The sequence below is a fragment of the Hydrogenophaga intermedia genome (assembly GCF_023715105.1).
Classification (GTDB): domain Bacteria; phylum Pseudomonadota; class Gammaproteobacteria; order Burkholderiales; family Burkholderiaceae_C; genus Hydrogenophaga; species Hydrogenophaga intermedia_A.
On record NZ_JAMBNO010000006.1, the window covers coordinates 55,705 to 109,959 of the forward strand.

At 63.6% G+C, this 54,255-nt stretch carries 56 protein-coding genes (1 of these 56 only partly in view); 27 read left to right on the top strand and 29 right to left on the bottom strand.

The features are described 5' to 3' along the window. The 3 genes from M3149_RS06985 to M3149_RS06995 all read right to left on the bottom strand — a co-directional run. Positions 1–606, bottom strand: partial view of a restriction endonuclease gene (locus M3149_RS06985; protein WP_251708617.1) — the 5' end (the start) only. It extends 1,632 nt beyond the left edge of the window; 606 of the gene's 2,238 nt are visible here — the first part of the coding sequence; the start codon lies at positions 604–606; its stop codon lies off the left edge, out of view. Between the two features lie 4 nt (positions 607–610). After that, a complete protein-coding gene (locus M3149_RS06990) occupies positions 611–2,875 on the bottom strand; it encodes an AAA family ATPase (RefSeq protein ID WP_251708618.1) in 2,265 nt (754 codons plus the stop codon). A 128-nt stretch (positions 2,876–3,003) separates the two neighbouring features. Then, positions 3,004–3,645, bottom strand: coding sequence for a LysE family translocator (locus tag M3149_RS06995; protein ID WP_251708619.1), 642 nt, complete (start codon positions 3,643–3,645; stop codon positions 3,004–3,006). A gap of 206 nt (positions 3,646–3,851) precedes the next feature. Here M3149_RS06995 and M3149_RS07000 point away from each other — a divergent pair, with 206 nt between their 5' ends. Next, on the top strand, positions 3,852–4,718 hold the full coding sequence (locus M3149_RS07000) for a PhzF family phenazine biosynthesis protein (protein ID WP_251708620.1): 867 nt from the start codon (positions 3,852–3,854) through the stop codon (positions 4,716–4,718). Between the two features lie 47 nt (positions 4,719–4,765). Here the strand turns inward: M3149_RS07000 and M3149_RS07005 are convergent, their stop codons facing one another. The 3 genes from M3149_RS07005 to M3149_RS07015 form a co-directional block, all read right to left on the bottom strand. After that, on the bottom strand, positions 4,766–5,692 hold the full coding sequence (locus M3149_RS07005; protein ID WP_251708621.1) for a DMT family transporter: 927 nt from the start codon (positions 5,690–5,692) through the stop codon (positions 4,766–4,768). Positions 5,693–5,777: 85 nt separating this feature from the next. Then, positions 5,778–6,683: an EamA family transporter gene (locus tag M3149_RS07010; RefSeq protein WP_251708622.1), complete on the bottom strand. Its 906-nt coding sequence runs from the start codon at positions 6,681–6,683 to the stop codon at positions 5,778–5,780. Further along, a complete protein-coding gene (locus M3149_RS07015; protein ID WP_251708623.1) occupies positions 6,680–7,246 on the bottom strand; it encodes a hypothetical protein in 567 nt (188 codons plus the stop codon). The genes M3149_RS07010 and M3149_RS07015 overlap by 4 nt, the downstream gene beginning before the upstream one ends. Positions 7,247–7,437: 191 nt before the next feature. On the opposite strand from M3149_RS07015, the gene M3149_RS07020 reads away from it, so the two are divergent. Then, the gene (locus M3149_RS07020) at positions 7,438–7,719 is read left to right on the top strand and encodes a hypothetical protein (protein WP_251708624.1); all 282 of its coding nucleotides are present in this window, start codon (positions 7,438–7,440) and stop codon (positions 7,717–7,719) included. A gap of 36 nt (positions 7,720–7,755) precedes the next feature. Here the strand turns inward: M3149_RS07020 and M3149_RS07025 are convergent, their stop codons facing one another. Beyond that, on the bottom strand, positions 7,756–9,165 hold the full coding sequence (locus tag M3149_RS07025; protein ID WP_251708765.1) for a CoA transferase: 1,410 nt from the start codon (positions 9,163–9,165) through the stop codon (positions 7,756–7,758). Between the two features lie 409 nt (positions 9,166–9,574). Here M3149_RS07025 and M3149_RS07030 point away from each other — a divergent pair, with 409 nt between their 5' ends. The 4 genes from M3149_RS07030 to M3149_RS07045 are packed head-to-tail and all read left to right on the top strand — an operon-like array spanning position 9,575 to position 12,655. Further along, positions 9,575–10,318, top strand: coding sequence for a sulfite exporter TauE/SafE family protein (locus tag M3149_RS07030; RefSeq protein WP_251708625.1), 744 nt, complete (start codon positions 9,575–9,577; stop codon positions 10,316–10,318). A gap of 2 nt (positions 10,319–10,320) precedes the next feature. After that, complete coding sequence (locus M3149_RS07035; RefSeq protein ID WP_251708626.1) at positions 10,321–10,590, top strand: hypothetical protein; 270 nt, start codon at positions 10,321–10,323, stop codon at positions 10,588–10,590. Then, positions 10,578–11,909, top strand: a complete 1,332-nt coding sequence (locus M3149_RS07040) for an MFS transporter (protein ID WP_251708627.1) — start codon at positions 10,578–10,580, stop codon at positions 11,907–11,909. Before M3149_RS07035 ends, M3149_RS07040 begins: the two co-directional genes overlap by 13 nt. Further along, positions 11,906–12,655: an SDR family NAD(P)-dependent oxidoreductase gene (locus M3149_RS07045; protein WP_251708628.1), complete on the top strand. Its 750-nt coding sequence runs from the start codon at positions 11,906–11,908 to the stop codon at positions 12,653–12,655. The genes M3149_RS07040 and M3149_RS07045 overlap by 4 nt, the downstream gene beginning before the upstream one ends. Before the next feature lie 35 nt (positions 12,656–12,690). Here the strand turns inward: M3149_RS07045 and M3149_RS07050 are convergent, their stop codons facing one another. Beyond that, a complete protein-coding gene (locus tag M3149_RS07050) occupies positions 12,691–13,593 on the bottom strand; it encodes a LysR substrate-binding domain-containing protein (protein WP_251708629.1) in 903 nt (300 codons plus the stop codon). A gap of 236 nt (positions 13,594–13,829) precedes the next feature. Between M3149_RS07050 and M3149_RS07055 the strand changes: the two genes are divergently transcribed. Further along, positions 13,830–14,912: a TRAP transporter substrate-binding protein gene (locus tag M3149_RS07055; RefSeq protein ID WP_251708630.1), complete on the top strand. Its 1,083-nt coding sequence runs from the start codon at positions 13,830–13,832 to the stop codon at positions 14,910–14,912. A gap of 42 nt (positions 14,913–14,954) precedes the next feature. Here M3149_RS07055 and M3149_RS07060 read toward each other — a convergent pair whose 3' ends face one another. Then, positions 14,955–15,725, bottom strand: coding sequence for an enoyl-CoA hydratase/isomerase family protein (locus M3149_RS07060; RefSeq protein WP_251708631.1), 771 nt, complete (start codon positions 15,723–15,725; stop codon positions 14,955–14,957). A gap of 188 nt (positions 15,726–15,913) precedes the next feature. On the opposite strand from M3149_RS07060, the gene M3149_RS07065 reads away from it, so the two are divergent. Continuing rightward, on the top strand, positions 15,914–16,591 hold the full coding sequence (locus M3149_RS07065; RefSeq protein ID WP_251708632.1) for an aspartate/glutamate racemase family protein: 678 nt from the start codon (positions 15,914–15,916) through the stop codon (positions 16,589–16,591). On the opposite strand, the gene M3149_RS07070 is transcribed toward M3149_RS07065, so the two are convergent. Next, positions 16,588–16,992: a tautomerase family protein gene (locus tag M3149_RS07070; RefSeq protein ID WP_251708633.1), complete on the bottom strand. Its 405-nt coding sequence runs from the start codon at positions 16,990–16,992 to the stop codon at positions 16,588–16,590. The genes M3149_RS07065 and M3149_RS07070 overlap by 4 nt on opposite strands. Before the next feature lie 98 nt (positions 16,993–17,090). On the opposite strand from M3149_RS07070, the gene M3149_RS07075 reads away from it, so the two are divergent. Beyond that, positions 17,091–18,059: a LysR family transcriptional regulator gene (locus M3149_RS07075; RefSeq protein ID WP_251708634.1), complete on the top strand. Its 969-nt coding sequence runs from the start codon at positions 17,091–17,093 to the stop codon at positions 18,057–18,059. On the opposite strand, the gene M3149_RS07080 is transcribed toward M3149_RS07075, so the two are convergent. The 4 genes from M3149_RS07080 to M3149_RS07095 all read right to left on the bottom strand — a co-directional run bounded on the left by M3149_RS07080 (position 18,041) and on the right by M3149_RS07095 (position 21,432). After that, on the bottom strand, positions 18,041–19,183 hold the full coding sequence (locus M3149_RS07080; protein ID WP_251708635.1) for a YbfB/YjiJ family MFS transporter: 1,143 nt from the start codon (positions 19,181–19,183) through the stop codon (positions 18,041–18,043). The genes M3149_RS07075 and M3149_RS07080 overlap by 19 nt on opposite strands. A 43-nt stretch (positions 19,184–19,226) precedes the next feature. Next, a complete protein-coding gene (locus M3149_RS07085) occupies positions 19,227–19,949 on the bottom strand; it encodes a glutathione S-transferase family protein (protein WP_251708636.1) in 723 nt (240 codons plus the stop codon). Positions 19,950–20,120: 171 nt separating this feature from the next. After that, complete coding sequence (locus M3149_RS07090) at positions 20,121–20,516, bottom strand: VOC family protein (protein ID WP_251708637.1); 396 nt, start codon at positions 20,514–20,516, stop codon at positions 20,121–20,123. Between the two features lie 40 nt (positions 20,517–20,556). After that, entirely contained in the window at positions 20,557–21,432 is an 876-nt protein-coding gene (locus M3149_RS07095; RefSeq protein WP_251708638.1) for a LysR substrate-binding domain-containing protein, read from the bottom strand. A gap of 164 nt (positions 21,433–21,596) precedes the next feature. Between M3149_RS07095 and M3149_RS07100 the strand changes: the two genes are divergently transcribed. After that, the gene (locus M3149_RS07100; RefSeq protein ID WP_251708639.1) at positions 21,597–22,508 is read left to right on the top strand and encodes a LysR family transcriptional regulator; all 912 of its coding nucleotides are present in this window, start codon (positions 21,597–21,599) and stop codon (positions 22,506–22,508) included. On the opposite strand, the gene M3149_RS07105 is transcribed toward M3149_RS07100, so the two are convergent. Further along, positions 22,505–23,431, bottom strand: coding sequence for a LysR substrate-binding domain-containing protein (locus tag M3149_RS07105; RefSeq protein WP_251708640.1), 927 nt, complete (start codon positions 23,429–23,431; stop codon positions 22,505–22,507). The two genes, M3149_RS07100 and M3149_RS07105, sit on opposite strands and share 4 nt — an antisense overlap. A 93-nt stretch (positions 23,432–23,524) precedes the next feature. Here M3149_RS07105 and M3149_RS07110 point away from each other — a divergent pair, with 93 nt between their 5' ends. From M3149_RS07110 to M3149_RS07125, 5 genes are all read left to right on the top strand, one after another. Next, positions 23,525–23,872 (top strand): hypothetical protein, encoded by a 348-nt coding sequence (locus tag M3149_RS07110; RefSeq protein WP_251708641.1) that lies wholly within the window; start codon positions 23,525–23,527, stop codon positions 23,870–23,872. Beyond that, positions 23,869–25,071 carry an MFS transporter gene (locus M3149_RS07115; protein ID WP_251708642.1) on the top strand — a complete coding sequence of 401 codons (1,203 nt, stop codon included), beginning with the start codon at positions 23,869–23,871 and terminating at the stop codon, positions 25,069–25,071. The genes M3149_RS07110 and M3149_RS07115 overlap by 4 nt, the downstream gene beginning before the upstream one ends. Beyond that, positions 25,068–25,202: a hypothetical protein gene (locus M3149_RS23020; RefSeq protein ID WP_285886653.1), complete on the top strand. Its 135-nt coding sequence runs from the start codon at positions 25,068–25,070 to the stop codon at positions 25,200–25,202. The genes M3149_RS07115 and M3149_RS23020 overlap by 4 nt, the downstream gene beginning before the upstream one ends. 129 nt (positions 25,203–25,331) lie before the next feature. Then, positions 25,332–25,874 carry a TRAP transporter small permease subunit gene (locus tag M3149_RS07120; protein WP_251708643.1) on the top strand — a complete coding sequence of 181 codons (543 nt, stop codon included), beginning with the start codon at positions 25,332–25,334 and terminating at the stop codon, positions 25,872–25,874. 53 nt (positions 25,875–25,927) lie between these two features. Further along, positions 25,928–27,643, top strand: a complete 1,716-nt coding sequence (locus tag M3149_RS07125) for a TRAP transporter large permease (protein WP_251708644.1) — start codon at positions 25,928–25,930, stop codon at positions 27,641–27,643. Positions 27,644–27,781: 138 nt separating this feature from the next. Here the strand turns inward: M3149_RS07125 and M3149_RS07130 are convergent, their stop codons facing one another. Beyond that, on the bottom strand, positions 27,782–28,870 hold the full coding sequence (locus M3149_RS07130; protein ID WP_251708645.1) for a TRAP transporter substrate-binding protein: 1,089 nt from the start codon (positions 28,868–28,870) through the stop codon (positions 27,782–27,784). A gap of 292 nt (positions 28,871–29,162) precedes the next feature. Between M3149_RS07130 and M3149_RS07135 the strand changes: the two genes are divergently transcribed. Both M3149_RS07135 and M3149_RS07140 read left to right on the top strand, forming a co-directional pair. Then, a complete protein-coding gene (locus M3149_RS07135) occupies positions 29,163–30,014 on the top strand; it encodes a CmcJ/NvfI family oxidoreductase (protein ID WP_251708646.1) in 852 nt (283 codons plus the stop codon). A 16-nt stretch (positions 30,015–30,030) separates the two neighbouring features. Beyond that, complete coding sequence (locus tag M3149_RS07140; protein WP_251708647.1) at positions 30,031–30,624, top strand: 2-hydroxychromene-2-carboxylate isomerase; 594 nt, start codon at positions 30,031–30,033, stop codon at positions 30,622–30,624. A 1-nt stretch (position 30,625) separates the two neighbouring features. On the opposite strand, the gene M3149_RS07145 is transcribed toward M3149_RS07140, so the two are convergent. Both M3149_RS07145 and M3149_RS07150 read right to left on the bottom strand, forming a co-directional pair. Then, positions 30,626–31,453, bottom strand: a complete 828-nt coding sequence (locus M3149_RS07145) for an isocitrate lyase/PEP mutase family protein (RefSeq protein ID WP_251708648.1) — start codon at positions 31,451–31,453, stop codon at positions 30,626–30,628. 21 nt (positions 31,454–31,474) lie between these two features. After that, positions 31,475–32,713, bottom strand: coding sequence for a PLP-dependent aminotransferase family protein (locus M3149_RS07150; protein ID WP_251708649.1), 1,239 nt, complete (start codon positions 32,711–32,713; stop codon positions 31,475–31,477). A gap of 145 nt (positions 32,714–32,858) precedes the next feature. Between M3149_RS07150 and M3149_RS07155 the strand changes: the two genes are divergently transcribed. After that, the gene (locus tag M3149_RS07155; protein ID WP_251708650.1) at positions 32,859–33,332 is read left to right on the top strand and encodes a PaaI family thioesterase; all 474 of its coding nucleotides are present in this window, start codon (positions 32,859–32,861) and stop codon (positions 33,330–33,332) included. Here the strand turns inward: M3149_RS07155 and M3149_RS07160 are convergent. Next, on the bottom strand, positions 33,316–36,891 hold the full coding sequence (locus M3149_RS07160; RefSeq protein WP_251708651.1) for an indolepyruvate ferredoxin oxidoreductase family protein: 3,576 nt from the start codon (positions 36,889–36,891) through the stop codon (positions 33,316–33,318). The genes M3149_RS07155 and M3149_RS07160 overlap by 17 nt on opposite strands. A 323-nt stretch (positions 36,892–37,214) precedes the next feature. On the opposite strand from M3149_RS07160, the gene M3149_RS07165 reads away from it, so the two are divergent. After that, entirely contained in the window at positions 37,215–38,171 is a 957-nt protein-coding gene (locus M3149_RS07165) for a LysR family transcriptional regulator (RefSeq protein WP_251708652.1), read from the top strand. Positions 38,172–38,261: 90 nt separating this feature from the next. Further along, positions 38,262–38,786 (top strand): pyridoxamine 5'-phosphate oxidase family protein, encoded by a 525-nt coding sequence (locus tag M3149_RS07170; RefSeq protein ID WP_251708653.1) that lies wholly within the window; start codon positions 38,262–38,264, stop codon positions 38,784–38,786. Positions 38,787–38,826: 40 nt separating this feature from the next. On the opposite strand, the gene M3149_RS07175 is transcribed toward M3149_RS07170, so the two are convergent. Both M3149_RS07175 and M3149_RS07180 read right to left on the bottom strand, forming a co-directional pair. Next, a complete protein-coding gene (locus M3149_RS07175) occupies positions 38,827–39,423 on the bottom strand; it encodes a LysE family translocator (RefSeq protein WP_251708654.1) in 597 nt (198 codons plus the stop codon). 135 nt (positions 39,424–39,558) lie between these two features. After that, positions 39,559–40,446: a LysR substrate-binding domain-containing protein gene (locus tag M3149_RS07180; protein WP_251708655.1), complete on the bottom strand. Its 888-nt coding sequence runs from the start codon at positions 40,444–40,446 to the stop codon at positions 39,559–39,561. Positions 40,447–40,547: 101 nt separating this feature from the next. Between M3149_RS07180 and phnC the strand changes: the two genes are divergently transcribed. Genes phnC through M3149_RS07200 form a run of 4 tightly spaced genes read left to right on the top strand, consistent with a single transcriptional unit; the run spans position 40,548 to position 44,056 of the window. After that, positions 40,548–41,363, top strand: coding sequence for a phosphonate ABC transporter ATP-binding protein (gene phnC / locus M3149_RS07185; RefSeq protein ID WP_251708656.1), 816 nt, complete (start codon positions 40,548–40,550; stop codon positions 41,361–41,363). Positions 41,364–41,397: 34 nt separating this feature from the next. After that, positions 41,398–42,276 carry a phosphate/phosphite/phosphonate ABC transporter substrate-binding protein gene (phnD, locus tag M3149_RS07190; protein ID WP_251708657.1) on the top strand — a complete coding sequence of 293 codons (879 nt, stop codon included), beginning with the start codon at positions 41,398–41,400 and terminating at the stop codon, positions 42,274–42,276. Next, complete coding sequence (phnE, locus tag M3149_RS07195; protein ID WP_251708658.1) at positions 42,273–43,073, top strand: phosphonate ABC transporter, permease protein PhnE; 801 nt, start codon at positions 42,273–42,275, stop codon at positions 43,071–43,073. Before phnD ends, phnE begins: the two co-directional genes overlap by 4 nt. Before the next feature lie 14 nt (positions 43,074–43,087). Next, entirely contained in the window at positions 43,088–44,056 is a 969-nt protein-coding gene (locus M3149_RS07200) for an NAD(P)-dependent oxidoreductase (RefSeq protein ID WP_251708659.1), read from the top strand. Positions 44,057–44,063: 7 nt separating this feature from the next. Here the strand turns inward: M3149_RS07200 and M3149_RS07205 are convergent, their stop codons facing one another. The 7 genes from M3149_RS07205 to M3149_RS07235 all read right to left on the bottom strand — a co-directional run bounded on the left by M3149_RS07205 (position 44,064) and on the right by M3149_RS07235 (position 50,190). Further along, on the bottom strand, positions 44,064–44,429 hold the full coding sequence (locus M3149_RS07205; RefSeq protein WP_251708660.1) for a VOC family protein: 366 nt from the start codon (positions 44,427–44,429) through the stop codon (positions 44,064–44,066). A gap of 25 nt (positions 44,430–44,454) precedes the next feature. Beyond that, entirely contained in the window at positions 44,455–45,243 is a 789-nt protein-coding gene (locus M3149_RS07210) for a penicillin-binding transpeptidase domain-containing protein (RefSeq protein WP_251708661.1), read from the bottom strand. Positions 45,244–45,357: 114 nt separating this feature from the next. Continuing rightward, a complete protein-coding gene (locus M3149_RS07215) occupies positions 45,358–46,404 on the bottom strand; it encodes a helix-turn-helix domain-containing protein (protein WP_251708662.1) in 1,047 nt (348 codons plus the stop codon). A 150-nt stretch (positions 46,405–46,554) separates the two neighbouring features. Continuing rightward, positions 46,555–47,271, bottom strand: a complete 717-nt coding sequence (locus tag M3149_RS07220; protein WP_251708663.1) for an ABC transporter ATP-binding protein — start codon at positions 47,269–47,271, stop codon at positions 46,555–46,557. After that, the gene (locus tag M3149_RS07225) at positions 47,268–48,059 is read right to left on the bottom strand and encodes an ABC transporter ATP-binding protein (protein WP_251708664.1); all 792 of its coding nucleotides are present in this window, start codon (positions 48,057–48,059) and stop codon (positions 47,268–47,270) included. Before M3149_RS07225 ends, M3149_RS07220 begins: the two co-directional genes overlap by 4 nt. 13 nt (positions 48,060–48,072) lie before the next feature. Then, positions 48,073–49,230, bottom strand: a complete 1,158-nt coding sequence (locus M3149_RS07230) for an ABC transporter permease subunit (protein ID WP_251708665.1) — start codon at positions 49,228–49,230, stop codon at positions 48,073–48,075. 30 nt (positions 49,231–49,260) lie between these two features. Then, on the bottom strand, positions 49,261–50,190 hold the full coding sequence (locus tag M3149_RS07235) for a branched-chain amino acid ABC transporter permease (RefSeq protein ID WP_251708666.1): 930 nt from the start codon (positions 50,188–50,190) through the stop codon (positions 49,261–49,263). Positions 50,191–50,541: 351 nt separating this feature from the next. Between M3149_RS07235 and M3149_RS07240 the strand changes: the two genes are divergently transcribed. Both M3149_RS07240 and M3149_RS07245 read left to right on the top strand, forming a co-directional pair. After that, positions 50,542–51,681, top strand: coding sequence for a branched-chain amino acid ABC transporter substrate-binding protein (locus tag M3149_RS07240; protein ID WP_251708667.1), 1,140 nt, complete (start codon positions 50,542–50,544; stop codon positions 51,679–51,681). Between the two features lie 122 nt (positions 51,682–51,803). Continuing rightward, entirely contained in the window at positions 51,804–52,049 is a 246-nt protein-coding gene (locus tag M3149_RS07245) for a DUF1272 domain-containing protein (protein WP_251708668.1), read from the top strand. A gap of 42 nt (positions 52,050–52,091) precedes the next feature. Here the strand turns inward: M3149_RS07245 and M3149_RS07250 are convergent, their stop codons facing one another. After that, positions 52,092–52,757, bottom strand: coding sequence for a GntR family transcriptional regulator (locus M3149_RS07250; RefSeq protein WP_251708669.1), 666 nt, complete (start codon positions 52,755–52,757; stop codon positions 52,092–52,094). 79 nt (positions 52,758–52,836) lie between these two features. Here M3149_RS07250 and M3149_RS07255 point away from each other — a divergent pair, with 79 nt between their 5' ends. Continuing rightward, complete coding sequence (locus M3149_RS07255; protein WP_251708670.1) at positions 52,837–54,027, top strand: pyridoxal phosphate-dependent aminotransferase; 1,191 nt, start codon at positions 52,837–52,839, stop codon at positions 54,025–54,027. Positions 54,028–54,255: the final 228 nt, after the last annotated feature.

Consider the following 54,255-nt stretch of genomic DNA (forward strand, 5'->3'; position numbering starts at 1 on the left):
GGTGGTCTTTCCGACACCAGGCTCACCCGTAATGATCAGCGCGCCGCGGTCCTCCAGGATTGCCTCCGCCTCGGCCACACTGGCGTTGTGCACGAACTTGGGAACAAGTTGCTTGATGCGGGCCAACTCGGCTTCGGTCCGGTTGTAGACCGCGCTGTGCAAGATTCGCTCAAGGACTTCCGTGCTAGTCAACCAAAGCTTGAAATGCTGACGCAGCACGTGTGGATGAAGGCCCAGAAGGTTGTTTAGGTCCTCGCGGCCTATGACGTCTCCGGCACTGACCGGCGTGGACGGCATCGCTTGAATGATTTTGCGCTTCAGTTCCGGGGTAAGCGATAAGGACGTGACCAGGATGTACCGGCTCGGAGCTAGCTTCAGGACTTTGCTGTCCTCCTTCATCACTGCCCGAAGAAGGCTTCTTGGCCCGCCCTCCACATGATGTTTGGCCTGCACTACGACATCCTGATCCGCCATAGCGAAGCGGAAGTCGATTCCACCATCCTTGCCAGGGCCGAAGCTCTCCATCGTGATGCCCAACTCCGCTTGCAGCAGGTCACGAACGAGCAGTTCGAAATCGATCGGCGACAGAGTGCGAAAGTCGTACATGTCGTCAAGCCTGAGTGGCCGAGATCAGGGAGTCCATATGGCGCTTGTCAGTCTCGGTGATGGCATCTATCAGGTCCTTGACCGCATGCTCGAGGTCGAAGATCAGTTCGTTGTTTCCGGCGAGCCGGTCCAGCGTGTTGCCGTGGCTGAAGTAATGGAAGATCTTCAGGATCCGCTTCGCACGCTCGACACCGAACAGAATCTCGGCTCGCTCGTCGACTTGTTCCGACTCTTTCGGCCCAGGAAGCCTGGAGTACGTATAGAGTTCGATGAAGCGCCTCATGGCGTTCGGCAACAGCATCAGTACTTCGTGGACGGTCTTGTCGGGTGCCTTGTAGAAGCGATGGATGACCTCAAACAGGAAATGGTATTCAGACTGATAGCGTGAGAGCGAGGCCGGCATGTCTTCCAGCGTTGAGGACTTCTCGGCAATCCTTCTGATCAGATATAGCCGCGCTCCTTTGTTGCTCGCCGCTGGCTTGATCTCTCTGAGCAGGTTGAAGAACTCGAAGTTGTGCGTGGAGATGAAAAGTTGCTTGCAGGTGGTCTGCCAAGGCGCGTTCTTGTCCTGCTGCTTGAAGAACAGCGCTCGGATGGCGGCGGTCACCTGAAAGATGTGATTGGCGTCGAGACTTGAGATGGGATCGTCGATGTAGACGATGGTCTCCTTGAATTCCGCGGGCTTGATTTCCTGTAGCTTTGTCAGGAAGTACGAGAAGGCAATGGCCGTTCGCTCTCCGTCGCTCAGGTTCTTAGCAACGGTCCCCGTCTTCCGGACTAGTTGAAAGCGGTCCTGGCCAGCCGCATCTTTGACGACCTGGATCTGAACGGCCTCGCTTCCCAGCATGGATGCCAGGCGTTCGTTTATCTTTTCCCGGCCTTGTTGTGCCTGACTGATCTGAGCCTGAAGACTACTGATCTCCGGCCGTACCCTTGCAGCATAGGCTTTCAGACGTTCGGACCGATTGGCGAGTCGAGTCTTCTTTTGCTCCAGGCCGGTGGTAGCTTGGTCGTCAACGAATTGCTGGACGTAGTGGTATCGGGCCTGTCTCGAAGCATCGGCTCTGGCCTTCGTGAAGTTCGAGGCCAACTCGTTGTTTTGCTTGATGACGAGGTTGACTGCGGCAGCGGCGTCCTTGATACCCTTTTCGAGGCCAGCAGCCAATGGCGTAGGCGTCATGGCCTTGCGGGGGTCATCCGCCTTGCGTTGCACTTCGTCTGCGAGTTTCCTTGCAGCTTGGTTGAATGCGTCGATGGCTGCGGGCAGCGCTTCAATGGCGGCGGTATAGGCTCCACGAAACTGAGCATTGAGTTCGGCTGCCTTGGGCCAACTCAGGCTGAAAACAGCCTCCTTCACACGCGCAAGAAGTCCATCCACCAGCTCCTTGTGGTCAGCCAGATCCTTCGAAAAGTGCACACGAAACGCTTCGAGGCGATCCTGGGATAGATCGTTTCCGCAGAACTCGCACGTTCCCGCGCCAGTGTGTAGGTTCAGGCCGCCGTGGACCCAGCGCTCAACGGCGGGATTCTCCTCAAGGTGTTTGATCGTGTTGGAGAAGCTCGGCGTTGCTGCCAGAACTGTTACGGCTTCCTTGTGGAGATCCTCGATCGACGGAGCAGCGCACAGTTCCTCCACCGTACTCGGCTTCTTGGAGTCAGGGGTCAGCGCGAGTTCGACGGCATCAGCGAGTTCCTTCTCCGAAAGAAACTGGGAGTCAAGAACGCCGACTGCGACGATGTCCTGGGCGAGATGTGTGGCCGTGTAGGGGTCAACCTTCAGATGTTGGCGGATGAACTTCGCAGTCTCGGTCTTGGCCTGCGCGATCCGCATCTTCAGTTCTTCGAACGTGCCGTCCAGTTTGCGCTGGACCTCCTCCGAGCGCTTGATCCGCTTGCTTAGCGCATCGATCTTCCTTTGGGCTTCCTCGGATTCCTTGCCGAGCAGCAGGATGGGGTTGAAGTTCCCGCCATCGAAGTGCAGATTGGCGCGGACGAAGTCCGAATTGAAGACCCGAACAGACAGATTGCACCGACTGAAGTTTTTCTCTGTGATCGAATCATCGGTAGTACCAAGCGTGAATTCGCATCCGGATAAATCTGGATTGGCCGCTTTGGTTTCAAGCTGAGCGAACAGTCGGGACAGGGTGGTCTTCCCGGAATAGTTCCAGCCGTAGATGAGATTCTTGATCCCGAAGTCGTGCGTGCCAGCGGGCTTGCTATAGCTTTGATAGACGCCGAGTCCCTTGATCTTCTCGATGCTCTTCAGCATGTCTTCTCTCTGATATTGGACTCAAGACTACCGAAATCGTCTGGAGACCCCACGTTGCGAAAGTGAAGGTTCGCTTCATGAGCTGTGCCAATGTTCATTGTGTACCGGCGAGCGTCGCACACCAGTCTTCATCGGTCATTCTCGATCACCGACCCCGCCAGCTTCGCTGCCAACACGCCCATCATGACTCCAGACAGCCTGTCAATCCACACTTTGCAGCGCACATAGACAGCCTGAGCGCCGTCAGACGAGAGAATCAAGGCGACAGTCGCGTACCAGCCTGCCTCGATGGCAAACACCAGTATGGCCACCAGTAGGTGGAACTCGATGCCGGGCGAGGAGGGAAGCAGCGCCGCAAAGACGCTGGCGTAGACGATGACGGTCTTGGGATTGCTGATCTGGGTGAAGAAGCCAAGCAAAAAGTGTCGCGTCGACGCAGTCGAGCGTCCGGTCGACAAGGGGATCTGGATCTCCAGCGGCTGTTTGGCGCCTTGCCAAAGCCGGAACGCGAGATAGCCGAGGTAGGCCGCTCCTGCCAGCTTCAACGCGGCGAAAACCTTGGGCGCTGCGGCGAGTGTTGCGCTCAGCCCGAGCAGAGCGCCCACAGCAAAGATCAGGCCACCCAGTCCCATGCCCAGCGCCGCTTGCAAGCCCGCGCGCCGGCCACCCGACGCTGCTGACCGCGCGACCATGATGAAACTGGGTCCTGGGCTGGCGGCTCCGATGAGCAGGGCGATGCCGATGGCAAGCAACGAGGCGGCTTCATTCATGTCGTCTGTGTGTTCTGGCGCTGAACCTCGGCGGCACTTTCCGCGGTTTTGTGCAAATCCGGCGGCGTTCGTTGCTGTCGAATTGCGTCCCATGCTGGCTTCGAGGCGCATCCTGTGCAACGAACATCCCAACCAGCAGTAGGACAAGGTTTCAACGCTGAGCTGCAAGCCGCGCGCAGCATTGCTCAGATCACCGGATTCAGGCCATGAAGCTCTATCGTGCAGCGGCGTTCTCATCAGGCGGCAAAGGCGGCAACCCGGCCGGCGTGGCCGTCTGCAGCAGGGCGCTTTCCGAATCGACCATGCAAGCCCTGGCGCGGGATGTCGGTTATTCCGAGGTCGCTTTCCTCCACCCGGAGGGCGGGTCGTGGCGGGTGCGCTACTTTGCGCCCGAGATCGAGATTCCCTTCTGCGGACACGCCACGATCGCGGCCGGGGCCATTCTCGGGCTCAACCACGGTGTGGGTCAGTACGACCTGAAGACCAACTTTGCCAGCGTTCCCGTGGTGGCTTCCATGTCCAGCACGGGTTGGATGGCCCGGTTCGTGTCACCCCGTACCTTCACCCGTGAGATGGCATTGACGTATGTCGAACGCCTGCGGGCTTGCTTTGGCCTGGTACCTGACGATCTTGACGCGGGATTGCCGCCGCGATTGATGAACGCTGGCGCCAACCATGCGCTCATCGCCTTGCGTTCCAGGCGTCGGCTCTCGCACATGGGCTATGCGTTCAACGAGTTGTTGCATGTCAAGCGAGAGCTCGATCTGGCTACCGTGACGCTCGTGTACCGTGAGAGCGACGATGTGTTCCATGCCCGAAACCCCTTCGCCGCGGGTGGTGTGTACGAAGACCCGGCCACTGGCGCGGCTGCTGCTGCGCTGGCCGGGTACTTGCGTGACCTCGGCATCAAACGCAGCGGATCGCTGCGCATCATCCAGGGCGAGGACATGGGCCGGCGCAGCGAAATCTTTGTCGACTACGACGCCGCACGCGGAACCGGTGTCCGGATTGCCGGTGAAGTGTCCGTGTGGGGAAGCAGCGAGCTCGATGCGCGCCTGATGGCTGTGGATTGACACCTGCCTCCGAGTGAAGGATCAAGCCCGCAGCATGCAGCAGTTGCTCATGATCGCGGCTGGTGGAAGACCACGGTCAGCACGCCCAGCATCACCGCGGTCACCCCGGCCAGGGTCGTGATCGAAGGGATCTCCCGGATCAGGAAGATGCCCAGCACAGCAGTGAGCGCGGGGCACAGCGCGCCGATCACCGCGGCACGCGTGGCGCCCAGGCGCTTCACGGCCTCCGAGAACAGCCAGAGTGCCAGGATGGACACCGCGATGCCTTGGGCGGCCACCTGGGTGATCACTTCCTGCATGGGGGCGAGAGCCAGCTTTGGATTCATCCACAGCAGGTAAACAGGGGTGAACGCGGCAGCAGAGACCACGTTGACGAGCGCTGTTGCCACCCAGGGCGAGACGCCCGAGTTCCGCTGCGAAACGGTGTATGCGGCAAAGAGGAAGCCGGCAAAGAGGAACAGGGCGTCGCCGCGCCACTCACCGGACTGGCGATTGAACACCACGGAATGGCCGCCGATGAACAGGATGCCCATCAGCACCAGCACCATGCCGTACACCTGCCTGCGAGACAGGTGCTGCCCATAGAGGGTGGACGAGAGAATCGCCACGAACACGGGCATGGTGCCGATCATCAGCGTGGCCACGTGCGACGCTGGCGCGTACTGCATGCCGGTGGACGTCGACAGCATGAAGGGCGCGCCCGCCCCCGTCACCATGGCCACCAGAAGCAATGGCCGAACGCCGCGCAGTTGATGGCGGCCGAGCCAGAGGACAGGCAGCAACAGCAGCCCGGACACCGCGAAGCGAAGAAAGGTCACGTCGCCTGGCCCCAGCGAACCGGTCACCGCGTGCCGGGTGGCGATAGCCCAGGTGGACCAGATCAATGCCGTCAACAGCCCGCATGCGACGCCGATACCGGTTGCAGAGAGCCACGCCACGGAGGTGGTGCCGGCGGCAGGTTGAAGTTGGGCCATCGCTTGGTGCCTGAAGAGGATGGCCCACTGTCGTTGGGAACACGGACTTCAGCAGGAAAGCTGTTGTACTCGCGTGGACGCAGATTCAGGTGCGCTTTGTGGACGGGTGCTGGCGCGGCTTGACAACGATGAGCACCAGGCCCATCAGGATGAGCGGTATGGCGATGAAACTGACGGCATCCAACCGTTCGCCTGCCATGGCGGCGCCGATGCCCACTGCGATGACCGGATTGACGAAAGCGTTGCTTCCGGCCAGCGGCGCGCTCACATTGCGGACCAGCCAGAGATAGGCGGTGTAGGTGAGGAGGGTGCCGAAAACGAGCAGGTAGGCCCAGGCCCACCACACCGACGCTTGATGCACAGCGGTCAGCCGCGCCACCGCGTCGCTTTCGAAGACGAGTCCCACGGCAATGCCGGCGAACCCGCCACTCAGCCACTGAAGCGCAGAGGCCAGTGCCATGGGGGGCATGTCGGACCGTCTCACCCAGTAGGAACCGGCAGCCCACAGCATGGGCGACAGGACGGCCATGCCTGCGCCCAAGGGAGCAACGTGAAGATTTTCGTCAAGCAGCAGCAGACCTGCGCCCGCGATGCCGAGCAGGATGCCGACCCAACCCATGGCGTGGGTCCGTTCTCCGCCCCAATGGGCGAGAAGCGTTAGCCACAGCGGCATGGTGGCGATGATGCAGGCCACCAGGCCCGTGGCAACCCCTTGCGCAATGGCGAGAACCGCCAGTGCAAAGCTTGCGAAGGACATGACGGTCCCGGCAACGATGCAGTTGATTGCCTGCCGCATGCTCAGTGTGCGCAGCCCCGAAGTGCCGGCAAAGACCAGCATGATCAAGCCCGCCGCGGCGAAACGTACCCCGGTCATGAAGACCGGCGGTATGCCTTGAACAGCAAGCAAGGTTGCGTAGTGGGTAGTCCCCCAGACCACATAGACGGTCAACAGTGCGAGGGCCACCTTCCAGCGCGCACAGATCGCCGTCATGCCGCTTCCTTGGGTAGCTCTTGCCGCTCGAATGACGGAAACGCCACGAACAGCTTGAACGCCAAGGCCATCGACAAGAGAACGAACAGGGGCGATGAACCGGGCATGGCAACGGCATAGGCGGGCCACGCCAACGCCAGCACAACGCGAAACCCGCCGGCGACCGAGCGGCTGCACATGGCACCGCCCACAGCCCCCAGGAACAGCAAGCTGAGTCCCATGGCGGCAGCGCCGGCAGGGCTGTCGGAGAGCAGCCATGCGAGCGCGATGACATGCCCCGCATGGACCAACTGGAAGCCGGCTTGCTTCAGTGGATCACGGTAGTGGCCTCGGTGCCACCGCTGAAGCGGGGGCAGACTGCAGGCGATGCAGCCGCCAATCAGATCGATGGCCAGCAAGGCGACTAGGGTGACGGCCCAATCGGCGGCGTCCCGGTGCGCAAGCACCTGCCCGCACAAAAGTCCTGCCATCAAGGCAGGGATGAGGATCAGGGCGATCTGGGCAACCGAAGCGCCCGTCCCGACGAGTCGATCCATAAGCGATGCGGGTTGGGAGGTGCGCATGTCAGTGGTCGCAAGGCGATGACGTTGTGACGCCGACGGTAGCCTTGCCGCGCGGTCGATACCTGAAATCCATGCGCTCCACCCGCGCGCTGTTTCCTCCCTGCACCCCGCCATCGCCATCCTTGAAGGCAGCGTGACGCGGTGGTTGCGAATTTCCTGTTCACGGCATACGCGCTCGGCACGATCCGCGGATGGACCACAGCACCGAGGATCAAACCCACCCGACGACGCCCGTTCACTTCGTTGGTCAAGTGCCCGTCGAGGTCAACCTGCCTGTCGGATCGGAGATCGAGTGCGTGGGGGGTCATCTGTGGTTCACCGTTCGACCACCCGACAGCAACTTCTATGTCGACGACAAGTTCCTGGTGACGGGTGAGAAGTTTCTGGCCACGCAGAACCTCCGGATCTGGGTCTCAAGCGTCAGGGGCGAGCCCGCGGGGTATCGGGTGAGGCCCGGCGTGCATCTCAGGTAAGGCAGGGCGCGCATCGCTGGCCTGCGTTGTCTCCCCTCAAGTCCACTGCGGCAAGTGGCTGCCGGGTGGCATGGAGGGCCTGGCCCACATGGCAGGTGTCTGTGCGAAGCGAGCGGCGTGCGTCGCAGCAACCAGGCGCCCGAATCCCGAGTCCGTGGCCTCCAGGAAGCACTCAATGTCTGGCTTGGCGCACGCGAGTCCGTTGGGGATGCGTCCCATGGAGCGCAACCAGTTCGCCGTCTGCGCCAGCGAGACGCGCACGTGCCACGAGCCGCCCTCCTGTTGCTGGCGGATGAGCGCCGCCTGGGCGCCCAAGGCCATCAGGTATCCACTGGCGTGATCCAGGATCTGCATCGGCAGCGCCTTGGGCGTATCGGACCCAGCGGCCTGCGCCTCAGCGTGGTTGAAGCCGGTTGCGGTCTGGACCAGCGAGTCGAATCCACGACGGTGAGCCCAAGGGCCTTCATGCCCGTAGGCGCTGAGCGACACGTAGACAATGCCCGGGCGCAGATGGGCAAGCCCTTCTGCGCTGAACCCCAGTGCGGCAAGCCCACCAGGCCGGTAGCCCTGCATGAACACATGGGCTTGCGTGCCGAGATGAGCCAGGCGTTTGCGGCCTTCAGGATGATGGAGATCGATCAGCGCTGAGAGCTTCCCTCGGCTGGTCTCTGCAATCACGTCCACGTTGGGGAGGTTCGGCGAGTTGATGAGCATCACGTCGGCGCCGTAGGCCGCCAACGTGCGCCCGGCGACAGGTCCCGCCAGGATGCGCGTCAGGTCAAGCACCCGGATGCCCGACAGCGGGCGCTCAGTTGCCTGCAGATCGGGCAATGGCCGCGGGTCCGCCTCACCGACCTTCTCGATCGTGTACAACGGAAGCCGGGCAACCGCCTTGGCCGGCTCTGACGCGTCCCACTCCTCGAACGATCGCAAGGCGGCCACGACAAGCCCGCGCTCGGCCGCCTTTTGTTCGAAGTCGAGCGCGTTGGTATGCGACAAGGCGGCGATCACATCGGCCCTGGTGGTGGTGTCATCGGCCCTCAGGCCCAGCAACGCCAGAGCGCCCTCGCGGTGGTGCCTGAAGTTGGCGTGAATGCGGACCCAGCCATTGCGCGCGTCCGGACCGCACGGGTAGAGCCCTGAGAAGCGGTCCCATACCTCGGGAATCACGCCATCCAGGCTCATGAAGTTGGTGCACTCCACTGCCGCATGAAGCATGTCGACCGACACCTGCTGGCGGCTGAGCCCGCGCACGTGCCGCACCTCCGCGGCGGCCAGGGCTGCGGCTGCAATGCTCGCCTGGGCCGCCGTGCCGACGGCAAACGACGACGGCATGACGGGATCGGACCCGCTCAAGGTCAATGAAGCCAGCGCGGACGGGGGCAGCCCGGCCTGACACCAGAGATCGGCGGTAACGGCGTTGGCAGGGGGTGGTACGGCGTTCATGGAGTCGATGTCGAGGGTCGGGATCGGGTCGTTGCCGTGCATGCAATCAATCCATCGTGACACCTTCAGCGGCGGCAGCAATGAAATTCGATTCCCGACCCGCGGCGTGCACTCCTGCGTCGCATGCGACGCATGGCCGCCGCGCGAAGCTGGCTCGCTGCCAGTCGCCGCGATTTCATGTGTGCGAAGTCTGGCCCCCCTAGGATTCCCTGCGATCGATACCAGCTCGGCGTTGCCTCCTTGTGCAGAGGGTGATGCAGCGTGATTCTGACTCCGTGTTCACCTTGCATGGGTGATCTTTGGCGGTGAGGGCTCCGGTCCTCACCGCTTTTTTTCCTTCGGATTTCCGCAAGCTTGCCTACCAAAGTTTCCGATGGTCTGAACAGGGCAGGGACCGAACAATGACGCCATGCCCGCCTCTGAATTCTTGTTCGCCGCGCTGGTGTTCGTGCTCGCCGGTATGGTGAAGGGCATCACGGGCATGGGATTGCCGACCGTTGCGATCGCGCTGCTGCCAGTCGTATTGCCCACCGGGCTGGCGGCATCGCTGCTGGTGGTGCCATCCTTGTTGACGAACATCTGGCAGTTTGTTCGGTCCCCCCGTTGCACGGTACTGCTCAAGCGTCTGGGCGGCCTGCTGGCCGGCGTGGTGCTGGGGGGCTTGCTGTCCCCGCTACCCAGTGTCTCCTCCGCCAGCACCCAGACCCTTGTGCTTCTCGGTGCGGCGCTGACGCTTTATGGCGCTGTCGGCCTGATCGGCTGGCGGTTTCCCCATCCCGGGCGGCACGAGTGGTGGGCGAGCCCTTTGGCCGGTGTGGCAACCGGCGCACTGACGGTGGCCACCGGGGTGTTCGTGGTGCCTTCCGTCCCCTACCTGCAGTCCCTCGACCTCGACAAGGAAGGCCTTGTGGGCGCGCTCGGATTGACATTCACCGTTTGCACCTTGGTGCTCTGGCTCAGTCTCGGCGTATCGACCACGGTGGTCGCGAGCGCGTGGTGGTCGCTGCTCATGCTTGGCCCGGCGTTGCTCGGGGTTTGGGTTGGCGGGGCCTTGAGAGGCCGTCTCAGCGAGCAGATGTTCAAGCGCTGCTTCCTCGGCACCCTGATCCTGCTGGGTGGCTACACAGTGGTTCGCGCATTGGGGGGCGCCTGAGCATGACCGAACTTGAGGCCACGGGGCGCGAACTGGAGAAACTCTACCGGTGTGCGTTGGGGCTGACTGCGCTGCTTGAGGATCTGGCGCCCGGCGATGCCGTCCCCGAGCGTCAGTGGTTCCTTGTGCACCAGTTGCTGCAGGAGTTGACCGACTCGGCCGACAGCGCGCGCGCTGGCCTGGTGCTGGCCACGCTGCGCCTGCCGCGACCCATGTCAGTGGTCACGCCCGAGGTCCGGCCCCACCTTGAATCCCACCGGTGGCCCGGGTAACAGGATTCCTGAGAGATCTGCCGTCGTTCCATACAGTGCCTGTGCATCCCCGCATTTCGAGAACAACACCCTCCGGGGTCACAGGCCACACCATGACGACGGTAAGCCCTCGACCGGGGGCTGATGCGACGCCCAGTGCCGACACCGCCCTGGTGATTCGACTCGGGCTGTCGCAGTTGGTGGCTTGGGGTGCGTTGCACTACATCATTGGCGTCTTTGGTGCCGACATCGCTCGTTCGATGGGTTGGAGCCCGGTGAGCGTGCATGGCGGCTTCTCCGTCTCCCTGGTGGTCATGGGTTTGAGTTCGCGGTGGGTCGGGGAGCGGATCGACCGGCACGGCGGGCGCCGCGCCATGTCAATGGGTTTCTGGATCGGGGCCAGCGGTTGTCTGCTGCTCGCGTCGTCGCGCGACATCGTGACCTTCTACCTGGCCTGGGTGGTGCTCGGCTTCGCCATGCGACTGTCACTCTACGACGCCGCGTTTGCCACACTCGTCAAGGTGAAGGGTATGCAGTCGCAGCAGTCCATGACGGTGATCACCCTGTTCGGCGGCCTGGCCTCGACCGCGTTCTGGCCGCTTGGTCACGCGCTGGCGTCCATCTGGGGCTGGCGCGGTGCCCTGGTTGCCTACGCAGTCATTCTGGTGGTTTCGTCGCTGCTCCTGAGGGCCATCCCGCGCGTGGCGACCGTGCAGGGCGCAGCGCAAACCGGTCCGGCCAGCAGCGAGCAGGTCTTGCCAGTGCCGCATGAAGCCGCCAAGACCACTGCCTATGGCCTGGGCGCCACCTTGATCCTGTTCATGCAGGCCGGCATGGCAGCGCACTTCATAGAGTTGCTGTCACGGCTGGGTTGGGCGATCGGAGCGGTGGTCGCCATGTCCACCATGCTGGGTATCGGTCAGCTACTGGGACGCCTCTACATGGTCTTCCATGGCCACCGGTTCCCCATCCTGTGGATGAACCTCTTGCCACCGAGCTTGCTGCTGCTGAGCTATGGCCTGTATTTCCATGGCGACCGTTCGCTCGTGATCGCCGGGGCCTTTGCGCTGCTCTACGGTGCCGGCAACGGCATTTCGACCATCACGCGGGGCGCGGTGCCCGTCGCCTTGTTCGGTGCCAAGGGCTATGGCGCTCGTGTCGGTCGCGTTCTGCGGCCGGCCTTCTTCGCATCGGCCGCGGCACCGATGGCCTTTGCGTGGACCATCGCACAGTGGGGATCACAGGCGACGGTGAGCATCAACGTCGTGTTCTCGGCCGTCCTGTTGGGCGCCGCAGGGGCACTGATTCACCTTGACAGCAAAACCAGGAGATCGGCATGAGCAAAGAGAAGCCAGGGACGGTGATCGTGACAGGTGGCGGCAGGGGCATCGGTGCCGAGGTGGTTCAGCTGTTTGCCCAGGCCGGCCACAACGTCTTGTTCACCTACGCCAGCAAGCCCCATCGGGCACAGGAGGTGGTGGACCGATGTGCGCCCTTTGGCGTGAAGGTGGTGGCCGTGCAGGCCGATGTTCGCGATCCCATGCTGGCCACTGCAGTAGTGGAGCAGGCGCAGAGGCTCTCCGCCGTGATCGGACTGGTCAACAACGCCGGCATCACCAGCCGTATCGGCTCCTTCCTCGATGTCGACATCGAGACCATGCGCGACGTTCTGGACGTGAACGTTCTGGGCACGATGGTGATGTGCCAGGCTGTTGTTCGGGATTGGGTCGCGCGGGGGGCGAGTGGCAGCATCGTCAACGTGTCTTCCATCGCCGCCACGCTCGGCTCGCCCGGCGAGTACATCCACTACGCGGGGTCCAAAGCTGCTGTCGAAGGGTTCACCATCGGGCTGGCCAAGGAGTTTGCGGACCGTGGCATCCGTGCCAACGTGGTGTCGCCCGGGACCACCGACACCGAAATCCATGCCCTCTCGGGCGAGCCTGGCCGGGCCGAGCGCGTCGCGCCGAAGATTCCGATGAGGCGGGCAGGGGACCCGCGCGAGATTGCGGAGGCCATTGCCTGGATGCTCTCGGACAAGGCTTCCTATGTCACCGGCGCGGTGCTGCGCGTCGCCGGGGGGCTTTGAGCGTCAGCGGGACGCAGACCCGGCGCGATGGTCGTTCAGCCCTGCTGCCCGGCGTCCATCAGGTAGTCGATGAGGGGTTGCACATACCCGGGTGCCGCGCCCGCCGCGTGGTGCGTGCAGAGGATGAGCCGCCGTCTCGCCCAGGCATCCCGCAGTGCGCGAACCTCCAGCCCGGGGTGTTTGACTGTGAGGTGTTGCGTGGCCAGGCTCGACACCACCGACACACCCACGCCGAGTGAAGCCATTCGCAACACGCCCTCGAACGACCGCATGCGCACCCGGTAGTGGATCGCCTTGCCGTGCGCTGCGGCCTTGACCTGCAGGTAGGTATAGAGCGCACTCTCTTCCGACAGACCCACCATCGCGTGTTCAATGCACTCCTCAAACGTCGGCGACTCGCTCAGGGGCCGCATGAGGTCAGGGTGGCCCACGACCACCAGGGTGTCATCCGCGAGAGGTGTGCTGTGCAGGCCCGAGGTGTCCATGGTGTCGGCCAGGATGCCGACGTCCGCCTTCTTGCGGTGCAGGGCTTCGAGGATTTCGCCCGTCCACATCTCCTGGACGTCGACATCGATCTCGGGGTGCAGGCTCAGGAAGCGCGCAAGCGGTTCCGGCAGGTAGGCCGACAGTGCGGCGGTGTTGGCCAGCAGCTTCACACGCCCACGAACGCCGCGCGAGAACGGCGTCATCTGGTTGCGCAGCTTGTCCATCTCTTGCAGAACACTGCGTGCGTGCTTGGCCAGTTCAAGTCCCGCATCGGTGGGCGTGACGCCGCTCTTGCCGCGTTCGAAGAGCCGCACACCCAAGGCACCCTCGAGTTCCTGCAGCCTGTTGCTGGCTGCAGCCAGGGACAGGTGGCACCTGCTCGCCCCTGCAGTGATCGACCCCGTTTCGAGCACTTCGATGAACAGCTTGAGTTTGGCGAGATCGACTTTCATGAGATCGCTGAGCGGTGTCTGTGGTTGGCCGTGCTTTCAAACGTCGGTGTCACCCTGACAGTCTGATCGAGGTCGACGCGGCCATCTGAAACCTGTTGGCTGGATGACGAGCGCAATTCAACAGTGAACGGCACCGGTTGGGCAACCTATGGGCGCTCGAACCGACGCACTGCGTCATGGGCACACGGGGCACAGGAGACGAGTGCCGCAACGTAACCCTCGACTGATTGGATGATATGGAACGCAGAACCCTAACCAAATCGCTGGGCCTGGCGGGCATCTTGGCCGCTGGCGCAGCGCCGGCCATCAGCAGCGCGCAACAGGAGATTCGCTGGCGTCTCGCTTCGAGCTTCCCGAAGTCGCTCGACACGATCTATGGTGCGGCCGAGGACTTCTCCAACGTCGTGTCCGAACTCACCGGAGGCAAGTTCAAGATCAGCGTTCACGCCGGTGGCGAGCTGATGCCTCCCTTCTCGGTGGTGGACGGTGTTCAGGCCCGCACGGTCGAGATGGCGCACACCGCCAGCTACTACTTCTTCGGCAAGGATCCGACCTTCGCCATCAGTGGTGCGATCCCCTTCGGGATGAATGCGCGTCAGATGACGGCCTGGATGCTTGAGGGCAACGGCCTGAAGGCAACCCGCGAGTTCTATGCCAACTTCAACATCGTCAACTACCCGGGCGGCAACACCGGTGCACAGATGGCGGGCTGGTTCCGCCGCGAGATCAAGACCGTGAACGATCTCAAGGGTCTCAAGTTCCGCGTTGGCGGGTTTGCGGGGCGCGTGCTCAGCCGACTTGGCGTGGTGCCGCAGAACATTCCCGGTGGCGAGATCTATCAGGCGCTGGAAAAGGGAACGATCGATGCGGCCGAATGGATCGGGCCGTACGACGACCTGAAGCTCGGCTTTCACAAGGTGGCGCCCAACTACTACTACCCGGGTTGGTGGGAAGGCGGATTGAACTGTGAGTTCTACATCAACGACAAGGCCCTGGCCGAGCTGCCCAAGGAGTACCGAGACGTCATCGATCATGCGTCCAAGGTTGCCCACGTGAACATGCAGGCCAAGTACGACGCTCGCAATCCGGTGGCGTTGCGTCAGCTGGCACAGAATGGCGTCAAGCTGCACGGTCTGAACACGACCATCATGGAAGCGGCCTTCAAGGAAGCGATGGACTTGTACAACGAACTCGGATCGACCAACGCCAACTGGAAGAAGGTGTACGACGACTACCGCAAGTTCCAGCGTGAGGTCAACCTCTGGTTCCGCTTCGCCGAGTCCGGCTTCGACCGTTTCATGCAGGCACAGCGCCTGTAACGCCCGCGAACCGCTGGTTGCCCAGGAGGCCAGATGCTGAAGTCAGCGTCTGGCCTCTTGCTTCTTGACGAAGGCCTGCATGGCTTGCAGGAAAGGTTCTTCCTGGAAGCACGCCTGAAAGCTGGAGGCTTCGAAGGCGAGTCCTTCGTCCAGCCCGGGATGTGCCCGCAGAACGGACTGCTTCATGCGCATGAGCAAGTCCAATGGGCGCTGCGCAATTCCCTCTGCCAGTGCCAGCGCCTGCGAGCGAAGCTGATCCCGGGGAACGATCCGCGAGACCAGGCCGGCTTGTCTCGCTTCCTCTGCTGAGAGGCGTCGACCAGTCAGCAGCATGTCCATGGCGAGGTGTCTGCCCACGGCGCGTGGCAGCCGCTGCGTCCCGCCGGCACCTGGCATGGCGTTCAGGGTCACCTCGGGGTGGGCGAACACCGCATCGTCGGCGGCCAGGACGATGTCGCACATCTCGGCCAGCTCACAGCCACCGCCCAGCACCATGCCATGCACCGCCGCGATCACCGGCTTCGGGAATCGTCCCAGTTCCCTTGAGCAACCAATGAAGTCGGTCCGGATGGTCTCGTCGTAGGTCATCGTCGACATGTCGGCGATATCGGCGCCCGCGCAGAAGTGCTTGCCGTCGGCTTGCAGCACGACCACACGAACCGATGCATCGGATGCGAGCCGAAGCAGGATGGTATCCAACTCATCGGTCATAGCGCGGCTGAGCGCGTTGAGGGTCTCGGGTCGTGCGAGTGTCATCACAGCCACGCCTGATTGCGTACTGATGCCGACACGAGGTTGGTTTTCATTGCGCATGATTCATCTCCATGGCTGACGGTCAGGCTAGACGCCCAGGATCCTCGTTACATGAAAACGAGCAGGTCTTGCTTGACCAACATTCCTGCGAACGTGCAAGGCTGACGCGTTGCGCGACGGAGAATCGTCGACGCCTGCCGCAATCGAACCCAGTTGTTTCGCTGCCCGTTCATGTTCGTTGAAAACCGATGAAGAAAGTTGGTGTCCTGGGCGGTTTGGGTCCAATCGCAACGGTTGACTTTCTGGACAAGTTCTACCGCACTGGCGATGCCTGCCAGGACCAGGATCATCCGCCCGTCGAAGTCAGGTTTTGCACGGCCGCACCGGATCGAAGTGCGTACTTTGACGGTTGTGGACCCAGCCCCATCGGTCATCTGAGGGAGGCCGCTGTATCTCTCAAGAAGTCGGGTGCGCAGTTTGGTGTCCTGATCTGCAACACCGCGCATATCTGGCATCGAGATCTGGAACTTGCGTCCGGATTGCCGTTTCTGCATATCGCAGAACAGGTTCGATCCTTCCTGGACAACGTACGCAAACCGGTCGGACTGCTCTGCACACCATGGACGGTCAAGGGTCGTGTGTACTCACGGGTGCTGCCACGCGAACAGCTGGTTGAACCCAGCTCCGAGGTGCTTGAACACGTCCTGATGCCCGCCATACGACTTCTCAAGGCGAACCGCTTCGACGAAGCCAGGCAATTGATCGCACGCGTTCTGATGCAGTTTGAGCGTGCCGGTTGCGAGTCGGTCATCCTGGGATGCACAGAGTTGCCCATCATCGCCAGGGTGTGCGCAACCCGTATGCAATTGATCGACCCCAATCAACTGCTGGCCGATGCCGCGCGTCGCCACGCCATGGAGGCCTAGCCTGCGGCCACGGCGGCGTTTCGACGGCCTTCCTGAGTGACGCCGTCGTAACCCCATGATGCGGCCGGCACCTCTCGTACCAGCACATACGCCGGCGAAGCAAGGTTCGGAATGATCTCGGTCAGTACGCGGTGCGCCTCCTGGACGAAGAACGCCTGCTCGTCCGGGGTGTTGGTGCCTTCGGTGATGAAGGCCTCCAGGTAGGCGACGGGGGCATCCTGGCCACATGGGAGACCACCCACGGACCAAAGCCTGACATCGGTGGGAACGACATTGACGAGGGTGACAGACGCCTTCTTGCCAAGCCCCTCTGCCATGAGATCGGTGATCCGCTGTTGTAGGTTGGCGATCTGCTGCTGCGACAGCGTGTCGGCGGGAGCGAAGAGGCGAACGACTGGCATGATGGTCTCCGGAAGTGGGAGTGCCATGGTCGGGCGCCGCGGGTAGCCCATCAAGTGGCAATCCGGAATCACACATCTATCCAGCGGAGAACAATCGCTTGGACAAATCGCTTTTCGCCTCGCTCGAAGACCTTGCCGTGTTCGTTGCAGTGGTTCAGGAGGGCAGCTTTTCCGCCGCAGCCTTGCGGCTGGGCATCGCGGGTTCGGCCATCAGCAAGCGGATGGCGAGGCTGGAAACGCGGATTGGCTCGCAGCTGCTGCTGCGCACCACCCGTCGCCTGTCGCTGACCGAAGTCGGTCAGCTTGCCTACGCGAAGGCCCGTGAGGCCGACAGCTTGCTTGCCGAGGCCCTGTCACTGGCTGCCGAGCGATCCAGGCACCCGCGCGGGATGCTTCGGGTGTCTGCTTCGGTCTCGTTTGGTCTGAACCGGGTGGTCCCGCTGCTCCCCGGATTCCGGTGCCAGTTCCCCGAGGTCGATGTTGATCTGCTGTTGCTGGATCGCATGGTCGATCTTGTGGAGGAGGGTGTCGATGTCGCCATCCGTATTGCGGAGAGGCTCCCGGAGTCGTCCATAGCCAGGCCTTTGTGTCCGGTGCGCTACCGCCTTTGTGCCAGCCCGGATTACCTGCGGGACCACCCCATCGCGGCGCCTGCCGATCTGCTTTCGCTCACATGCCTTCATTACAGGGTGGCGCCGCAGGCAGGCAGATGGCACCTTCAAAAAGGTTCCGAAGCCGTCGACCTGGCGGTGCAAACACCCGTTGTCGTGAACAACAGCGATGCTGTCGCGTTGCTTGCCCAGCAGGGAATGGGCGTGGCATTGCTGGCCGACTACGCGTGCGAGCGCGGATTGCAGAACGGTGATCTGGTCGCGGTGTTGCCGGACTGGGACATCAGCGGCCCTTTCGGCGGTTGGGCTCACGCGATCTGGCGGCCACAGGTCAGCTTGCCCAGGAAGACGCGTGTGTTCATCGACTTCCTTGCAGCAGAGATGGGCTCCTTGACTGTGGGAGCAAGCGGCGCCCGGCAGGGACCTTCGGGTGCGGATCAGCGGCCGGATCGGTAAGCCCAGATTTTGGCCTCTGACGGCGCATTGGCCATCGCTGCCCCCAGCAGGATGATCGTGACACTGAACGCCATACCCGCCGTGAGGTTGACGTGGTCAGCGATCACACCGGCCGCCCACGGACCGATGGACTGTCCTACCGAGAACATGAGTGTGAAGAGCGCGACGTACGTTGCCCATTCGGAGGCCGGCCGGGTGCTTCTCGCCAGCAATGTGACGGAGGTCGGCGCGATGAACAGCGACAGGCCGTAGAGCAGCGCCGAATTCAGGGTGGGCAACGCGCCACCGCCCAGGAAGCTGATGCTCACGCCCACGGCTGTCGTGAGCAAGCACGTGGCCAGCGTTCTGGTGGCTGGCCAGGTGTTGAGCGCGCGGGCCCAGACCAGCGGGGACAGGCAGATGCCAAAACCGAGCACACACCAGGCAAGCGTCACGACCTGCCACCCCTCGCCGCGTTCGGCGATCCAGGCGGCGAGGAAGGTGAGGTAGACGTTGTTGCCTGCGCCGAAAAGCAGATAGGCAACCAGGCACGGCAGATAGGGCGCGATCGGGATCGGCTTGTTGCCAGCCTCAGAGCTCAGGGACGTGTCATGTTTCAAGCTGGCCGCCACCCGAAGCGGCAGGACCGCCAACAGGGCGCTTGCGATACCGATCGCGTACCAGGCCGACACCCAGGCGGTCGAACCCATTTGTTCCAACCAGCGTGGTACGAATGCGCCTGAGAGGATCATGCCGACGCCAGCGCCGGCAAAGTAGAGCCCTGTTGCCGTGCCGCGGATGCGCGCATGATCCGCGTAAATTTTCGATACCAGCGCGGCCCCGCACGAGAACATCCAGGCGGACCCGAATCCGGTGAGGCTCCTCATGACGGCGAGGTGCCAGAAGTCTTTCAGCACGGGCGTTGCCAGCAGCGATACGACCACGATCACGGTGCCGATGCGAAACGCACGGGCGGGAGAAACAGCGCGCAGGCCGGCGTAGCCCGCCAGGGCGCCGAGCATGTAGCCCACCGCGTTCACGGTATTCAGAAGACCGGCGGTGGCGTACGTCCACTGCAGGTCTTCTCGCATCGCTGGCAACACCAGACCGTAGGCGAAGCGCGCGATGCCGTTGCTGATGGCCACGGCCATCGAGAGTTGAACCGCGGGCCAGAGTCCGGGCGTCACTTCATACCTCGACGGCGTGTAACCCGCTGATCTCCGCGTCCACCGGGTACTTCAGGGTGCTGTGCGGGGCCCTGCGGAAGCAATCCAGCAACTCGGCCTCTGCGGTCAGGGTGTCCAGCACCGGGTGGTTCTGTGCCTCGATCATCGTGGGCACCATGCATTTGCAGAACGTCCAGGCCACGGCGCTGCTCACCTCAGGCAAGGCCGGTGGCTTGTCCCGAAAGTTCCATTGGTGCGAGCGAAGCGCCGCCTCAAGTTGGTCCAGCGCCTCGGTGAGCTGAATGCCGACCCGGATCAACCAGGGGGAGTGACGCTTTTCGGGAGGACGAAGGAAATCCTCAAGCACCAGCTGGATCGATTTCTCCATCACAGCCAGCGCCAGGCTCTCAAGCCGAAGAAACGCCGCTCGCTGCTTGCGTCCGTTGGGTATGGCGCTCCAGGCGTTTCTCGACACCACCGAGGCGTACTGGATGATCAAACCCGAGTCCATCAGGACGTCGCCGCTGTCACAGACGAAGGTCGGCGCCTTCACCACCGGGTTGATCTGCGCAAACTCATGGTAGTGCGAGAAGACGGAGAGCGGCACGTGCTCGAAGTCGACGTCCATGAGCTGCAGGGCAATGGCCAGGCGGCGGACGTAGGGAGAGTCGAGAAGGCCCACCAGTTTGGTGTTCGTGCTGCGCCGCCGTGAGCTGGCATAGGGGTGGCTTCTGTGGACGCTCATACCTGCGGACCATTGAAAACTCGGGGCGCACAAATTGGCACTTGCGCCCCTGGCGAAGGTGGTCAGTAGGCCTGAAGCGGCTGGCGAAGAATGGAAAGATGATTCCGGCCACGGCAGCCGGATTCGTGTGTGCACCGGGTGCTTACCTGCAGCGGGCACGGGGTGTCGGTCTCAGCCTGGCGCGTTGTGGCAGACCACGCAGAGCTTGTTGCCCTCGGAGTCCCGGAAGTAGGCGCCGTAGTAGTTCGGGTGGTAGTCGGGGCGCAGCCCCGGCGCACCTTCATCCGTCGCGCCAGTGGCGTTGGCCACGGCGTAAGCCCGGTCGACGATCTCGCGCGTGGACGCCAGCAACGCGATCATCTGGCCGTTGCCGGGATGGTGCGCTTGCTGGTCGTAGGGGCGGCCGATGAGAAACAGCGGGCGCGGCCCGGGGTCGGACTGCCAGCCTGCCCATGGCCGATCGGGATTGCAGAACCGTTCCGAAATGCCCATGGCAGCAAAGAGCGCACGATAGAAGCGTAGCGCGCGATCGAAGTCGTGCACGCCCAGGAAGGTGTGGGAGATCATTGGCGATTGGGTCAGGATCGTGTGGGCCAGTGCAGTGTGCTCAATCCGCAAGAGCCGCCGCGTCCGCGGTGACCTGACGCTGGATCCAGTCGAGGAACAGGCGCATCGGTTCGCGGCGCGATTGCTCCTCCGACACTACGGCGTGATAAGGCTTGGCCGGTATCGAGTGGCTGGTGATGAGTTCGACGCGGCCGCTTTGCAGGTGCGCTTGCGCCAGCCGCCGTGGAACGATGGCCAGGCCCACGCCGTGCGCCGCGCATTCGAGGCCGAACTGCAGATCGACGGTGTTGATCCGTGGTCTGGCCTTGAGGCTGGCGGGTATCAGGCCGCTGGCCCATGTTGTCCACTCCATGGAGGGGTGCTGCACCAAGGGCAGTGTCGAAATCACCTCGGCCATGGTCATGAATCTTGCTTTTCGCGCGAGCTGCGGATTTCCTACGACCACAAGCCGATCCTCCCACATCGGGATCGACATCATGTCCGGTAACGAGGGTCCTCCATAGCGAAGACCGATGTCCACACCGTCACCGAGCACCGACTCGAGCCGATCGACCGCGCTCACGATGAGCTCGATGCGAGGGTGCGCAGCATGAAAGCCGTTCATGCGCGGACCCAGCCACAGTCGTGCGAGCCCGCGGGATGAAGACACGCGGATCTGCGTGGTCGCGGTGGTCGATTTCAGGTAGTGATCGTCTCTCAGCCGCCGGGCAAAGGCCTGCGATGCCGCGAAGTAGGAGTGGCCCACCGGTGTCAGGATCACCAGGGGGGAGTAGCGATACACCAGACGCAACTTGAGGCGATGTTCGAGCAGCGCGATCGAGTGTGTCAGCGCGGACTTCGTGATGCCCAGTTCGCTGGCGGCACGAGACAGGCTCTGGTTGCGCGCAACCGACTCGAAGGCCAGCAGATTGCTCATCGGCGGGAGCTGTCCGATGGGTGCGCTCTTTTGTCGCGTAGTGTTCATCGCTATATGCTATCGAGCACCGCTGCCATCAGGAACTACCCGAAAGCCATGGCATTGCACGGGTCGTCCTGTCGACCCGGTGCAAACGATGACCGACCGTTGACAAACTTTCGAACATGAGTCAACCCACCACACCAGCGGCCGCCCAGTTTCCGCTACACGAACTGCTGGCGTTCGAGGCCGCGGCCCGCCACGGTTCGTTCCAGAAGGCCGCAGACGAGTTGAGCGTCACGCAGTCGGCGGTGAGCCACCGTGTCATCAACCTCGAGCGGCGCCTCGGCGTCTCGCTGTTTGCGCGCAAGGGGCGTGGCATTGCGCTGACGGAGGAGGGTGCCACTTACCTCGATGGTGTGTCCGCAGCGTTGACATCGCTTTGGGCGGCGGGTGAAGAGCTGCGTCTCGCCGAGCATTCCCTGATTCGCGTGAACTTCGCGCCTTCAATCGGCAATGTCTGGCTGCTTCCGCATCTGCCGGAGTTCATGCGCAACCACCCGAGCATCCAGATCGAAGTCGCGAGCATCGCCACGCCCGAAGAAGTCAACCGGGCGGACTGGGATGTGCTGGTGCACTACGGCATGGGCGTGGGTGACGATGCGCGCCGCGCCTTGTTGCTGACCGACGAGGTGCTGGTCGTGGGTCGGCCCGACATCCTTTCCGAAACCGGGCAGGAATTGCGTGTCGAGGATGTCGGATCTCTGACCGTGCTGCGTCACACCCTGTTGAACTGGCTCGACTGGAGCGCGGGAGCATTCGGCAAGAAGACCGAGCCTGCGCGATACATGCATTTCGACGACTCGATCACGATGCTGGAGTCGGCGGTCAGTGGCGCGGGCATCGCGGTCACCACGCGCATCGCCGCAACGCCCTATCTGAAAGAAGGCGCGCTGGTGCAGATCCACCCGTTCGTGCTCAAGGACAACGAGTATTACGTGGAGCTGTCGGAGTCGGGCGAGCTCAAACCCGCGGCCAAGGCCTTCACCGACTGGATCGTCCGCCTGGCGGCGGCAGACCGGACAGCAGCTTCCTAGGTGGCTTCGGCGGCGAGCTCCTGCTCGATCCATTGTGCGAGGCGCTGCACGGCCGGATTGGCCACCGATTGCTCGGCGAACACCAGGTAGTAGTGGAGGCCGACGATGCGGTGTTCCGGAAACACCGCCTGCAGCCGCCCCTCGCGCAGTGTCCGCGTGATCGACGGTGTTCTGCCGATGGCCACGCCGCCACCCTGGACGGCTGCCTGAATGGCGTGGTCGTACTGTGTGAACTGCACCGTTTTGAGCCCCAGGCGGTGTTCCAGGCCCAGCCGCGTCAGCCATTCCGACCAGGCCATCCAGGGAAAGCGGCTTCTGCCCGGGCCGTAGATGATGAGCGTCTGATTCAAGAGGTCGACCGGCTTGCGGATCTGGGCGGCCACCTCCGGGCTGGCCACCAGAAAGGCCTCCTCCGTGCCCAGACGCCGGGCCAGCGGAGACGCCAGCGGGTCCACCGGCAATCGGATCGCAAGGTCATAGCCCTCACGCTCCAGGTTCGACACCCCCTCGCTGGAGTCGATGATCACGTTGACGTCAGGCGCGACCTGGCGAAATCGCGTCAGACGGGGCACCAGCCACATTGAGACGAACGAAGGCCAGGCGGTCAACGTCACGGTCTCGACGTGTTCCGACAGCAAACGCCCGATGGATGACTCCAGCGCGTTGAGGGCCTGCTGGACACCTTGCAGCACCACCTTGCCTTCTTCGGTCAGCTGCAGCTGGCGGGAGCCACGAACGAAGAGCTGGCATGACAGCACCTCCTCCATGGAGCGAATCTGCTTGCTGATGGCCGATTGCGTCAGCGAAAGCTCCTCGGCCGCTTGCGTGAAGCTCAACAGGCGGGCGGCACTCTCGTAGCCCCTCAGTGCATCGAGTGAGAGGTGACGAAGTTGTCTGGCAACGGAACTCTTGGTCGGTGTCATGAATTGAAGGCATGCCTGGGGTTCTGAAGATTCCAACCACGCCGGGTGTGTCTCGTTGACGATCGGTTCCTCCCCTCGCAAAGGAGGCACACGATGCTTTCAATCAATTCGGCCCGCACTCTACAAGTCGAGCCCGTTCTCATCAACCTGAAGGCCGGCGAAGCGCTTGAATGCACCGCCGGCGCCATCTGGGCAACGTTGGATGCGGGGTGCGACACGCCCGACGCCATCGATGAATTGCTCTACCCGGGCGACCTGCTGCTTTCAAGTCAACGGCGAACCTACTGCCTCTCCAGCCTGCGTCGGCAGCCGGCCAGCTATCGCGTCCTTGTCGCAAGCCCGTCATTCGACAAGCGGATCGAGAGTCGTCCGCGATTGCACGGTGCGGCTTACACGCTGTTCAAGGCTGCGATGGGGCAACCCGAAGGAGCACTCGCATGAAGCTGAGCTCCAGAGACATTGCCTTCATCGTGTTGTGCGGGCTGATCATGTTCCTGTCGATCGGACAGCGTCATTCGTTCGGCCTGTACCTGATTCCCGTGACCAGCGATTGGTCGTGGGGGCGTGAGACGTTTTCCATCGCCATCGCGCTGCAGAACCTGGTCTGGGGGGCAGCGCAGCCCTTTGCCGGCATGCTGGCCGACAAGATCGGCTCCAAGCGTGTGATGGCCTTGGGCGGTGCCTTCTACGCCCTGGGCGTCGTGCTCATGCCCTACAGCAACGATGGCGTGCTCTTCGCCATCACGGCCGGCTTGTTTGTCGGACTTGGGCTCAGCGGAACGGCCTTCGGCATCGTCTATGGCGCCGTGGGCAAAGCCGTTGCCCCGGAGCGCAGGCCGGCAGCGCTCGGCCTGGTGGGCGCGATCGGCGGTGCCGGGCAGTTGCTGATGCTGCCTGTGAACATGACCCTGATTGAGAGCTACGGTTGGACGACTGCCGCGCTGGTGATCGCCGTGATCGTTGCAGCCATGATCCCGCTGGCCCTGTCCACGGGGAAGTCGGAGGTCACGCCACCCCAGGCGAGTGAGCTGACCATGCGCCAGACCCTGGCCAACGCCTTCGGAGATCGTGACTTCTGGCTGTTGACCGTGGGGTTCCTGGCCTGCGGCTTCCAGCTGGCCTTCATCGGCACCCACATGCCTGCCTACCTGGCGGACAACGGGCTGAGCCCTTCTGTGGCCACCACGGCACTGGGCCTGATCGCCTTGACCAACATCGCTGGCACGTATCTGTTTGGCGTGTGGGGAACGCGTTGGCTTCGCAAGACGCTCACGGTCTGGATCTACCTCGGGCGGGCGGCGGCCATTCTGATGTTGCTCTGGCTGCCCCTCAGCTCCTGGACGGTGTACGCCTTCGCCGCCGTGATGGGCTTCCTGTGGCTCGGGACCGTGCCGCTGACCAACGGAATGATCGGGCAGATCTTCGGGATGCGTTACGTCAGCACCTTGTTCGGCTTCGTGTTCCTTTCGCACCAGGTCGGCAGCTTCCTGGGCGTCTGGCTCGGTGGGTGGTTGTTCGACGCCTACAAGAGCTACACCTGGGTCTGGATCCTGGCCGCTGCGCTAAGCCTGCTCTCGGCAGTCCTTCATGCACCCATCCGGGAGCGTCGCGCGCCGGTGGCCGCGGCAGCAGCGGCATGAACCGGGTGCGGTACGCAGCGCTTGCGTTGGTGCTCGCGGTCCTGGCCACCGGGGCGATGTCCTGGTACGCGAGTCCCATGACCTCCTTTCTGCTCGCCGACGCCTGGCTGTTGTGCGCCGGTCTCAAGTAACCCGCTCCGCAAGAACCAGCCAACCAGCCCACCTCAAGCCAAAGGCCACGCCCGTGTGGCCTTTGGCGTTTTCGTTTTCTGCAGCGATTGCCTCAACCCACCGTCCTCATGCAAAGGAGACAAGTCACCATGCCATTCCTGCTCAGCCTGTCGCGCGCCTCAGATGCAATCAATCGATGGATCGGTTGGTCTTCGATGTGGCTCATCCTGGCGGCCACCTTGATCAGCGCCGGCAATGCGATCGTTCGCAAGGTGTTCGGCGTCAGCTCCAACGCCTTCCTGGAAGTCCAGTGGTATCTCTTCGCCGCGGTCTTCGTCCTCGGGGGCGGCTACGCCTTTCTGCAGAACGTGCATGTCCGCATCGACTTTCTGTCGGCCAGGCTCAGCGCGCGCACACGCAACTGGATCGACATCGTCGGCATCGTCGTGTTCCTGACGCCTTTGTGTCTGCTCATGATCCATGAGGGATGGCCCGTGTTCGCCAATGCCTGGACCACGGGGGAAGTCTCTTCCAACGCCGGAGGGCTGATCCGTTGGCCTGTCCTGCTCCTGATTCCCGTGGGCTTTGCCGTGCTGCTGCTGCAGGGCCTGTCCGAGCTCATCAAACGGGTGGCCTACCTCAAGGGCCTGATCGATGACCCGTTGCAACCGGAGGCCGGGCCATCGAACTGAGCGTTCCGGACCGCCAAGACATCCACCGCCATTCCTAGAAGAAATCGTGCGTCATGACTGAACTGCTATCCACCCAATTCGTACCGCTGATGTTTGCGGGCCTCCTGCTGTTCTTGCTGTCGGGCTTTCCGGTGGCTTTCGCGCTGTCCGCGACAGGTCTGTTCTTTGGTTTTATCGGAATGGAGATCGGCCTCTTTCCCGCGAACCTGTTCCAGGCGCTTCCGCTGCGCGTCCTGGGCATCATGCAGAACGACACCCTGCTGGCGATCCCCTTCTTCACGCTGATGGGCTTGATCCTGGAGCGCAGTCGCATGGCCGAGGATCTGCTGGAAACGGTAGGGCAGGTCTTTGGCGCCGTCCGTGGTGGATTGGCGGTCGCGGTGATCCTGGTCGGTGCGCTGCTGGCCGCGACCACCGGGGTGGTGGCGGCGGCGGTGATCTCCATGGGGCTCATCTCTTTACCCATCATGCTGCGCTACGGCTACAACCGCACCATCGCGACCGGCACCATCACGGCCTCCGGCACACTGGCCCAGGCCATACCGCCATCGCTGGTGCTGATCGTTCTGGCCGATCAGTTGGGCAGATCGGTCGGTGACATGTACGCCGGTGCACTGATTCCAGCGCTCATGCTGGTTGGCCTGTACCTGTCCTTCGTGGTCTTGGTCGCGATCTTCCTGCCCAAGTGGGTGCCCGCACTGCCGAAAGAGGCGCGCATCTACACCGAGCCCAACGGCGCGTCCGGTCATGTTTCGCTGCTGGTGCTGCTGACCATCTGCGGCGCAGCCAGTTGGATCTGGAGCCTCAACCACGAGCGCATCCTCAATCCGTTGCTCGACCGAGAAGTGGCAGCCGGCGGTGATGAGGTGCTCATCCTGTCCATTACCGTGGGCTCGGTGCTTGCACTGTTGCTGGCGGCTGCCAACCGGCTGTTGGGCTGGAAGTTGCTTTCGCGCCTGGCTGAACAGGTCACCTTCGTGCTGATTCCGCCGCTGGTTCTCATCTTCCTGGTGCTGGGCACCATCTTCCTCGGCATCGCAACCCCCACGGAGGGCGGTGCCATGGGCGCGGTGGGGGCCATGCTGATGGCCGCGATGCGGGGCTCCTTCAGTTGGCGTCTCCTGAGGGAAGCCCTGGAGCGGTCGACCCGACTGTCCATCTTCGTGATGTTCATCCTGGTTGGATCAACGGTCTTCAGCTTCACCTTCAACGCCGCCGATGGTCACGTCTGGGTCGAGCATCTCTTCGACAAGCTGCCGGGCGGGCAACTCGGTTTCCTCCTGTTCGTGAACTTCCTGGTGTTCATTCTGGGGATGTTCATCGACTTCTTCGAGATCGCGTTCATCGTCGTGCCGCTACTCGCGCCGGTGGCGGAGAAGATGGACATCAACCTCATCTGGTTCGGCGTTCTGCTGGCCATGAACATCCAGACCTCGTTCCTCACACCGCCCTTCGGTTTCGCGTTGTTCTACCTGAGGAGCGTGGCCGCACGGGAAGACTACCGGGACAAGGTGACGAACAAGCTCGTCAAGGGCGTTCGCACCGAGGAGATCTACAAGGGCTCCATTGCCTTCATCGTCATTCAGCTGGTGATGGTGGGCGTCATCCTGTTCTTCCCGAACCTGGTCATCGGCAACCTGCACCAGGACAAACGCATCGATGACAGCGCCGTCAACGACATGCTCTACAACATCGGCAGCGAAATTCCTTCGGGAATCACACCTGGTGGCAATCCGCCATCGGACGGCGGCTCGATGAACCTGGATTGATGCGTATCGCCCGACCGTCTGTACCCGTGCGGTGCGGGCAGGCGGTCGCGCCGGTTCCCGAACAAGCCATCCCGGAATGCAGAAGGGGCGCCAGATCTACTGGCGCCCCCTCTGCTCACGCGCTTGCGCTGTCTATGTTCAGCGTCGCACGCCAGCTTGTGCCATGAAGTTGGCGAACTGCAGTTCGTTCACGCGCGACCAGAGCGATTGCGTCTCGCGGAACGGACGCCATGAGTCCAGCAGCTTCTTGAACGTGGCGTTCTTGGCGGCCTCCTCGTCAAGCAGGGCCTCGCTGACCTTGAAGGCTTCCTGCAGCACGTCCCTGGGGAAGGTGCGCACCGTGGCGCCCTTGGACACCAGACGCCGCAATGCCTCGGCATTGGCGACGTCATAGCGTGCGGTGGCCATGACGTTGACTTCCTGGGCCGCCACCTCGAACGCAGAGCGAAAGGCCTTGGGCAGGGCGTCGAGCTTTTCCTTGTTGGCAAAGAAGGAGACGTTGGCACTGCCCTCCCAGAAGCCCGGTGCGTAGTAGTTCTTGGCCACCCGGTAGAAGCCGAGTTTCTCGTCGTCGTAAGGACCCACCCATTCGGTCGCGTCGATGGTGCCCTTCTCCAGCGCGGTGTAGACATCACCGGCAGCCAGCGTTTGCGGCACCACACCGAGCTTGCTGAGCACCTCACCGCCCATGCCGGGGATGCGCATGCGAAGACCTTTGAGGTCTTCCAGCGAATTGATCTGCTTGCGGAACCAACCGCCCATCTGGGCTGCGGTGTTCAGTCCCGGGAAGTTCACCATGTTCTGTTCGGCGTAGAAGTCCCGCAAGAGCTTCAGGCCACCGCCATAGAAGACCCAGGCGTTCTGTTGCCGCGCCGAAAGGCCAAAGGGCAGGGTGGTGTCGAAGGCATGCGCCTTGTTCTGACCGACCCAGTAGTAGCTGGCGGTTTGACCTGCTTCTACGGTGCCGTTGCGAACACCTTCGAGCACCTGGAACGGGGGCACCAGTTCGCCCGCCGCGTAGACCTTGACGTCAAAGCGTCCATCGGTGAGTTCGGCGATGCGCTCCGAGAACATCGAGCAGGCACCGTAGAGGATCTCCAGGCTCTTGGGATAGCTCGACTGCAGGCGCCAGGTGACCGCTGCGGGTTGTGCCCGGACGGCGGGGCTGGCAAGCAGCGCGGCACTGGTGGCAGCGGCGCTGCCGACGAGGAACTTCCTTCGGCTCATTCAGTTGTCTCCATATCGGGCGCGCGAAGTCGCCCAGGGTCGCTGGACATTCAGCGCCACGCATGTTGCAGATCGTGGAATCGGAACAGGCGAACTCTTCTTCCCATGCATGCAGCACTTTTCAGGGGAGCGGCAGCGACGGCGATGGCAGAGTTCGTGCCAGCTCTTGTCGTCACATGGCAGATGTTGAAGTCCAGTCCGCGCGGGAATCCATAGCCTTCCGTGAATTCGCTTGTCCGGTGTGGCGCCTGTCGATGAAATCCGGTCATCACCCGATCTGGAGGACGTCGCCATGCATCAACCGGTTGCAGAACCCACCGTATCCGTGCGGGCGCAGGTGGGCTACCTGGACGAATTCGCATCAAAGCCCGAGATCTACCTGTGTCAACCCCCCCGAGGCGTGGAAGCCGAGAACTGCTCGACCGATCTCCGCTGGGTCGACATCGAAGATGTGCGATCGCGCGATGTCACACCCACGCTCGAGGAGGACGGCTTCATGTTCATGCGCGATGGGCTGCCAGCCATCGACTTCCACGACCCGGATCTGGTCAAAGCCCGCTACTACCCACGGGTTGCGCAGCTGGCACTGCAAGCCACCGGCGGACAGTCAGCGTTCGTCTTCGATCATCTGGTGCGCCAACGCGATCCAGGCGTGGATCTTCACCGTTTCGGCCAGCGTGGCGCGGAGGTCAAGGTAGGCGCCCTGGGTCGTGTCCACAACGACTACAGCGAAGAGTCCGGCAGACGGCGTCTGGCGTTGGTCATGGATAGCCTTCGGCTGGAGCAGCGCCCCAGGCGCTATTGCATCGTGAACCTTTGGCGCTCCATCGGCGGCGTGATCGAGGACTCGCCACTGGCCTTCTGTGCGGCGCCGTCGGTATCGACCCAGGATCTGGTGCCCGCAAAGCTGCACTACGGACACCGTATCGGCGAGATTTACCTGCTCCGCTTCAATCCGGCCCACCGATGGCAGTACCTCGACGCGATGGACACGCACGACGTGGCTGTTTTCAAGCAGTTCGATTCCCGTGTCAGCGGCGTCTCGAGGTTTATCCCCCATTCGGCGTTTGACCTGCCTCAGGCAAGGAGCGCCAGATCGCGCAGACGCAGTGTCGAGGCGCGTGTACTGGTTGTCATGGAGTGAAAGCGAGTCATTGACGATGAAAACACTGGAAATCTGGTTCGAGTTCGGCAGCAACTACAGCTACCTGAGCGTGCAAAGGGTGGGCGAGCTCGCCCGATCGCGCGGCGTGCCGCTGAAATGGGAGCCCTTTCTGCTGGGGCCCATCTTCAAGTCGTTCGGTTGGGACACTTCCCCGTTCGTGCTGCAGGAGCAGAAGGGCCGCTACATGTGGCGCGACATGGAGCGCCAGTGCGAGAAGTACGGACTGCCCTGGAAGCGTCCGACGAGCTTTCCACGCCGGGCGCTGCTGCCCATGCGCGTAGCGGTCCTCGGCAAGGACTCGGTGTGGATCGAGGCCTTCTCTCGACGGATGATGGCCTTGAATTTTGTCGAGGACCAGGAAATCGATTCGGTGGAAACAGTGTCGCGTGCGCTTGTGGAACTGGGCCTGGACGCCAATGCGATCATCGAACAAGCGCAAGAATCACAGAACAAGGAGCGTTTGAAGGAGCAAACGCAGCGCGCCCAGGCACTGGGCGTCTTCGGTGGTCCCACCTTCTTCGTGGCAGGCGAGATGTTCTGGGGCAACGACCGCCTGGACGAAGCCATCGAGTGGGCCGCCAGGGCCTAGCTCATGGCCGGGAGAACAGCTCGTTAAACTGTTTTCCCGTCATTGCGCTTCGGGTCTGGTGGAAGGTCCCCGGACCCTGAAGCTCGCTGGCGGCTGCCATCATGGCCGAATAGGCAACCCGTGCGAACGAGCCGCCGGTGCTGACGCGGCGCACACCGAGTCTCTCCAGGGTTGTGACGTCGAGCGTCGACCCCGCGAAACCCAGCATCACGCTGACCGGCTTGCTGACCGCGGCGACCACGCAACGCACTTGCTCCTCCGTCTTGATCCACGGCGCAAAAAGCACGTCGGCACCGGCTTTCTCATAGGCCTGCAAGCGCAAGAGCGTGTCGTCCATCGAGGCATCGGGCTGCGTGAAGCACTCCGCCCGGGCGGTGAGCACGAAAGGGTGATCCAGTGTGCGTTTGGCTTCCACGGCGGCTTGCACGCGTTCCACGGCAAGCGACAGTGGCATCAAGGGTGCACCCGGGTCGCTGCCCGAATCCTGGATCGATGCGCCGACGATGCCGCAGGCGGCCGCCCGCTGCAGATTGCGGTACACGGCTTCAGGCGAGTCGGCGTACATCGCTTCCAGGTCAGCCGAGACCGGCAGGCTGGTGGAGGCGCACAGCTCTCGAAGGTGGCCCAGCACCTGCTCAAAGGACGGCGTTCCATCCGGCATGCCCTGGGAGAAGGCGAACCCGGCGCTGGTGCTGGCCAGGGCCTCGAAGCCCAGCTTCTCCAGCAGGACGGCGGATCCTTTGTCCCAAGGGTTGGGCATGAGAAAGATCTTCTGATTTGCGTGAAGATCGCGAAACGCCTCGCCGCGTTGGTGCTGTGTCCTGGTCATGGTGGCAAGCCGCAGGCGCGGTCAGGGTTGAACGATAGCTTCGCAGGATCTCTCGGCGTGCAGCCGCGCGTGAGCACTCTTCAGCCGCTGCACCCCTTCTCGAATCCGTTCGGTTGCGTTGGTGACGAAGCTCAGCCGCAGCTCGCTGGCGCCGAGGTTGCCTTGCGCGTAGAAGGCGTTGCCCGGCACGAACATGACGTTGTCACGCAAGGCTTCGGTCAACAGAGCTCGGGTATGGGTCCCATCGTTGAACCGCGCCCACAGGAACATGCCACCCGCGGCTTCGCCGATCGTCATCTGATCGCCAAACGCGTCCTCCAGCGCCTCTCGCATCACACGGTAGCGACTTTCGTAGGTGACGCGCATGCGCTCCACTGCCGCGTCCATGAGACCCGACTGCAGGTAGGCTGCTGCGATCTCCTGTACCAGCGACGAGGTGTGCAGATCCATCGCCTGCTTGATGCGTATGCAGGCGTCAAGAACGCTGGCGGGTGCCATCATCCAGCCGATGCGAAGCCCGGGGGCCATGCATTTGGACAATGTGGACAAGTAGGCCACCCAACCATGCGCGCCGGGTTGATGACTGGCCAACTGATGGAGGGACGGCAAGGCGGGTGTTGCGGGAAAACGCAACTCGCCGTAGGGGTCGTCCTCAATGACGAAGACTTTTTTGTCGGCAGCCCATTGCAACAGCTTGATCCGGGCTTCCAAGGGCATTTGAGCGCCGCACGGGTTGCTGAACGTGGGCACGACGTACAACAGCTTGGGGCGCGCCTGACTGCTCACCAGTGCGTCCACATCCATGCCGCACGACGTGGTGGGAACCGTCAGAAAGCGCGGACGTGTCAACTCGAGGGCGTTGACGGCTGCGAGGTAGGTGGGCGACTCGATGGCGACCAGATCCCCTGGATTGACCAAGGCGCGAGCCAGCAGATCCAGCCCCTGCTGTGACCCCGTGGTGATCAACAGGTCGTCGAGCAAGGTGGGCACGCCGCGCCGGCGCATGAGTTCGGCCACGGCGGCCCGCAGATTCGGTTGTCCTTCGGTGGCCCCGTACTGCAATCCCCGCCGCAATGATCGACTCTGAATCAGGTCAATGGCCTGGTTGATACCGGCCAGATCGAAGAGATCCGCATCGGGCAATCCCCCGGCAAAGGAAATCATGCCCTCGCGTGAGGCGTGGTGCAGCAGGTCCCGGACGTCGGATCGCCTGGCGGAGGTGGCCACCAACGAGAGTCCTTCGAACTTGCCTGCATCCATCGCTTCTCCTTGTGGAGATCGATATGTAGGTCAATGGTGTACCGAGCGCATGAAATGTGGTCCCCGACGTGTGTGCACGAATCGTGCGTGCGGCTGCAGGCCCATGCGGTACTTCGGCGATCGATCAACTTCTCCGTTCCCGACCATGGAAACGTCGCCCACCCCGATCGAGCCCGATGCGCTTGATCCTCTCTATCGGACCGACCTCAAACAGATCATTGAGGCCATGCCGGCTGCGCGTCATCTCGGTGTTGTGGTGACGGGATTTGACAAGGCAGGCCGCTCCCGGGTTGAGCTGACCATACGTCGGGAGCACACGTTCAACGGACGCACGGTCCAGGCCGGCATCGTCGGCGCGCTGGCTGACTTTGCGGGTGTCAGCGCATCTGCTGCCGTGCTGGGCGAGGGCTGGATGGCGAGCACGACCGGCTTCGAGTTGCACAACCTCGCACCGGCCAACGGCAGTCGCCTGATCGCCATAGGGCGACCCCTGACTGCCAATCGAACACACGGTGTGGCCACCGTGACGGTTTTTTCCGTGGGTGCGCAGGACGATCCCATCGTGGTGGCCCATGCCACCACGATCTGCCGGCCGTTTCGACTCAGCCAGGGTGGGTGACTGAGGTCTCCTCGACCGGGGCAGGGTGCGCAGCACCGGGGACGTTCGAAAGCAGGTCGTTCCAGCGCGCCTGTGCCGTCACCACCGAGGCGTGCTTCACATGCCCGAAGCCCCGGATTGATTCAGGCACGTTGGCGATCTTCACCCAGTGGTGGTAGTTGTCGCTGGTCAACGCGTCGAGGCCGCGTTCGACAATTTCTCGATATCGGTCGACCAGGCCACGCTCCATGCGGCGTTCGGCTGTCCAGCCAAAGGGGTCGAGCCGCGTGCCGCGCAGGAAGCGCAAGGCGGTGAGCACGCGCATGGCCGGGAACATCCAGCTGCCGTACTCCTGCTTGATGGGGTTGCCGTCGGCATCGCGCTTGGCGAACAGAGGCGGCGCCAGGTTGAGCTTGACCTTGAAGTCACCTTCGAATTTGGCGTCGATCTTGTCCCAGAAGTCGGCAGCGGTGTACAGCCGGGCCACTTCGTATTCGTCCTTGTAAGCCATCAGCTTGAAAAGGTTGCGGGCGACCGCACGCGTCAGTGCCTGATCGGCCGACACGCCGAGCGCCACGTCCCGCTGCCGCACCCTGTCGACCAGGTCGAGGTAATGGCGCGCATAGGCCTCGTTCTGGTAGTCGGTCAGCTCGGTGACCCGAAGATCGATCGTCTGCTGCAGGGTGCGGCGCGGAAGCACCTTGATGACTGACTGCTGGTTGACTTGCTCCTGAATGCTCTGCAGGTGCACGGCGGCGGCGCGCCCCCAGCGGAAGGCTTCGAGGTTCTTGTCGATCGCCACGCCGTTGAGTTCGATCGCGCGCTCAATGGATGCGGAGGTGAGGGGAACCAGGCCTCTCTGGAATGCGAAGCCGACCATGAACAGGTTGCTGCCGATGGAGTCGCCCAGGATGGCGAGGGCCAGTCGGGTGGCGTCGACAAAGTCCACCTTCTCACCCACCGCTTGCGTGATGAGCTGCCTGACCGTCTGCTCGGGGAAGGCCCAGTCGGGGTTCTTCGTGAACTGGCCTGTGGGTTGCTGGTGGGTGTTCACCAGGGCGTGCGTTCGGCCGTGGTGCATCTTGGAGACCACCTCTTTCGATCCCGCTGTGAGCATGTCGCAACCGAGGATGAGATCGGCCTCGCCAGTGGGAATGCGCTGCGCCATGATGGCCTCGGCGCTTCGGGCCAGCCGCACGTGTGAAGTCACGGCGCCGTTCTTCTGGGACATGCCCGTCATGTCCAGGATGGACGCGGCCTTGCTCTCGAGGTGGGCGGCCATGCCCAGCAGGGCGCCGATGGTGATGACGCCTGTACCGCCGATGCCCGTCACCATGATGTTGTAGGCCGCATCGCACGGAGGCAAGGTTGGCTCCGGCAGCGACTGCAGCATCGCGGCGAGATCCAGCCTGGCCTTGCCGGGCTTTCGCAGCTTGCCCCCCTCGATGGTGACGAAGCTCGGGCAGAAGCCTTTCTGGCAGGAGAAGTCCTTGTTGCAGTTCGAGTCGTCGATGCGCCGCTTGCGGCCGAACTCGGTTTCCAGCGGCAATAGTGACACGCAGTTCGACTGCTGGCCGCAATCGCCGCAACCTTCGCACACCGCCTCGTGGATGTGCAGGTGCTTGGCCGGCGTGGGATAGCTTCCTTTTTTGCGCCGACGGCGCTTCTCGGCGGCGCAGGTCTGGTCGTAGATGATGACCGACGTGCCCTGTACCTCGCGCAACTCCTTCTGAACGCGTTCCAGCTCCGAGCGGTCGTGCACGGTGACGGAGGGAGCCAGCCCGAATCGGTTGGCGTAACGGGTCACATCCTCGGTGACCACGGCAATGCGCCGCACACCTTCGGCATGAACCTGTTGGGCAATCATGGGAACGGTGACCACGCCATCGTGTGGCTGGCCTCCCGTCATGGCCACGGCATCGTTGTAGAGGATTTTGTAGGTGATGTTCGTCTTGGCAGCGACGGCGGCGCGGATGGCCAGAAGGCCGGAATGGAAGTACGTGCCATCGCCCAGGTTGGCGAACACGTGCTTGACCTGGGAGAAGTGGTGCTGGCCGATCCAGGTGGCACCTTCCCCGCCCATGTGGGTGGTGGTCTTGTTGCCCTCGGGGTAGATCGTGGTGGCCATGATGTGGCAACCGATTCCAGCCAGCGCGACTGAACCTTCTGGCACCTTGGTGGAGGTGTTGTGCGGGCAGCCCGAGCAGTAGTAGGCCGGCCTCGGGGGCGTCTTGTTGGCCTGTCCGAGCAAGGCCTCCTTGCTGCGGATCAGCTCCAGGCGGCGATCGATCGCGTCGCTGGAATGGAACCGACGGATCCGCGAAGCGATGACGGCGGCCACCTGGGCGACAGTGAAGTCGGCCTTGGGGGTGAGCAGCCATTCCCCGCGCGGATGCACCCATTCGCCCTGATCGTCGAACTTGCCGATCACCCGTGGGCGCACGTCGTCGCGCCAGTTGTAGAGCTGCTCCTTGAGTTGGTACTCGACCAGTTGACGCTTCTCTTCGACGACCAGGATCTCCTCGAGGCCGACCGCAAACTCGCGAACGCTGTCGGGCTCCAGCGGCCAGGGCATGGCCACCTTGAAAAGTCGCACGCCGATCTGATTCAGGCGCTCCTCGGTGAGGCCCAGTTCCTGAAGAGCCTCCAGCACGTCGCTGTAGGCTTTGCCCGATGCCACGATGCCCAGCCGATCGCGATCGGAACGTATCGTGGTGCGGTTGAGCCGGTTGGCACGACAGTAAGCCAGGGCCGCGTAGATCTTGTGATCGTGCATCAACGCTTCCTGCGCCCGGGCAACGATGCCCAGCGTCTCTGTCCACAGGCGCGAATGCAGGCCACCCGGTGGCATTTCGACGTCGGTTGGCAGGACGATCTTCGTTGCGAACGGATCGGCACCCACCGAACCGCTGGACTCGACCGTGTCGGCGATCGCCTTGAATCCAACGAAACAGCCGGAATAGCGCGACATGGCCCAACCGTGAAGGCCGAGCTCGATGAACTCATGCACGTTGGCCGGGTAGAGCACAGGCACCATGCTGGCGGCAAAGACGTGTTCGCTCTGGTGTGGCAGCGTCGAGGAGTAGCCGCCGTGGTCATCGCCCGCCACCAGCAGAACGCCACCCTTGGAGCTTGAGCCGGCGTGGTTCGCATGCTTGAGGACGTCGATCGAGCGGTCGACGCCCGGTCCCTTGGCGTACCAGAGGCTGAAAACCCCGTCGTAGAGGCTTGGACCCACCTGGTCGATGTGCTGACTGCCCCAGACGCTTGTCAACGCCAGATCCTCGTTCACACCTGGCTGGAACTTGATCTTGTTTGCCTCCAGGTGCTTCGACGCTTTCCAGAGGGTTTCATCCAGGCCCCCGATTGGTGATCCGCGGTAGCCCGACACGAAGCCCGCGGTGTTCAAACCCTCGGCCTCGTCCCGCCACTTCTGCACGAACAGCAGCCGCACGAGGGCTTGAATGCCACTCAAGTAGACGGCTCCGCTGCGCGCGGTGTACTTGTCGTCGAGGGTGACCTCGCGCAACTTGCATTCGTGGGCCAGCGCGTCTTTGGCGCGCGCGATGTCGTTCATCATGGAGTGGACGTCCAAAATTGTGTTCTGGGTCAACACCGCGGCCTGCATGCGGGTAGGCGTGCATCGGGTGCCATCTGCTGCACTGATGCAGCGGTGATCAACCCGCTGCAAGCGCGTGGGGGATGGTCTCAGAAGGCTGCAGCGCCTGGGGGCATGCAGCCATGAAAGGCGCGACTCGATCAGCCAAGACTTTGCGAACGACGGAGCCGACCAACGCGGTACACCTGCACCGCCACCCGAGCGACGACGCAGACGAGAACGTCCTGCTCGGGCTGCCATGCCCACCAGGCGCCGCGTGTTCGCGTTGCGGCGCGGAGAGTTCAGTGACCGAGCGGATCCGATCGCCCTACAACAACCAGTCCATCAGCTTCAAGCTGTTGCATCACTTCGTCGTCGTTTGCGAGGCCAGCTCGCTCAGCCGGGCGGCGCATGTGCTCAATGTCTGCCAGTCCAACCTCACCCTGCAGATGTCGGACCTGGAGCGACGCATGGGTGTGCAGTTGATGCACCGATCCTGGAGGGGCGTTGATTTGACCGAGGCCGGACAGATCCTTCTGCCCGAGGCCCGCAGCATCCTGCGCCGGTTCGACAAGATCAAACTGCAGGTTCAACAGGCACATCTGCATGGGCGCGTCGATCTGGCGTGCGCCAGCTTTGCGGTGCCGGATTACCCGGCGGTTCCGCAGGCGGTGCGCATGCTGCGACGCAACGACGCGCGCTTCGAGGTCAAGCTGCTGGAGTTGCCCAGCAGTGCGCAGCCGATGGCCCTGGAGAACGGGCAGGTGCAGATGGCTGTCATGCTGGGCAAGCTGCCAAACATCCAGTTCCGCTTGACCAGGCTGCGCGAGTCCCGGATCGTTCTGCTGGTCAGCACAGGTCATGCGCTGACGCGCGCCGGCGGCCCCGTTTCGCTAAGAGATCTGGGCGGTGAGATGTTCTGGATGGTGGATCGGGTTGTCGAGCCCGTCTTGCATCACGTGACCACCCGCGCGTTGGTCGACGCAGAGGTGCCGAACGCGATGATGAGATCCGCAGGTGGCCTGAAGGACGTGATTGCCCAGGTGGCTACGGGCAGTGGTATTGCTTTGGTGCCTGATTGCCTGCGTGGACTGGACGGTAGCGGGGTGTTGACCTGCGTGGACCTTGAGGAGTCACTTGCCATCGACGTCGTCGCGGTGCACAGGGGCTTGAAGGCCAACAAGGGAACCAAGGAGTTGCTGAACTGCCTTGCAGCGGCGAACGCGCATGGCAGCGATGCGTCAACCACCACTCAGACTTGAACCGTGCTTGTGCTGAACGCACGGAAATTCGAGGCGAATGCCCGTCGAGGCGAGATACTGGTCGTTTTGTGACTTTGACTCGTATCGCGCATGGACTCGCCTCACGCTTCCGATCACCACCCTCAAGCTGTGCAGCAAGGCGTGCACGAGGCGGGCGGTTTCTCCGCGGAGTTCCAGCGGCTGAGGGCGGGCAGCGTGCTCTGCTGGTTGGCCACCATTGATGCGCACGGTATGCCCAACGTGTCGCCCAAGGAGATCTTCTGCTGCCACGGTGAGCGCGAACTCCTGATAGCCAACATTGCCTCGCCGCAAAGTGTGCGCAACATCAAGGCTCATCCGAATGTCTGTGTGAGCTTCGTCGACGTCCTGATTCAGAAGGGGTTCAAGGTCAAGGGCGCCGCGGTGATCGTGGAGCCCGTTCATCCCCGGTTCGGCGAGCTTGAGTTTCCCTTGCATCAGATCACCCGCGGCGCCTTCCCCATCCATTCGGTGATCTGCGTGCAGGTATTGAGCACGGAGCCGATCGTGGCACCGAGTTACCGTCTCGTGCCCGGCACCACGGAAGAGTCGCAGGCGCGTGCCGCACAGGCAAGCTACCGTTGGCCCAGGCTGTAGCCTGAGCGGGCCAGCCAGGCGACAAGGCGGCCAACGCGACTCAAAGGTGGATGGCGATGGTCGAAAAGGCCAGCAGGGCGCCCATGCTGCGGTTGAACAGCCGTGCATTGCGATCGTCCCCGAGCCAGCGCTTGAGGGCAACGCCCCCGAACATCCAGATGGCACAAGCCAACGTCGCCGCGACGGCGAAGGTCAGTGCGATGGCGAGTGAACGCTCGGCAACCGTTCCCGGGAGGGCGCTGCCGTAGCTGGCGGCCGCGCTTGCGCTCACCACCCAGGATTTCGGGTTCACCCACTGGAACGCCAGCGACTTCCAGAAGCCGATGACCTCACTCTGATCGTCCTGGCGCACGGCCGGCGCGTTGGCCACCTTCCAGGCCAGCCACAGCAGGAAGGCGGTACCGAGCCACTTGAGCGTATCCAGCAAGATGGGGTGGGTGGCAATGACGCCACCCAAGCCGGCAACTGCCGCCCCCATCATGAGGGCCATGCCGGCGACGACGCCGAACAGGCACCACATGCCCCGAACGAGCCCGCCTTGCGCGCCGGCCGTCATCACCAGCATGTTGCTTGGACCGGGTGTGACGGCGGCGGTGAATCCGAATACGAAGAAGGCGACCAGTTCCGGGTGCGACATGAACCGAGGAAGTCAAATGGCAGTTGTCGCTGGTATAGCTCGCGCATTGAACTGATGCGTGAAAAGAATGACTTCGCCGAGCACCAATCTGCACAGCAGTGGTTGTGATGATCGCTTCGTACGAAGGCTGGGAGGCTAGTCCAATTGACGTCCAACCTCAGAGGCGATTGCCAGGAAGGTCGAAATCAAGGGTGCGTGGCGCCGCTCCTGTCGGCAGATGAAGCACACATGCGTGGCCATGTCCGTGTCGTTGATGCGCAGCTTCACCAACCTCGGATCGGGAACGTATGCCGTCTCGGCCACCACGCCCAGGCCCAGGCCCTGTGCGACCGCCTCGCGGACCGACTCGCGGCTGCCCATCTCCAGCGCGATCTGCACCCGCACGCCGCGCTCGCGCAGCTCGTTCTCGAACACCCGGCGGGTGGTTGAGCCTTCTTCCCGGATCACGAAACGTTGGCCTTCAAGCGCCTTCAAGGGCAGTTGCGTCCGTTGCGCCAGCGGGTGTTCCACATGCGCGAACACCACCAGCCGTTGTGTGCGAAAGGGCAGGCTGTGCAGATCGGGGTGCTCGGCATGGTTGAGCACGACACCGATGTCGCCCTGGTAGTCGAGGATCTTGCCGGTGATGGTGCGTGAGTCGCCCACGCCGACCGCGAGGTTGACCTGCGGGTGGCGCCTGGCAAACGCCTTGAGCACGGGCACCACGTTGTACGGACCGATGGCGTGCACCACCAGGCGCCCGGCGTAGTGATTGCGCGCGGCGTTGAGGAGGGCGAGCGCGTCGTCCTCGCCGCTGAAGGTGCGGCGTGTGTGGTCCAGCAGCGTGCGGCCGAAGGCGGTGAGTTCCAGCCGGCGGCCGCGGCGGTGGAACAGTTCAACGCCGTACTCGCCCTCCAGGCGTTGGATGTGCGCGGACACCGTGGGTTGCTGCAGCGCCAGCGCGCGCGCGGCCGCCGTCATGCTGCCCGCGCGCGCGGTGGCGTCGAAGGCCTTCAGGGCGGCAAGCAGGCTCAGTCCGGACATCGATGGCACCTATGGATGCCCGCATTTTTCCGGGTGAAAGTTTCATACAGGTGACACCTCGCGTCGGGACACTGCGGCCATGCATCAACGAGGACGCGGTCATGTCGGCACTCCAGCGTGAATCCCTGCTGAAACTCCAAGGCGTCTCGGTCACCTATGCGGACGGTCACCGGGCGCTGCAGCCCACCGATCTTGCGGTGGCGCGCGGTGAGTTCCTGGTGCTGCTGGGCGCGTCCGGCGCGGGCAAGTCCACCCTGCTGCGAAGCATCAACGGGCTGGTGCGGCCCGATGGCGGCCGCATCGAGGTGGACGGCCTGCCGGGCGGTGCGGTGTCGGCGCGCAACCTGCGCGAGCACCGGCGCCGCTGCGCCATGGTGTTCCAGCAGCACCACCTGATCGGACGGCAGACCGTGTTGGCCAACGTGCTGATGGGCAAGCTCGCCAGCCGCGGCTCGCTCACGTCCTTGTGGCCCTGGAGCCGGGCCGACAAGCTACAGGCGCTGGCGGTGATCGACCGCGTCGGTCTGCTGGACAAGGCACTCGCGCGCGCGGACACGCTCTCCGGTGGGCAGCAGCAGCGCGTGGGCATCGCGCGCGCGCTGGTGCAAGGGCCAAGCCTGCTGCTCGCCGATGAGCCGGTGGCCAGCCTCGACCCGGCCACCGCGCAGGGTGTGCTCACGCTGCTGCACGACATCTGCAAGAAGGACCACCTCACCGCCGTCGTGAGCCTGCACCAGGTGAACCTGGCGCGCCTTTTCGCCGACCGCATCGTCGGCATGCGTCAAGGCCAGTTGGTCTTTGAAGGGTTGCCCGCCCAGCTCACGAAAGACGTCGAGTCGGCGCTGTACGCGCGCGCGGGAACCACGTCAGCCAACCATCCACCCGAGGCCGTCGCGCCCACCCTGGCCCATGCCTGATTCATCCCGTCCACCCCACGAAGGAGCTACCGCCATGTTGAACCGCCGACAACTCTCTCGCCTGGTCGCCCTGACCTCGTTTGCCGCTCTGCTGCCGCTGTGGGCCCAGGCCCAGGGCAAGGACCCGGCCCGCCTGCGGGTGGCGCTGCTGCCCGACGAGAACGCGGCCAGCATCATCCAGAACGCGCAGCCGCTCAAGCGTTACCTCGAGCGGACGCTGAAGAAAGACGTCGAGATCACGGTGACCACCGACTACTCCTCGATGATCGAAGCCATGCGCTTCGGCCGCATCGAGGTGGCGTACTTCGGCCCGTTCTCCTACGTGCTGGCCAAGTCCAAGGCACCCACCATCGAGCCGTTCGCGGTGGGCGTGGAGCGCGGCTCGCCGACCTACCAGTCGGTGCTGATCGCCACCGCCGGTGGCCCGGTGAAGACGCTGGCCGATGTGCGCGGCAAGCCCTTCGGTTTCGGAGACCAGGCCTCCACGTCGAGCCACCTGGCGCCGCGGGCGCACCTGCTCAAGAAATACCAGCTCGACGGCGAGAAGGACTACCGCCCGGTGCACCTGGGCACGCACGACGCGGTGGCCCGCGCGGTGCAGGCCGGGCAGGTTCCGGCCGGTGCCCTGTCCAAGCCCATCCTGGACAACCTGATTTCGCGCGGCACCGTGGACGCCTCGAAGATCGTGCAGCTCGATCTGTCGGCACCGATTCCGAACTACCCGATCGTGATGCAGGCCGACCTCAAGCCCGAACTCAAGCAGGCCATCCGCGCGGCCTTTCTCGACATGAAGGACGCCGAGGTTCTCAAGGCCTTCCGCGTGCAGGGCTTTGCCGCCACCGACGACGCGGCCTATGACGTGCTGCGCGAGACCGCCACCGTGCTCAAGCTCGATCTGGGGCGCATGCAATGACGGCACTGGCACTTGACGCCATCGTCGCGCTGGACCACCAGCGCCGGCTGCGCCGCCTGACGGGTGTGGCGGCGGTGCTGCTGGTGTGCGCGCTGGCCCTGCACGTCACCGGCTTCTTCGACGCCCAGCGCTTCATGGAAGGCGCACCGGCCATCCGGCAACTGGCCTCGGAGATGGTGCCGCCGAACTTTGCGCGCTGGGAGCACTGGGTGATTCCGCTGCGCGACACGCTGGCGATGTCGATCGCGGGCACCGCGCTCACCATCGTGGTGTCGCTGCCGCTGGCGCTGCTGGCCGCGCCCAACACCGCGCCGAATGCGGTGGTGGGGCGCCTGGCGCGCACGGTGCTGGCGGCGTTCCGTTCGGTGCCCGAAATCATCCTGGGCATCCTGTTCGTGGCCGCGGTGGGCTTCGGCGCCCTGCCGGGCGTGCTGGCACTGGCCCTGCATTCCACCGGCATGGTGGCCAAGTTCTACGCCGAGGCGATCGAGCATGTCGACCTCAAGCCGCTGGAGGCCGCCACCGCGGCCGGCGCCAGCCGCCTGCAGGTGATCACGCACGCGGTGCTGCCGCAGGTGCTGCCGCAACTGGCCGACATCACCATCTACCGTTGGGAATACCACTTCCGTGCGTCGGCCGTGATGGGCATCGTGGGGGCGGGTGGCATCGGCTTCGAGCTGATGGCCGCATTGCGCCTGGTCAAGTACGACGAGGTGTCGGCCATCCTGTTGTCCATCCTGGCCTGCGTGCTGGTGGTCGACGGCATCGGTTCGGCGCTGCGCAAACGCCTGAAATGATGACGCACAACACCATGCCGAAGATCGTGGTCACCCAACCCGTGCACGCCGAGGTGCTGCAGACCCTGCAAGCCGCCGGTGAGGTGGTGATGAACCCCGGGCCCGAGCCCTGGAGCGACGCCGAGCGCCAGCGGCACCTGGCCGATGCCGAGGCCATGATGGCCTTCATGACCGACCGCGTGGACCAGGACACGCTGCTCAACGCGCCCCGGTTGCGCACCATCGCCTGCGCGCTCAAGGGCTACGACAACTTCGATCTCGCCGCGTGTGCCGCGGCCGGCGTGAGCGTGAGCTTCGTGCCCGACCTGCTCACCGAGCCCACGGCCGAACTTGCGGTGGGCCTGGCCATCGCCGCAGCGCGCCATGTGTTGCCCGGCGACAACGTCGTGCGCACCGGCTACGCGGGCTGGCGACCTACGCTCTATGGCACCGGCCTGCACGGTTCGGTCGTGGCGGTGGTGGGGCTCGGTGCGGTGGGTCGAGCGATCGTGGATCGGCTCTCGGGCTTTGGCTGCGCCGAGATGCTTGGGGTCGACCCGCAGCACGAAGACCCACGCGTACAGCGCGTGGGACTCGATGAGGCCTTGGCCCGCGCCGACTACATCCTGCTGGCCACACCGCTCACACCCGCTTCACATCACCTGATCGACGATGCAGCGCTGGCGCGGGTGCGCCCTGGCCTGATCCTGGTCAACATCGGACGCGGCTCGGTGGTTGATGAAGCCGCGGTGTCTCGAGCGCTTCACAACGGTCACCTGGGCGCCTACGCCGCCGATGTCTACGAAATGGAAGACTGGCTGTTGCCCGCGCGACCACGTGCGGTGCACCCCGGCCTCATCGGCCATGCCCGCACCGTGCTCACGCCGCACCTCGGTTCGGCCGTGCAGCGCGTGAGGTTGGCCATCGAATTGCGGGCAGCGGACAACATGATTCGCGCGCTGCGAGGCGAGGCGTTGACGCACCTGGCAATCGCTCTTACCTAGTGCTCGCTCATAGCGCTTGTCCTACGCGCCACAGCACGCCGGACGGATCCCAGAACACGAAATCGATCATTCCCCAGGGCTGCTGCGTCAAGGAGCCGACACGCACACCGTAGTAGCGTTGCAGCGTGTCGCGTGCCATGTGTTGGTGCCAGGCATCAACATCAGGGACGAGAAGGTGCAGCATGAGGTTGTCGGCGAGGCCGGGGTCGTAGAAGTCCTGCAGGAGGAATGCGCATCCCTGGAGCTTCAAGTAGGCGACGCCCTCTCCTGCGGAGGAGGCTGTGAAGCCCACTTCCTGGTAGAAGCGCAGCGACAGATCGAAGTCCCTGGCGGGCACGAATGCTTTCAGTTCGATGGCCTGCAGTGCCGCCATGCGCGCTCCTTTGGATGCCTGTGGGCTATGGATTGTTGTCGACCAGTGCGTCGAAATCGTCCAGGAATTGCTTGCGCACCAACAGACCCATCGGTACGCCGTAGGCGCGTTGACCCACGCTCACCCTGGCGAACACAAGGTCTCGGTCACCCTGGGTTGCCCAACCCACGAACCACCCGATGGGTTCGTTCTTGTCTGCAACCCAGGCGCGCGAGTAGGTCCAGGTCGACCCCGTTTTGCCCGAGACAGCCCAGCCAGCGTCGGTTCGAAATCTGGGAATGATGGCTTTCGCTGCCTGCTGGGCGCGGGCGGACACGGGGAGCTCTTCGCGCACCAGTTTGCGCAGGAACGTGGTCTGCTCACGGGCCGATATGGCCAGTGACCCGCCGATCCACGCCGAGTCCGTTCCGGGCCGGCCGATGATGCCGGCGGAGGCATCCTTGTTGCCGTAGGCGAACTTCAGAACGTACTGTTCCAGGCGGGCACGCCCCAACGTGCGGGTCAATTCGCGCGAGTACCAGACAAGGGAATGTTGCTGCCAACTGGTGGGCGTGCCGAGCCGAACGCCCACCAATTGGCCGGGTACCGCCTCGGGCAGTTCCCAAAGCGGGTTCATCGAATCGACCAGGATGCCGGCATCGAAACCCATGACTGCCAGTGAAACTTTGAAGGTCGATGCCGGGCTGTGACGCCTGTCGCAATCGCCCGATACGTGAATCGGCTTGCCTGTGTCGACATCGACCACCAGTGTGCATGCCGGCTCGGGCGCAGTCTCGGTTTGCGCCCAGGCTGGCCCGGACAGCGCGAGTGCCAACGCGGTGAACAGCAGCGACCTTCGCGGCGCGAGCGGGCAGGGCAGGGGTCGGGTCTTGTTTCCGTGGCGGCGGCAATGGAATGGGCGTGGCACTGGTCTGGACATGGCGGGGATCTAGCTGGTGGCCAACGCAGGCTGGCGCCGCGTGGCAGAAGACGAGGGCGTTGGGGCGCTTCTGGCAGGTCGTTCACTCGACGCGAGTCGGCGAAACGCCCCGTGAAGTGCGTTCTCCCTCGAGACCGACGGGTTGGCGCCGAAGTGCTTGCGCCAGGCGCGTCGCAGGTGCTGGGTGGACGAGAAGCCCGAAAGTTCGGCCACCCGCTGAAGCGACATGACGGGATGGTTCTGCAGGACGTCGACGGCGCGAGCGAGCCGCTTGCGCTGGAGGTAGTCGAAGACCCCGCAGCCGAGCGCCTCCCGGAACAGGCGCTGAAGATGCCGCTCGCTCACATAGACAGAGTTAGCCAGGGTGCAGGTTGTCCACGGGAAGGTGGGGTTCCGGGCCAAGAGGTCGTCCACGCGCTGTAGCGCGGGATGCGCCGCTGGTATGGGTGGCGTGCGCGCGCGAGGCTCGTTCAGGGGCTCTTCGGCAAGTCGCAGCAGGTTCTTCGTCACACGCGAGACCGCGCTGCGATGGCCGAGCGCATCCAGCACCGAGAGTGCGGCGTCGGCCGCAGTAAGCATGCCCGCGCAAGTCAGAAGGTTGCCGTCTCGCAGGACGGCCTCGGAGGCGATCCAGTCGGTCATGGGGAACTGACAGCGCAGCGCCGCCAGCAGCGACTGGCTGACCGTGGCCTTGCGACCGTTCAGGAAACCGTGCGCGGCCAGAAAGCGCACACCGCCGCCCACCCCGCACACGAGCGAGCCGGCCAGCAATGCCTCGTTGACGTAGCGTGCGGCTTGCACCTCCAGGGGGTCGATCGCATCGAGCGACCAGAGCTCGCCGGCGCAGACGAAGAGGGCGGTGGGTATGCCTGGTGTTCGAAGTGCAGGCGCCAGGCCCGCCATGGGTGAATCGCCCATGTCCAGGCACTGGACTTGAAGCTCGACGCCGGCTCGAACCGCTTCGCCCAGCGCCTCCAGGATGGTGACCTTCTCCAGCAGCCTGTGACCGGGCAGCGTCACCACAACGGCAGTTGCCTGCCTGCGGCCGATATCCATGGATGCCTACTTTCTCGACATGCTTGAAGCGACGATCCCGGGGGAATCGCCGTCAGATGCGAGCAAGTCTCCATGTTGCGCTGCGCAACGGCTTGAATTGCGCAGCCTGCCGCTGCTCGAATTTTCAGAGTTGCGACGTTGCGCGGGCGGTCACTCGCCGAGATAGGCTTCCTTCACGCGCTGGTCGGCCGCCAGCGCGTTGGCGTCGCCGAACAGGGTGATGGTGCCACTGCTCATCACATAGCCCCTGTCCGCGATGTCGAGCGCCAGTGCTGCGTTCTGCTCCACCAGCAGCACCGTGACACCGCTCCTGTGCACCTGCTCGACCACCCGAAAGATCGTGTCGACCATGATGGGCGACAAGCCCATGGAGGGTTCGTCGAGCAGCAGCACCCGGGGGTGACACATCAAGGCACGGGCCAGCGCAAGCATCTGCTGCTCTCCGCCCGACATCGTGCCCGCCAGCTGGTGGGCACGCTCCTTGAGGCGGGGGAAGGTGGTGAACATGCGTTCGATATCGGCCTGCACCTGAACCGGGGTGCTGCGCGCGGGGTAGCTGCCGATCTGCAGGTTCTCCAGGACCGTCATGCGTGTCAGGATGCCTCGACCCTCCGGCACGAGCGACAAGCCCTGCTGCACGCGCTGATGTGGCTTGAGGTGGCCGATCTCTTCGCCGAACAGTTTGATGCTCAGGGTGGTCGAGGGCACCACACCCATGATGGCGCCCATGGTGGACGTCTTGCCGGCACCGTTCGATCCGATGAGGCAGACCATCTCGCCGCTCTGTACGGCGAGCGATACCCGGCGAACCGCCCGCACGCCGTCATAGGAAACCGAGAGGTCCGTGATCTCGAGTGCGGTGCTCATGCGGTGGGCTCCAGATGGGCCTTGCCCAGGTAGGCTTGAATGAATTCGGGGTGGGCGCGAACCTGCTCCGGTTTGCCGCAGACGATCTCCCGCCCTCGGTCGAGTGCGGTGATCTGGTCGCACAGGCCCATCACGAGCTTCACGTCGTGCTCGATCAGCAGGATGGAGATGCCGTCGTTGCGGATCTGCTCCAGCAGGCGGCGCAGCGTGGCTTTCTCCGATGGATTCATGCCCGCGGCCGGCTCGTCCAGCGCCAGCAGCTTGGGCTCCGTGGCCAGCGCGCGCGCGATCTCCAGGCGGCGTTGATCGCCGTAGGAGAGGGTCCGTGCCACCTTGTCGGCGAGGTGTTCCACACCCACGTAGGCGAGCAGGGCGCGGGCCTTGTTCCGGATGGCCGCCTCGCTTGCCTTGAAGGCTTGGGTGGCCAGCACGGTTTGCATCAGCGAGCTTCGGGAACGAATGTGCCGCCCGACCATCACGTTCTCCAGGGCCGTCATCGACCCGAACAGGCGGATGTTCTGGAAGGTTCGCGCGATGCCGGCGTCCGTGACCTGGTGGACCGAGCGTGGGGAATACGGCCTGCCGTCCAGCATGAAGCTGCCGCTGTCCGGAGGGTACAAGCCGGTGATGACGTTGAAGAAGGTGGTCTTGCCGGCGCCGTTGGGGCCGATCAGGCCGTAGATCTGCCCTGCGTTGATGCGCAGGCCGACATCGGACAAGGCCTGCAGGCCGCCGAAGCGTTTGTTGACGCCGCGGACGTCGAGGAGCGGATGGGTTGATGGGGTCATGGGAGGGGTCCCGTCAGCCGGCCTTGGCGTTGAGCGTGACGAACTCGGGCTGTACCGGCTCATCCGGGGTGGACGAAATGGCCGAAGCCCGACGGGCGGGCCGTGCGACGCTGGACACGAGGCCACTGGGGCGCCAGAGCATGATGACCACCATGGCCAGGCCGTACAGCAGCTGGCGGGCCACCTCGGCATCGATCACCGCGTTGCCCGGGCCAAGGATGGCCTCTTGGAACGGGATGACGACCAGGCGCAGGGCTTCGGGAATGGCCGCCAGCATGGCCGCGCCGATCACCACCCCCCACACATTGCCAAGGCCACCCAGAACCACCATGGCGAGCACGACGATGGATTCGAACAAGGTGAAGGACTCGGGGCTCACGAAGCCCTGGAAAGCCGCAAACAGGCTACCCGAAACGCCCCCGAAGACCGCGCCCGCCGAGAAGGCCAGCAGTTTCATGTTGCGGGTATTGATGCCCATGGCCTTGGCGGCGATCTCATCCTCCCGGATCGCCATCCAGGCACGTCCGATGCGCGAATCGATCAGGCGAAAGCAGATGAGGATGGCCACTGCCGTGATCGCGAGCAGCACGTAGTAGTGCGCGACGACCGAGCTGACCTGGATTCCCCAGAAATCGACCACGCCGCGCTCACCAGCGAGCGAGACACCGAAGACGGAGATAGGGTCGATCTGGGAGATGCCCTGGGGCCCGTTCGTGATGTTGAGCGGAGCATTGAGGTTGTTCAGGAAGATGCGGATGATCTCGCCGAAGCCCAGCGTGACGATGGCCAGGTAGTCCCCCCGCAGCTTGAGTGTGGGCGCGCCCAGCAGGATGCCGAAGATCCCCGCCACCAGACCTGCCAGCGGAATGCTCGCCCACAGCGGAACATGCAGCCCGTTCGGCGCGATGGCTGCGATCCACGCGAACTGTTCTGCCAGATGCGGCGACGCCAGCAGCGCATACAGGTAGGCGCCCACGGCGTAGAAGGCGATGAAGCCCAGGTCCAGAAGGCCAGTGAACCCAACGACGATGTTGAGGCCCAATGCCAGCAGGATGTAGAGCAGCGCGAAATCCAGAATGCGCACCCAGGCACCGCCACCGGTTCCGATGATGGGTGGCAGGATCAGCAGGGCGAGAACAAGAATCACATGGGCAGGCTTGACGGCTCTCATGGCGCGCTCCGGGGAAGTCGGGTTTCGGAATCAGGCGCGGTCGGCAACCCGCTCGCCCATCAGGCCGGTCGGCCTCAGGGTCAGCACCGCAATCAGCACCACGAACGCGAAGATGTCCTGGTAGTGGCTGCCCAGGAAATCGTTGGTCAGCGGGCCGATGTAGCCCGCACCGAGGCTTTCCACCAGCCCGAGGATGAGACCGCCGAACATCGCGCCGTAGACGTTGCCGATACCGCCAAGCACCGCGGCCGTGAACGCCTTGAGCCCCGGAATGAAGCCCATGTAGAAGTGCACGAGCGAGTAATTGGCTGCCAGCATGACGCCGGTCAGACCCGCCAGGCCTGCGCCAATGCCGAAGGCCAGCAGCACCACCTTGTTGGTGTCGATGCCGAGCAGCGCGGCCACCTTGGGGTTCTCCGAGGTCGCGCGCATCATGCGGCCGACCTGTGTTTTCTCGATCAGCAAGGCCAGACAGACCATGCAGACAAGCGAGAGCACCAGGATGATGATCTGCGTGACGCTGATGACGAGGCCGTGGAACTCGATGGGCTCCTGCGGTACCAGCGAGGGGAACTCGTGGTAATTGCGGCCGAAGAACACCATGACAATCGTCTGTAGCGTGAGCGAGACGCCAATGGCGGTGATCAAGGGCGCAAGGCGCGGGGCGTTGCGCAGCGGCCGATAAGCCACGCGTTCGATGATCAGGCTCAGCGGCACACAGACCACCACGGCCGCCACCACCGAAAGCGCCAGTACCAGCGGTCCGGGCATACCGGGAAACAGCGTCATCAGAACCTTGGCGGCGAGCAACGCTGCCATGGCACCCACCATCACGATGTCACCGTGAGCAAAGTTGATGAGTTGCAGGATGCCGTAGACCATCGTGTAACCCAGGGCGACCAGCGAGTAGATGCCGCCGACGATGAGGCCGTTGATGATCTGTTGAAGAAACTCGGTCATGGGGTTCGCGCCGGGGTTGAAACGACAAGACTCGCCTTGCCCCGAACAAGGGGGCTGGACGAACGGATGGACGCGGGAGGCGCGAGCAGGCCGTGCGAGCGTTCGCAAAAATTCTGCGGCCGGCAATGCGGCGGACGCGCGCAGGAAGCGACGTCGAAGCTTCAAAACGCGACAAGTCGCGTGCCTGATGCATGGCGGCGCGGCACTTCGAGGGAGTCTCGGCTGGCGCCTTCGATCCAGCTTGTCGCGAATTGACGCCTGTGTGTCGCTTGTTTCAACGCAGGTCGATGCTGTGTTTCTTGATACTGGTTTTCCGGCGAATCAGTTGCCGTCAACCATGGAGAAACTCAGATGTTGCGAATCAAGACCTCGCTCCTGATCGGTGCGTGTGTTGGAGCCATTGCCACCAGCGCAAGTGCTCAGCAGGAAGTTGTGGTGCGTATCGGCATGGCAGCCCCCATGACCGGACCGCAAGCCCACTACGGCAAAGACAGCGAGCGCGGCGCGCAGCTGGCGATCGATGATCTCAATGCAAAGGGCGTGACGATCGGCGGCAAGAAGGTCCGCTGGCAGTTGATGCCCGAGGACGATGCGGCGGACCCGCGCCAAGCGACGGCGGTGGCCCAGAAGTACGTGGATATGAAGATCAACGGCGTCATTGGGCACCTGAACTCGGGCGCCACGCTGCCGGCCTCCAAGGTGTACAACGACGCCGGCATTCCGATGGTCACGCCGTCGGCGACGAACCCGAAGATCACGCAGCAAGGGTTCAAGTACGTGTTCCGCACCATCGGCAACGACGGCAGCATTGGCTCCGGCATTGCCAAGTACGTTCATGACACGCTGAAGTTCAAAAACGTCGCCATCATCGACGACCGCACGGCCTATGGGCAGGGCGTTGCCGATGAGTTCGAAAAAGCGCTGAAGGCAGCTGGCGGCAACGTGGTGGCACGGCAGTACACGAACGACAAGGCCACCGAGTTCTCCGCCATCCTAACCTCGATCCGCGCTCGCAAGCCCGACCTGATCTTTTATGGCGGCATGGACTCGCAGGGTGCACCTCTGTATCGCCAGATCCGCAAGCTCGGCATCAACTCGCCGCTGGCGGGTGGCGATGGCTTGTGCACGGCCGAAATGGTCAAGGTGTCCACCATCGGGCCCGATCGCAACATCTACTGTGGCGAGGCAGGCATCCAGCTTTCGCAGCTGAAGGGTGGGGCGGACTTCCAGAAGCGGTTCAATGACCGGTTCAAGGCAGACATCCTGCTCTATGCCCCCTATGTGTACGACGCCGTGATGGTGATGGCCGATGCCATGGTGCGCGCCGGATCGGCAGAGCCGGACAAGTACGTCGATGCGTTGGCCAAGGCAGACTACCAGGGCATCACAGCGCGCATCCGGTTCGATGCCAAGGGCGACCTGCAGAACGCCGCCATCACGCTGCAGACGTTTGAAAAGGGTGGACGCGCACCGGTCGGTGTGATCCAGTAAGGTGGTGGGTCAGGTCTGCGGTCGCCTGAACCGGGGCCTGGCCCGATTTGCCGCGTGGTGGTGCGTTTGCGCGTGCCCGGGTGGTATCTGATTCAACCCGTAACACCCAAGGTGAGCCCGTCATGCTGATGCTCAAGCCGTCCTGTGAATGCTGCGATGTTGATCTCCCGCCCGAATCGACGCGCGCGCGCATCTGCTCGTTCGAGTGCACCTTCTGTGAGGGCTGTGCGGACCAGAAGCTGAATGGCGTCTGCCCGAACTGCGGTGGCGAGTTGGTGCGCAGGCCCGTGCGCCCGGCGGAGAAGCTCGCCAAGTACCCGGCATCAAGGGAGCGCACGTTCAAGCCGCAAGGATGCGCTGGGCGTTAGTGATCCGGAAAGCCGGCATCAGGCGATGGACTGTTGCGGTGCTCAGGCACCGCCTTGCTCGGCAACCTCGTTCGCTTTGATCAGGTCGATCGCAACAGTGGCGGCGCCAAGAATGTGCCGTTTGTTCAGGCGCAGCGCCAGGGGCTCGTCCTTCGCTGCCACTGCGGCCAGCAGCTCCTCGTGCTCTGAGTCCGATCGCGCCTCGTAGTGCGCGTTCTTCCACGTGTAGTGGAGGTACCTGTCTGCATGCTTCCACAGGGTCTCCAGTTGGGAAAGCAGGAACGGCCGTGCGGCGCCCGCGTGCAGCAAGCGGTGGAACTCCCAGTTCCATTGCGACCGCTCTTCCAGTGAATCCGCCTTGGCACCCCGGACCAGGGCTTGCCGCGCCGCAGCCAGGTCCTTCGCGGACAGGCGCTTCATCGAATGCTTGAGCGCAATGGACTCCAGGGCCACGCGCATCTCAGCCAGCTCCAGGCATTGGTCTGTGCTGAGGGAGGTGACCACTGCACCGCGGTTGGGCTGGATATCGACCAGCCCGCCCTGTGCCAGTGAGGCGAGCGCTTCGCGCACCGGAATGTGGCTCACGCCGAACTCTGTGGCCACCTCGGCCTGGCGAATCGGCATGCCCCCCGGGTAGGTGCCGTCAACGATGCGACGCTGCAGCGTGAGCGCGATGGTGCGCGCGGCAGGGTTGGCCGTTTTTGACATGGAAGCTTCAGTTTAATATATTAAAAAGGTGCGCTGTCAGGAGGTCAGCCCGAGTTCCGGTGCACGACAGGAGCGAGAAGTGACATTGTTGAACACACCGGTGGTGGGCAAGCGGACGGCGCTGATGACGCCGATCGGAGTCGAACGGATGGGGGACGTGGCCGACACCTTGAACAACCCCGACGTGCTGCGCCTGGAGAACCTGGATACGGACCTGCTGCCGCCACAGGTGGCGCTGGACACCACCCGCGAGCAGGTGCTGGACGATGACGCCAACAGCTACCTGCCCTTCTTCGGCCACGACAGCTTGCGAAGGGCGGCCACAGCGCTCGTTGAGCGAAACGGAGGCCTGCCGGCAGGCACCTACAACTGGAAGAGCCAGTGCTTCATCTCGGCCGGCGGCCTCAGCGGTGTCCTCAACGCCTTGTTGGCCGTCATCGAGCCGGGTGACGAGGTGGTGATGACCAGCCCGACCTACGTAGGCCTGATCAACCGGGTGCTACTGGCCGGTGGTGTGCCACGGTACATCCCGATGAAGGTGGTCGACGGCGAGTGGCGGCTCGAAACCGGGGCGATCGCCGGGGTGGTCACCGAGCGGACCAAGGCCTTCCTGATGATGAGCCCGTCCATGCCCACGGGGGCCACTTTCAACCGACATGAGTGGGAGGCCATCTGCGCTGCCTGCGTTCAGGCCAATGCCTGGATGATCTATGACAGCGCCATGGAGCGCATCCTGTTCGACGGCGCACCGCGCCTCAACCCGTTGCACTTCCCGGGTATGCAGGACCGCACGATCACGGTCGGCGCTGCGTCCAAGGAGTACCGGATGATCGGATGGCGCGTGGGCTGGATCGTCACGCCCATTGCGGCCGCCGAGGCCTTGAGCCGCGCGGCGCTGGGCAACGTGGTCTGCACCGTGGGCATCGCCCAGCAAGCCGTGGCCAGGGCCATCGAAGCGCCTGACGACGGCATCGAGCGATGCACTCGGGAATGGCAGGCCCGCCACGACTACATCGTGCGGGTGCTTCGGCCGAAATACGAGGTGGTGGCGGCCAAGGGCGGGTGGTCACTGCTGGTCGATGTCTCCAGGCATGGCCTCACCGGTGCGGAGGCGTCCAGGCGCCTGCTGGCCGAAGGCGTGGCGGCGACGTCCATGGAGAACTGGGGCCTGGAGAATACTCGCGACTACGTGCGCCTGGTGTTTGCCAACGAACCGGTGCTGCGCCTGAGCACGCTGGCCGAGCGCTTCCAGCGCGCAATACCCGCGTAGGGGCGGACTGGGCGGGCACCATGGGCTTGCGGTGCGGGCGCAGACGTTGCGATGGCTATGAGAGCCGACTGTCGCGCAGTGGAAAACGGCCGACGAGAGAAAGCCAGCACTGGCGCGGGTTTGGCGCGGTTTCGCCGCCGGAAACAGGCAAATCGGCTGACGTGTTGGCGGTGCGATCCCAAGGGTGTGACCTGCGTTCACAACCCTGGGCCAGCCCCGAAAGGGTAT

Excerpts from the sequence above, each read along its gene's own strand:
- M3149_RS07020 (WP_251708624.1), top strand. The coding sequence starts at position 7,438 with ATGGACCACAGCACCGAGGATCAAACCCACCCGACGACGCCCGTTCAC.
- M3149_RS07110 (WP_251708641.1), top strand. The coding sequence starts at position 23,525 with ATGCTTTCAATCAATTCGGCCCGCACTCTACAAGTCGAGCCCGTTCTC.
- M3149_RS07055 (WP_251708630.1), top strand. The coding sequence starts at position 13,830 with ATGGAACGCAGAACCCTAACCAAATCGCTGGGCCTGGCGGGCATCTTG.
- M3149_RS07250 (WP_251708669.1), bottom strand. The coding sequence starts at position 52,757 with ATGTCAAAAACGGCCAACCCTGCCGCGCGCACCATCGCGCTCACGCTG.
- M3149_RS23020 (WP_285886653.1), top strand. The coding sequence starts at position 25,068 with ATGAACCGGGTGCGGTACGCAGCGCTTGCGTTGGTGCTCGCGGTCCTG.
- M3149_RS07130 (WP_251708645.1), bottom strand. The coding sequence starts at position 28,870 with ATGAGCCGAAGGAAGTTCCTCGTCGGCAGCGCCGCTGCCACCAGTGCC.
- M3149_RS06995 (WP_251708619.1), bottom strand. The coding sequence starts at position 3,645 with ATGAATGAAGCCGCCTCGTTGCTTGCCATCGGCATCGCCCTGCTCATC.
- M3149_RS06990 (WP_251708618.1), bottom strand. The coding sequence starts at position 2,875 with ATGCTGAAGAGCATCGAGAAGATCAAGGGACTCGGCGTCTATCAAAGC.
- M3149_RS07135 (WP_251708646.1), top strand. The coding sequence starts at position 29,163 with ATGCATCAACCGGTTGCAGAACCCACCGTATCCGTGCGGGCGCAGGTG.
- M3149_RS07100 (WP_251708639.1), top strand. The coding sequence starts at position 21,597 with ATGAGTCAACCCACCACACCAGCGGCCGCCCAGTTTCCGCTACACGAA.
- phnE (WP_251708658.1), top strand. The coding sequence starts at position 42,273 with ATGACGGCACTGGCACTTGACGCCATCGTCGCGCTGGACCACCAGCGC.
- M3149_RS07015 (WP_251708623.1), bottom strand. The coding sequence starts at position 7,246 with ATGCGCACCTCCCAACCCGCATCGCTTATGGATCGACTCGTCGGGACG.
- M3149_RS07010 (WP_251708622.1), bottom strand. The coding sequence starts at position 6,683 with ATGACGGCGATCTGTGCGCGCTGGAAGGTGGCCCTCGCACTGTTGACC.
- M3149_RS07240 (WP_251708667.1), top strand. The coding sequence starts at position 50,542 with ATGTTGCGAATCAAGACCTCGCTCCTGATCGGTGCGTGTGTTGGAGCC.
- M3149_RS07170 (WP_251708653.1), top strand. The coding sequence starts at position 38,262 with ATGGACTCGCCTCACGCTTCCGATCACCACCCTCAAGCTGTGCAGCAA.
- M3149_RS07070 (WP_251708633.1), bottom strand. The coding sequence starts at position 16,992 with ATGCCAGTCGTTCGCCTCTTCGCTCCCGCCGACACGCTGTCGCAGCAG.
- M3149_RS07155 (WP_251708650.1), top strand. The coding sequence starts at position 32,859 with ATGGAAACGTCGCCCACCCCGATCGAGCCCGATGCGCTTGATCCTCTC.
- M3149_RS07065 (WP_251708632.1), top strand. The coding sequence starts at position 15,914 with ATGAAGAAAGTTGGTGTCCTGGGCGGTTTGGGTCCAATCGCAACGGTT.
- M3149_RS07235 (WP_251708666.1), bottom strand. The coding sequence starts at position 50,190 with ATGACCGAGTTTCTTCAACAGATCATCAACGGCCTCATCGTCGGCGGC.
- phnD (WP_251708657.1), top strand. The coding sequence starts at position 41,398 with ATGTTGAACCGCCGACAACTCTCTCGCCTGGTCGCCCTGACCTCGTTT.
- M3149_RS07060 (WP_251708631.1), bottom strand. The coding sequence starts at position 15,725 with ATGCGCAATGAAAACCAACCTCGTGTCGGCATCAGTACGCAATCAGGC.
- M3149_RS07205 (WP_251708660.1), bottom strand. The coding sequence starts at position 44,429 with ATGGCGGCACTGCAGGCCATCGAACTGAAAGCATTCGTGCCCGCCAGG.
- M3149_RS07050 (WP_251708629.1), bottom strand. The coding sequence starts at position 13,593 with ATGAAAGTCGATCTCGCCAAACTCAAGCTGTTCATCGAAGTGCTCGAA.
- M3149_RS07030 (WP_251708625.1), top strand. The coding sequence starts at position 9,575 with ATGCCCGCCTCTGAATTCTTGTTCGCCGCGCTGGTGTTCGTGCTCGCC.
- M3149_RS07220 (WP_251708663.1), bottom strand. The coding sequence starts at position 47,271 with ATGAGCACCGCACTCGAGATCACGGACCTCTCGGTTTCCTATGACGGC.
- phnC (WP_251708656.1), top strand. The coding sequence starts at position 40,548 with ATGTCGGCACTCCAGCGTGAATCCCTGCTGAAACTCCAAGGCGTCTCG.
- M3149_RS07245 (WP_251708668.1), top strand. The coding sequence starts at position 51,804 with ATGCTGATGCTCAAGCCGTCCTGTGAATGCTGCGATGTTGATCTCCCG.
- M3149_RS07215 (WP_251708662.1), bottom strand. The coding sequence starts at position 46,404 with ATGGATATCGGCCGCAGGCAGGCAACTGCCGTTGTGGTGACGCTGCCC.
- M3149_RS07180 (WP_251708655.1), bottom strand. The coding sequence starts at position 40,446 with ATGTCCGGACTGAGCCTGCTTGCCGCCCTGAAGGCCTTCGACGCCACC.
- M3149_RS07125 (WP_251708644.1), top strand. The coding sequence starts at position 25,928 with ATGACTGAACTGCTATCCACCCAATTCGTACCGCTGATGTTTGCGGGC.
- M3149_RS07115 (WP_251708642.1), top strand. The coding sequence starts at position 23,869 with ATGAAGCTGAGCTCCAGAGACATTGCCTTCATCGTGTTGTGCGGGCTG.
- M3149_RS07095 (WP_251708638.1), bottom strand. The coding sequence starts at position 21,432 with ATGAGCAATCTGCTGGCCTTCGAGTCGGTTGCGCGCAACCAGAGCCTG.
- M3149_RS07150 (WP_251708649.1), bottom strand. The coding sequence starts at position 32,713 with ATGGATGCAGGCAAGTTCGAAGGACTCTCGTTGGTGGCCACCTCCGCC.
- M3149_RS07145 (WP_251708648.1), bottom strand. The coding sequence starts at position 31,453 with ATGACCAGGACACAGCACCAACGCGGCGAGGCGTTTCGCGATCTTCAC.
- M3149_RS07160 (WP_251708651.1), bottom strand. The coding sequence starts at position 36,891 with ATGATGAACGACATCGCGCGCGCCAAAGACGCGCTGGCCCACGAATGC.
- M3149_RS07225 (WP_251708664.1), bottom strand. The coding sequence starts at position 48,059 with ATGACCCCATCAACCCATCCGCTCCTCGACGTCCGCGGCGTCAACAAA.
- M3149_RS07175 (WP_251708654.1), bottom strand. The coding sequence starts at position 39,423 with ATGTCGCACCCGGAACTGGTCGCCTTCTTCGTATTCGGATTCACCGCC.
- M3149_RS07025 (WP_251708765.1), bottom strand. The coding sequence starts at position 9,165 with ATGAACGCCGTACCACCCCCTGCCAACGCCGTTACCGCCGATCTCTGG.
- M3149_RS07035 (WP_251708626.1), top strand. The coding sequence starts at position 10,321 with ATGACCGAACTTGAGGCCACGGGGCGCGAACTGGAGAAACTCTACCGG.
- M3149_RS07200 (WP_251708659.1), top strand. The coding sequence starts at position 43,088 with ATGCCGAAGATCGTGGTCACCCAACCCGTGCACGCCGAGGTGCTGCAG.
- M3149_RS07230 (WP_251708665.1), bottom strand. The coding sequence starts at position 49,230 with ATGAGAGCCGTCAAGCCTGCCCATGTGATTCTTGTTCTCGCCCTGCTG.
- M3149_RS07085 (WP_251708636.1), bottom strand. The coding sequence starts at position 19,949 with ATGAGCGTCCACAGAAGCCACCCCTATGCCAGCTCACGGCGGCGCAGC.
- M3149_RS07105 (WP_251708640.1), bottom strand. The coding sequence starts at position 23,431 with ATGACACCGACCAAGAGTTCCGTTGCCAGACAACTTCGTCACCTCTCA.
- M3149_RS07000 (WP_251708620.1), top strand. The coding sequence starts at position 3,852 with ATGAAGCTCTATCGTGCAGCGGCGTTCTCATCAGGCGGCAAAGGCGGC.
- M3149_RS07005 (WP_251708621.1), bottom strand. The coding sequence starts at position 5,692 with ATGGCCCAACTTCAACCTGCCGCCGGCACCACCTCCGTGGCGTGGCTC.
- M3149_RS07045 (WP_251708628.1), top strand. The coding sequence starts at position 11,906 with ATGAGCAAAGAGAAGCCAGGGACGGTGATCGTGACAGGTGGCGGCAGG.
- M3149_RS07090 (WP_251708637.1), bottom strand. The coding sequence starts at position 20,516 with ATGATCTCCCACACCTTCCTGGGCGTGCACGACTTCGATCGCGCGCTA.
- M3149_RS07140 (WP_251708647.1), top strand. The coding sequence starts at position 30,031 with ATGAAAACACTGGAAATCTGGTTCGAGTTCGGCAGCAACTACAGCTAC.
- M3149_RS07120 (WP_251708643.1), top strand. The coding sequence starts at position 25,332 with ATGCCATTCCTGCTCAGCCTGTCGCGCGCCTCAGATGCAATCAATCGA.